Source organism: Xanthomonas sp. WHRI 1810A, from assembly GCF_040202885.1.
Classification (GTDB): domain Bacteria; phylum Pseudomonadota; class Gammaproteobacteria; order Pseudomonadales; family Pseudomonadaceae; genus Aquipseudomonas.
In genome coordinates this window covers 57672-113263 of sequence record NZ_JBEGED010000018.1, presented here as the reverse complement: position 1 = coordinate 113263, position 55592 = coordinate 57672, and the positions used below count along the sequence as shown (strand labels likewise).

Here is a 55592-nt window from a genome sequence, read left to right as displayed (position 1 = left end):
GGCGATCATTTCGCCATCGACGAAGGCGTCGGCCGGGGCGTTGAGCAATTCCAGGCGCACGCCGCGGTCTTGCTGATGGATACGGACTTCGAAGTCCTTATAGGCCTCAAGGATGGTCTTGGCGTTATCGACGTGTGCGCCGGTGTTGAGGATCGCCAGGGCGCATTGGCGAAAGAGGTTGTAGATGCTGCCCGAACCGGCTTCGCTCAGTTGGTGCACTTCGCGCTGAGACAGTGTTTCGAGGCTGCCTTTGGGGCTGACCGTTGCGTTGATTACGTGTCTTGGAGCCATTCTGAATTCCCTGAAAGCTAAACCACCAGGCCGGCAGTGGCGGGTGGCGGTGAAACGGTGGATGCGCTGGGCGCCCACGCTTGGGCGCCATTTTCTACGGCGTTCGAGGGGGAAAGCAAACGCCGTGACGTGAAACATCAGTCCGGGCCCGGCGCGGGCCCGTGCCGTGGCCCTCAGCCTGCGCCTTTCCCGGCTGTTTAACGCGCCCGCGTGCCACGGGCGTTCCCTGTCTCCCTAATTGGACCTGCCTATGGCGACTATAAATCCACCGGACTAACCGCACCGGCGTCGACAGGTCATGCTTTTTGTTCAACTCAAGAAGAAAGGGAATCAACGATGTCCAGTAAATTTGCCGCGCTCCCGCTGTGTGCGCTGATCGCAAGTTTGAGTTCGGGCGCGTTTGCCGCTGACACGTTCACCCGGGATTCCGGCGCCCCGGTGGGCGACAACCAGAACTCGCAAACGGCCGGGCCGGACGGTCCAGTGTTGCTGCAAGACGCGCATCTGATCGAGAAGCTGCAGCGCTTTGACCGTGAGCGCATTCCGGAGCGCGTGGTTCATGCCCGTGGCACCGGGGCGTTTGGCGAGTTTCAGTCGTCAGGTGATATCAAAGACCTGACCCGCGCCGAGGTCTTCAACCCTGGCACCAAGACACCGGTGTTCGTGCGCTTCAGCACCGTCATGGGCTATCGCGGTTCGCCGGAACAGGCCCGCGACCCCCGTGGTTTCGCGGTCAAGTTCTACACCACGCAGGGTAACTGGGACATGGTCGGCATCAACCTGCCGGTGTTCTTCATCCGCGACGCCATCAAGTTCCCGGATTTCGTCCACGCCAACAAGCCAAGCGCGGTGACCGGCGTGCAGGACCCGAACCTGGCGTTCGATTTCTTCGCCCACAGCCCCGAAGCCACCAACATGCTGACCCGGCTGTATTCGGTGCAGGGCATGCCGGATTCGTACCGGCACATGGACGGTTCGGCGGTGCACGCGTTCAAGTTCGTCAACGCCAAGGGTGAGGTGCATTACGTCAAGTTCGCCTGGAAGAGCCAGCAGGGTCTGCACGGTTTTGAGCCCAAGCAGATTGCCGACTCCATCGGCAAGGACTGGAACCTCATGAGCAACGACCTCTACGGCGCGATCAAAAAGGGCGACTATCCGAAGTGGGATTTGTACATCCAGACCCTGACGCCGGGCGAACTGGGCAAATTCGATTTCAACGCTCTGGATGACACCAAGGTCTGGACCGGCGTGCCGGAGCAGAAGGTCGGCACCCTGACCCTGAACAAGGTCCCGGACAACTATTTCGAGTCCACCGAAGAGTCGGCCTTCGCGCCGTCGCGTCTGGTGCCGGGCATCGAAGGCTCCGAAGACCGCATGCTGCAAGGGCGTCTGTTCTCCTACGCCGACACCCAGATGTACCGCCTGGGCGCCAATTACCAGCAGATTCCGGTCAACCGCCCGTTGACCAAGGTGAGCAACAATTCCCAGGACGGCGCCATGAGCAACAGCGGCCGCAGCGGCGAGGTCAACTACGAGCCGTCGGGGGTCAAGGAAATCGCCCAGGACTCGCAATACAAATACGCCAGCACCCCGGTCAGCGGCGTGACGCAGCAGATGGCGATCAAGAAAACCGCCAACTTCCTGCAGGCCGGCGAGTACTACCGTGGACTGTCGTCCAGCGGCAAGGAATCGCTGATCGAAGCGTTGAGCGGCGACCTAGGCCATGTCACCAACGACGCCAACAAATACGCCATGCTCTCGTACTTCTACAAGGCAGACGCGGACTACGGCACACGTCTGGCGAAAGCGACGCATGCTGACGTCAGCCGTGTCGAAACCGCCGCCAAGGCGCTGCAGGACTGATCGCAGCGGCTTTGATCGACCCACCTCGTGCAACGGGGTGGGTCGTTTACGTGGAGGTTTTCGATGGGTGTTTTTCGATACAAACGGACGTGGGCTTTGCTGTTCGCGTTATTGGTGGTGTTCGCCGGGTACCGGGCCGCGCACTTGTTGTTCCCCAATGTCTGGTTACCGGCCAGCACTGATGCTTTCCAACAGGAGGCAGTGCAACGGGTCGATCCGCACCGTTACGACAGCCAGTGGTTCGACGCCGCGCGGGCCGGGCGGGGCGACATTACCGACGCGCTGCTCAAGGCCGGTTATCCGGCGAACAGCCGCACCGGCGCGGGCTACACGGCGCTGGTGCTGGCGACGTATCACGGCGATCTGGAGGAGGTCGCGCTGCTGCTCAAGGCCGGTGCCGATCCGTGCATTCCCGATCACAGCGGCAACACCGCGTTGATGGGGGCGTTGTTCAAGGGCGAACTTCAGGTGGCGCAGCGGTTGCTTGACCTGTGCCCCATCGAGCTGAGCAACAACGCCGGGCAAACGGCGTTGTCCTTCGCTGCGTTGTTCGGCCGGCTGGATATCCTGCCGGAGCTGGTGCGCCGGGGCGCCGACCCCGAACACCGGGACGCCAACGGCAACACCGCGATCATGATCGTCCGGCAGCAGGGCAACGACACGGCGGTCGCAGCGCTGGAAGCGTTGGGCGCAAGGCGTTAAGGTGGCGCGGTCAAGCGAGTCGTCCACGCCGTTATGAGTGACCGTTATCCGATGATTTTCAACTTCGCCATTTTCCTCTGCACCCTGGTGGCCATGGAGGGTGTGGGCTTTCTGGCGCACAAGTACGTGATGCACGGCTGCGGCTGGTGGCTGCACCGCTCTCATCACGAAGAACAACTGGGCGCCCTGGAAACCAACGACGTTTACCTGATGGTGCTGGCCGCGTTCGCCATCACCCTGATCATGCTGGGCCTTAATGGCCATGATCCTCTGCAATGGGTGGGCGCGGGCGTGGCGGCTTTCGGCCTGATCTACGTGGTGGTCCACGACGGCGTCGTGCATCGGCACTGGCCCGTTCGGCCCCAACCGCGCAACCGGTATCTGCGGCGCCTGTACCACGGGCACTTGATGCACCATGCGGTCAAGGGACAGCACAACAGTGTCTCGTTCGGCTTTCTCTACGCGCCGCCCACAGCGACGCTAAAACAGCAACTGCGCGCCATGCGCCCGCGTCTGGCGGAATCGGCGGACGAGGGCACTACCGGCCTGCAACTGGACAACGACCGCAGCAGCCGGGCTTGACGGCACGCGGCCTCACTTTCGCCTCACAGGAGTTTGATCATGGAATTGGGCATCTCGGGACGTTGGGCCGTGGTTTGCGCGGCCAGTAAAGGGCTGGGCTTTGGTTGTGCGAAGGCGCTGGCCAAAGAGGGCGTGAACCTGGTGATCAACGCCCGGGGCGACGAAGTCCTGCAACAGGCCGCTGCGCAATTGCGCACCCTGTCGCCGGGTATCGAGGTGCGGACGGTGGCCGGGGACATCAGTGAGGCCCGGGTGCGTGAGCAGGTGCTGGCCGCGTGTCCGCAGGTGGACATCCTGGTCAACAACGCGGGCGGGCCGCCGCCGGGGGACTTTCGCGACTGGCAGCGCGAGGACTGGATCAAGGCGCTGGACGCGAACATGCTGACGCCCATCGAGCTGATCAAAGCCTGCGTCGACGGCATGGCGGAACGCGGCTTCGGGCGCATCGTCAACATCACCTCAGGCGCAGTCAAGGCACCCATCGATGTGCTGGGCCTGTCCAACGGCGCCCGCAGCGGCCTGACCGGCTTTATCGCAGGCCTGGCGCGTCAGCCGAAACTGGCGGGCAACAACGTCACCGTCAACAACCTGCTGCCGGGCCCGTTTGACACCGAGCGGCTGCAGAAGAACATCGGCCTGGCCGCCGAAAAAAGCGGCAGCTCGGCAGAGAGTGTCTGTGCTCAGCGCCGCAAAGCGGTGCCGGCGCAACGCTTTGGCAACGCCGATGAGTTCGGCGCGTTCTGCGCGTTTTTGTGCAGCGCCCACGCCGGGTTCTTTGTCGGCCAGAATGTGTTGCTGGACGGCGGCGGCTACCCCGGCACGTTCTAAATCCTCACGCTACAAACGCAGATGGCGCCTAAATGGCGCCATCGTCGTTCTTGCAGCTTGCAGCTTGCGGGCTAAATCAAATCACCCCGCAGGCCATCCGGTCACCGCCACCGCCCAGCGGCTTGGGCATGTCCGAGTGGTTATCGCCACCCACATGCACCATCAGCGCATGGCCTTTGACTTCGCTCAGGGTCTTCAGGCGTGGGGCCAGCACCGGGTCAGTCGCCATGCCGTCCGCAGTCACGTAGATCGCCGGCAGGTCGCCCAGGTGGCCGTCCGCGTAGGGGCCCAGGTGTTTGCCGGTCTTCTTCGGATCGAAGTGACCGCCAGCCGCCAGCGCCGCGACTTTCACGCCGTCCTTGGTGCCTGCATCACAGCTGCCGTTTTCATGCACGTGAAAACCGTGCACGCCGGCTGGCAGGGATTTCAGGTTCGGGGTGAACAGCAAACCGTAGGCGGTTTCGCTGACGGTGACGTTGCCAATGGCCTTGGGCGCACCATCGGCGCTGACCAGATTGATCGGCACTTCAAGCGAGGCCGCCTGCGCGCCGAAGGAAAGGGTGCCGAGAAGGCCGAGCCAGAGATAGGATTTCATGTTCGTCCCTTAAGTGGTGTCTTGAGTCTTCAACTGACCGGCAAAGCGCCGGTTATGTTCACTTTCTTTTGGCCGGACGACGTCCTGCTTCTGCCCGGAGGGCGTGGGAGTTGGCTTGCCGACGATGGGGTGCGCAGCGGCCCTGAAACCGGAACGCCAGGTACCTCAGGGAGACCGCATTCCCGTCGTTTGCTACCGCTTCGCGGCAGATCGCAGACACGTCAGCTCCCACGGCCTCCGGCCAGAATCAACAGCGACATTAGCGTCGGACGGCGCTCAAAACTTCGCCCAGAAATCCTCCGCAAAATCACTCAGCTCGGCATTGGGCCGGAACAGGCGGATTTCCACTGGAATGTCCCAGCGCTCATCCAGGGCGCGGACCAGTCGGCCGTCGGCGATTTCCGGGGCCGCCAGGGTGCGCGGCAGCCAGGCAAAGCCTTTGCCCTGCTGCGCCATGGACAACAGCACCGCCGCCAGGTGGGAACTGAACACGGTGTGCAAGGCCGGCGCTTGGGTTTCGTGGTGCAGGCGGGCCGAGACGATACGGCCCAGTCCCGACTCCGCCGTGTACGCCAGGTGCGGCAGTGCGTCGCCTTCGCTCGGGAATTGTGAGCCAGCGGCGCGCAACGGCACCAACACGTCGCTGCCCACCACCCGGGACTGGAACTGATCGGCAGCGAAACGCGGCGGCACGTCAGGGTGCTGGTGGCACAGTAAAAACTGCACCTCGCCGCTGAGCAGCATCTGTTCGCAGACCTTCATGTTGTCCGACAGCAGCCGGATCGCTTCGATGGGCCCGGCGCGTTCCGCTGCGCGCACCCAACCGGGAAAAAACGTGAAGGACAGCGAATGGGTCGCGGCAAAATGCAGGGTCCGCGCCTGTCTGCCCGCCACTTCCCGGGCTTCCTGGCGCATCCGGTACAGCCGCCGCGTCATGTCCTGCGCCTGTTCGAGCATGTGCCGCCCGGCATCGGTCAGGCTGGCGCCTTGCGCGGTGCGCTCGAACAAATCCACGCCGACCCACGTTTCCAGCGCGCGGATCCTGCGGCTGAACGCCGGTTGGGTGACGTGACGCAACTCGGCAGCGCGGGAAAAGTTACCGCTTTCTGCCAGCGCGTTGAAATCTTCCAGCCAGAGCAATTCCATCGTGATGCCGTCCGTGCATGGGGTGCCGCGTTTTTAGCATTGGCTGGCGCGCAAGGTCCAGCCTTAGAGTGGTGCTACACGACGCGGCGCTCATCGGGCACCGCGCGCCAGAAGAACAATCAGCGCCACAGGAGTCACCTATGCGTATCGTCGACATCCGCGAGAAAACCGTTTCCATTGCCTCGCCGATTGCCAATGCCTACATCGACTTTTCCAAGATGACCTGCTCGGTCGTCGCCGTGGTCACCGACGTGATCCGCGACGGCAAGCCGGTGATCGGCTACGGCTTCAACTCCAACGGCCGCTACGGCCAGGGCGCATTGATGCGCGACCGCTTTCTGGCCCGCGTGCTGGAAGCCGATCCGGAGACGTTGATCGACCAGGAAAACAACAACCTCGACCCGTTCGCCATCTGGAAAGCCCTGATGACCAACGAGAAGCCTGGCGGTCACGGCGAGCGCTCGGTGGCAGTCGGCACCATCGACATGGCGGTGTGGGACGCGGTCGCCAAGATCGAAGGCAAACCGCTGTATCGCCTGCTGGCCGATCGTTACCGTGACGGTGTGGCTGATGACAAGGTGTGGGTCTACGCGGCCGGCGGTTATTACTATCCCGGCAAGGACCAGACCAAGCTCAAGGCCGAAATGCAGAGCTACCTGGACCGCGGCTACGACGTGGTGAAAATGAAGATTGGCGCGGTGCCGCTGGACGAAGACCTGCGCCGTATCGAAGCGGTGCTGGAAGTGGTGGGGGATGGTCAGCGCCTGGCGGTGGACGCCAACGGCCGTTTCGACCTGAAGACCGCGATTGCCTACGCCGAAGCCATCAGGCCGTACAACCTGTTCTGGTACGAAGAGGCGGGCGACCCGTTGGACTACGCGCTGCAAGCCGAACTGGCCAACCACTACGACCTGCCCATGGCCACCGGTGAAAACCTGTTCTCCCACCAGGACGCCCGCAACCTGTTGCGCCACGGCGGCATGCGCCCGGATCGCGATTTCCTGCAGTTCGACTGCGCGTTGTCCTACGGCCTGGTGGAATACCTGCGCACCCTCGACGTCATGAAAGAACTGGGCTGGTCCTCGCGCCGCGTCGTGCCCCATGGCGGTCACCAGATGTCGCTGAACATCGCTGCCGGGTTGCACTTGGGCGGCAACGAATCCTACCCGGACGTGTTCCAGCCATTTGGCGGGTTCGCCGACGGGATCAAGGTCGAGCACGGCTACGTCGGCCTGCCGGACATCCCGGGCGTGGGCTTTGAAGCCAAGTCCGCGCTGTATGCCGTGATGCGTGAGTTGGGTGAGCGGGCTTAACAGCCGGGCCTCAACCCCTCTGTAGGAGCGCGCTTGCCCGCGATTGCGGTATGCCTGTGTCGAAATTGATCGCCTGACACACCGCAATCGCGGGCAAGCGCGCGCCTACAGGTTTGCGGGTGGTTCACAACCCCTGTGGCTTCGCCCGCTGCTGCAGAAACCCCAGCAGCGTCCGGGCGGAGGCGGGGACGTTGTGGTCGTCGAAGGTCACAGAGATGCCGTTGCGTTCGTCTTCGATGGTGATCTCGTACTGCCTGGCATCGCGGGCCTGTGCCGATACCCGTCGATCAGACTTCACCAGCCCGCTTTCCAGCACCAGCCGCCTGAGCTGTTCGGCGTCCGGGCCTTCGAGGTCGGCGGTGTTGACTTCGCAGCCGCGGACCGCGCCGGCGAACCCGCCTGATTGCACGAAACAGACTTTCATCATTGCGCTCCTCTCGTGGTTCACACCGTGATGCCGACCTTCTTCCACGCCGCCTTGACCGCGCGTTTGGCGGCGGCGCCGAATCGGGCGTTGCCTGCCACTTGTACGCTGATCCGGGCGCAGTCGGCAAACTGACTGTCGCTGTGCAGTTGCAGCAGGGTTTCGTACCAGATCCGGCCGGCGACGTCCCAGGCATTGCCACCCAGCGCCTGCGCGGTCAGCACGAACGCGCGGTTGGGAATGCCCGAGTTGATGTGCACGCCGCCGTTGTCACTGGGGCCGGTGTACAGGTGCTTCATGGTTGCCGGTTGCGGATCGTTGCCCAGGTCCGGGTCGTCTTTGTACGCGGTGCCCGGATGCGCCATGTCGCGGATGCCCCGGCGAGTGGGCGCGGGCACCAGCAGTTCCTTGCCGATCACCCAGTCAGCCTGCTCGACGCTGATGCCTTCCTTCCATTGCCGCACCAGGATGCCGAACACGTCGGCGAAATGTTCATTCAGCGCGCCGGACTGGCCCTGGTAGGTCAGGTTGCTGGTGAACGACTCCACGCCATGGGTCAGTTCATGGCCGATCACTTCCAGGCTGCGGGTGAAGCGCTGAAACACCACGCCATCGCCGTCACCGTAGGCCATCTGCTGGCCGTTCCAGAAGGCGTTGTTGAGCGGGACGAACGCGCCGCTGAAATCCACCTCGGCCATGTGCACGGTGGAGACCAGGCTCATGCCTTTGTTGTCCAGCGAGTTGCGTTGAAACAATTGCTCATAGAAATCGTAGACGTCTCCGGCGCCGTCGTACGCCTCATCGGTGGCCGCATCGCCCGCACGTTTCTGGCCCTCGGCGCGCACCAGAGTGCCGGGCAGAGTGTTGGTGCCCTTGGCGTCGTAGACCAGGCGATGCTTCTTGCCATCGGGGGATTTGTTGGCCATCAGACTCGGCATGGCCTGGGCAGAGGCGCGCAGGGCGCGGAACGCAGAGCCGGTGGACAGGTTGGCGATGGCCAGGGCACGGACCTGTTGATGGGGCGATTGGGCCAGGTGTTCCATGATGTAAGGCGGGATGAAGCACTGCAGCGGGTGACGTGTGCACATGAACATTCTCCCTCAACGGCATTGGGTACTGACAGTCATCAGCTTGGGCAGCGCGACAGGCGTTGATGTTCCTCTCGGTGGTAGACTCGCGCCACTTCAGAGGAGGAGCTTAGACGTGCGCAAGATGGTCATGATGGTCGCGGTAGTGATGCTGGCAGGTTGCGACGGCGGTAAGCCGGCCGAGACGGCCAAGGTTTCGAACCAGCCGCCTGCCGCCGAGGCAGCCCCGAGTGCAACCCCGCAATGGACGATCCAGGTCCGCTTGAAAGAAGCCCTGAGTGACATGGCCTATTGGCTGGTCGAGCACCATTACCCGTCGTACGTGGTGAAGATCGACGGCAAGGAAACCATCATGATCGGCCCGTTCACCTCGCAGCAGGAGGCTGAAAAGGCCAAGACCGATATCGATGCGGCGATGGCCAAGGCCCACCGATGGTCGGAACTGGAAATTATCGCGCCCAAGGGCTGAAGGCGGGCGGGCTCGACGGCAGCGATGTCGCGCGACACCCGGGCGCGGTTGTGCCACCCTCGATTCACGTATCCGAATCATCGCGTACATGAATGAGGGAATCGCCGCTATGGACGAGATTCAACGCCTGGGCGAACTGCTGATCGCCAATCAACGCCACGAACAGGAAAAGCACGAGCGGTTTCACGCCGACATCGCGCGCTGGGGAGCCAGCATTCTGGCGTTGTACGGGCAAATCGAGCAGTGGCTCAAGCCGCTGGTCGAGGCCGGCCACATCCGTCTGGAGTTCGAACCGCACCTTGCGCAAAGCAAGGGCTACCCCGACGAGCATTCACCGTTCCACACCCAGCGCCTGACCCTGACGATCATCAATCGGCAGGTGATCTTCGTGCCGGAAGCCATGGGCAACAAGGGGGTTGTGTCGGTGGATGTGAGCGGGCTGAGCCTGCACGGTCAGGAGCAGTTCACCCTGAGTCAGGCGCCCGGTGCCAATGACTGGCTGCTGAAGAAGCGGACCGGGGTGAAGGAGCAGGAGCCGCAAGTGCTGACGGCGGACTACCTGGCGCGGCAGTTGCAGAGTCTGGTGCCGCAGGTCTAGCGGGAACTGATACGTGTAGGAGCGCGCTTGCCCGCGATCGCGGTGTGTCTGCGACGGATCCGTCAGCTGACACCACCCCATCGCGGGCAAGCGCGCTCCTACAGATTTGCGTTGTGTTACTTACGACCCAGCAGCAAACCGACCACCAGACCAAAACCCGCCGAGACCGCAACGGTCTGCCATGGGTGACCACCGATGTAGTTTTCGGTGGCTTCGACCGCAGGCTTGGTCTTTTCACGCACGCTGACCAGCGAATCCCGTGCCTGCTTGAGCTTGAGGCTCATCTGTGCGCGGACGGTTTCTGCGTCTTCGCCGACGAGCGCGGCACTGTCTTTCAGCAGTTTGTCGGACTCTTCAATGAGGGCCGCCAGGTCGCTGAACGCCTGATCCTTGATCTGTTCGGCGGCGGTTTGGGCAGCAGTTTTACGAGCCATGGTGTTTTCCTTTCGGTTGATAACGGCAGTGACCAGTGGAGTCGCGGGACTTCGGAAAAGTTGCAGTATGCGGTAAGACTTATCGAAAAAAGAACGACGAATGTCGCGGGAAGGCGGCGTCGTCGGGTGTAAGATGCTGTCGTTTTTCGGTCTTTGGACCGGTGTTTCAGCGCTGGGATGGCTTGCGGTCCAGCGCGCTCAGCTGCGATAAGAGGTAACCATCATGAGCTTCAATCTGGCCAACAAACCCCTGCATGAGCGCGCCGCGCTTGAAGATGAAAAATCCCGTCTGTACGACCTGTGGCAAGGCAACCTGGGCAAGGCCAAGGGCGAGGCCGCGCGCTTGATGGGTGAACGGGCCAAGCGCAAAGGCAAATGGTCGGAGTGGGTGCGGTCCGAGCTGGACACCCTGTCGCCGCCGGAATACGCCAACATGGTGCGCAGTGAAGTCAACCGCTTGGTGGCGGCCGCACGCTGAATCTGCACTGCTTAACCGACGAACCTGATCCGTTGGAGCGAGGCTTGCCCGCGAAGGTTGTTCAGGCGCCAGGAATGCATGGCCAGTGTTGGCCTCTTCGCGGGCAAGCCTCGCTCCACAAAAGCAGTAGTCGCCGTTACCACGTGCCGCCTGCTGACCGCGGCAGGTTCAACGTCCCGCTGTCACTGAAGCGCATCGTCCCGAACAACCCGCCCGCCAGTTTCCCGTGCAGCTCATACGGCAGGTTGTTCAGGCTCTGGGTTTCGCTCAGGCCTACCGCCTGACGCAGGGCAGCAAACGCCGACACCGTGACCGGCACGGTAATGATCCCCTCCGAAAAGCGCCCGATGGTCCCGCTCTGATTACTCACCCCGGACGCCAGCAGCTTGTCGTTGACGTCCAGGTTCAGCGCCACGCCGCTGTAGGTAATGTCGTTTTCGTTGGGGTTCTGCAGGCGCAGTTTCACCGCGAAGCGAATCTCCAGGCCCTGGCCCTGCAGCGGCTCGATGCCCACCACATTGATGTTCAACGGATCGCGATTGGGGAACAGCGCGCAGGCGCTCAATGCCAGGATCAGCAGGCCGGCGAGCAGGGTGCGGAACGGGCGAAATGACATGGCGACTCCAGTGGAAAAAAGACGGTGGCGGGGCGTAACGGACGGCTTTGGACGATCCGCGCTCACCCCACTGTGCGACCGCGGTGTGCCAGGTAGGTTCTGTTTTCGCGGCGTGCAGGCGGGCAAGGCGCTCTGCCCGCAGGGATTGTGAACAGGAGCTTGCCCGCGATTCGTTTTCAGGCGCCCAGCGAGGCGCCGCAATGATGCAGGCCCAAGCCGAGCAGGCTGAGTCCTGCAATGGAGCACTGGCTCGCTGATTGATGAGGACCCGGTTCAACTCAGCAGATTGCCCCGCGCCATCCCCGTCGCGGCGATCACGATGATCACCATCAATGCCGCTTCCAGGTGGCTGATGCGGGCAAAGCGTCGGGCCCGGGAGGTGTCGATGGCCAGTTGTTTCTTGAACGCCACGCGCCACTTGATCAGCGCGACCATGGGGATGACTTCCAGCGCGAGGATCACGATGAAGGCCGTGATTTTCAGGTGGAAGAGGGGCTGATGCAGGTAGTAGAACGAGCCTTTTTCGACGCCGCCGAACGCGCGGTAGACCCCGGTGATCAACAGCACGCCAGCGGAAACGCCCCAGATGTTGTCGACCACGAAGACATCGCGGAACGACCGCGCATCATCGCTGCGCAAACGCCTCAAGGCCCTGCCGCGCGCGAGCACGGCCGCCAATGCAAAACCAAACGCCAACACGTGCAACGCAGCCAGCACCCATTTGAATAGCATGGTCCCGATCCCCCGGCGATTTGATAAGCAAGCGACCCTCACGCGTTAGCGTAGCGGGTCGCTGGGGATATGCCGGACGGCGTGTCACGTCGGTGGTTCGGCGAGGGTGGCGCGGTCGCGTGATCAGGGTTTAGGTCCACGTCGCTTGTTGCGCTCGTACACATACTCAAAACAGAACAGCAGAATGCCGAGCAGTGTGATGCACGCAATAATGATCATGCCAATGACTGAGTTATTCACGTGAATGTCCAGACCGTTGCGCCCTTGGGCAGAAGTTGTATTGCGGCGCAAATGACGGCCTGTTGCAATAATGACGACGCACTCTTTACGGCCTTCAACTGACTGTTGACGTTATTTATACGAAGTTGCTGATGGCCGGTAAATCATGATGGCCGCCTTGAGTTTGTCCGCGCCGAAACAACTCATGGCGGCAAACTCTTGATGACTGACCGGCATGTACTGGCAATCAAGCGGTTGTCGCTGTTGGTTGTGGTCAACGTCCGGATCGTGCAAGTAAACAAAGTCTTCGTCGGCGTCGGTTAACAGCACCCAATGCGGTGCTTTCGAACGCGTCAGGCGGTAGCTGCTGATCAGCACCAGGGCAAGTGCGCGTTCGGCTTTCACGTCGGTCAGGTTCAAGGGGCCGTTGGCCAACTGCCTGATGGCGCTGGCGTCCAGCTCGCGGCTGAAGATGTCATGCACCAGACGCATGACTTCTCTTTTCTCTTCGCTGCGCACCCCGGCCAGGAACAGCGGCCCTGGCACCGACACCTGCAGCGCGACCTCAAAGCCCCGCCTCGAAGCGGCCAGCGCCAGGCCCTGCGGGCTGCAACCGCCATGACCGGCGGTCATGAACACGGTCGTTGCTTCGCGCCAGATCTGCAGTTCTTCATCGCGGCTCATGAGCCGCGCCGGCTGCAGCGCTTTCATCGCCATCAGCAGGCAGGCCGGGCCGCAGGTGAAGTCCAGGGTCTGGCGGTAATAGGGAATCCGCTGGTTGCTGCGCGGGGCGTGGTCCCGAATGCGTTTTTCATAGCGCAGCGCGGGGGCGTGGTCTTCGTAGTAGTCATCGACCTGCTCAAACAGGCGATAACCCTGGTGCTGGTACAGCGCAATGGCCGCCGCATTGTCGGGGCGCACCTCCAGGCGCAGCCAGGCACAATCACGCTCGATGGCTCGCTGTTCGGCTTGCGCCAGCAACTGTTTGCCCAGGCCTTTTCCTCGGGCAGCATCGGCGATGGCCAGCGAGTAAAGACGGCCCAGCGAGGTGCCACGGTGAAACAATACCAGCGCGTAACCCAGCAGACGGCCTTGCGCCTCGGCCACGATCAGGCTGGCGTTGGCGCGACTGACCATCCACTGAAAGTTACGGGTATTGAGCCGGTCGGTTTCAAAACATTGATTCTCCAGGCGCAGAAGTTCATCCACGTCATTGAGCAGAGCCGGGCGGTATATAAAGTTCATCTGGGCAACCGTAAAGAATGAGTAACGACACGGGACATTTCTACAAAGGCATGTTTTATAGAAAGGACTTGTTTCCCGAAGGACTCACGACTCATGAATGCGGTGCCGGTAAAGACGGATGAAGTATCAGCTCAACCTGGACGTTCGGCAAACTTAAATATTGAATCGCTGCGGCCACTCTCGTCGCAGCGAGTCTCCACACAAAGTCAGTTGGTCATTGTGGTGGAGCGGCTGGAAGATTGGGCTTCGTATCTGCCCAGCGAGTCCTTGATCAGCGCTCAGGATTATCTGGAAAAACCGCTGGAAGGTTCAGGCGGCAAACGCGTGCAGGTGATCAATCTGTGCCGCAGTTATCGCTATCTGGGTCACGGCTATTACTGTTCGCTGCTGGCCGAGGCGCGGGGGCATCACGTCATTCCTTCAGTGAAAACCATCAGTGAGCTGACGCGTAAATCCTTGTACGGCCTGGCCCTGGATGATCTGGACAAGTGCCTCGAACACGCGCTGCACGACCACCCCTATGACGAAACCGAAGGCTTTACTCTGACCCTTTATTTCGGGCAGACCGACTTGCCGCCCTTGCAGGATCTGGCGCGGCAGTTATTCGAAGCATTCCCGGCGCCGATCCTGCTGGTGGAGTTTCGCAAGCGCGACACGTGGCACATCGAAGGGGTCAAGACCGGGTCCCTGACGCGTCTGCGTGATCATCAACAGGATCAGTTCGCCGAATCCCTTGACCGTTTCAGTCGCAAGATCTGGCGTCAGCCACGCTCGCGCCGGACCTTCCGCTATGACATGGCGATCCTCCATGACCCCCACGAAGCGCTGCCGCCTTCCAACGCCAAGGCGCTGGACAACTTCATTCGGGTCGGCCGGCGGATGGGCGTGGACGTCGAATTGATCGAAAAGAAAGACTACTCGCGGCTGGCCGAGTACGACGCGTTGTTTATTCGCGAGACCACCAGTGTCGACAACCACACCTACCGTTTCGCGAAAAAGGCCGAGAGCGAAGGGCTGGTGGTCATGGACGATCCGGCGTCGATCCTGCGTTGCACCAACAAGGTCTACCTGACCGACCTGCTCAAAAGCCACGGCCTGGGCATGCCCGCCACCGAGATCCTCTACAAGGAGCGTCCCGACGATCTCGAGCAGGTGGCGGCGCGGCTGGGCTTTCCGCTGGTGCTGAAAATCCCTGACGGCTGTTTTTCCAAGGGGGTGATCAAGGTGCACAACGCGCAGGATCTGCAGGCTGCTGCCCGCAAGCTGTTTGAGCACTCGGTCTTGCTGCTGGCCCAGGAGTACCTCTACACCGAGTACGACTGGCGCATCGGCGTGCTCAACCGCAAGCCAGTGTTTGCCTGTCAGTACTTCATGTCCAAGGGGCACTGGCAAATCTACAACCACAAGGCCCAGGGCGCGGAGATCAACGGCGAATGCCGGACGCTGGCGGTGCATGATGCGCCGCGTGCGGTGGTGGAACTGGCGGTCAAGACGGCGAACCTGATCGGCGACGGGCTGTATGGCGTGGATCTGAAGCAGCCCGGGGATCGGGTGGTGGTGATCGAGGTCAATGACAACCCCAATCTCGATGCCGGGACCGAGGACGCCTGGTTGCAGGACGACCTGTACGCCTTGGTGCTGGAGGAGTTCATCCGCCGGCTGGACATCAAGCGTCGCGGTCAGGCGTGGTGAAGCCTTGATCCAGCACTATCGTCTGCACGAAGGGCGGCTGCTGGCATGCGCCGAGCAAGATGCCAGGGTGTTGTGGTTCAGTGAACCGGACGCTGCAGAAAAAGGCGTGCTGCTTGAGCGCTTTCATCTGGACGACCATGCCCTGGCCTCGGCGCTGGACCCGGACGAGGTGTCACGCATCGAGTTTCATCCCAATGCCCTGTTCCTGATCTGCAAACGCCCGGAAAACTACTCGGGCCATGACAGCTTTTCGTTCGACGTTTCATCGTTCGGCGTCTTGCTCGCCCACGACCAGATGGTGCTGTTGTGCCCCGATGACTCGCAGCTGGCGGACCTGGGCCTGCACCGGCCGATGACGCAACCGCTGGACGTGCTGCTGGAGTTGCTGTTCAACAATATTCATCACTACCTGGGGCACCTGAAGGTGATCAAGATGATCGCCCGCGAGCTGCAACAGCAGTTCAATGCCTCGATGGACAGCCGCCATCTGGTGCAGATGTTCAACCTGAGCGAGAGCCTGGTGTATTACATCAACGCCATCGACAGCAACGGTTCGGTGCTGACCCGGCTGCGCAATCACGCCCTGAAAAACCAGTACGGCGCCGACAGCCTGGCGTTGATCGACGACATGATCATCGAGAATGACCAGTGCCATAAACAGGCGCAGATCTACTCCACGGTGTTCGCCAGCCTGATGGATGCACGCGGTAATCTGGTGAATAACAACACCAATAACCTGCTGCGCAAACTGACGCTGATCAATGTGGTGTTTTTGCCATTGAACCTGCTGGCGAGCATCGGCGGGATGTCGGAATTCAGCATGATGACCACGCCGATCCCCTGGTGGATCAGTTACCCGACGCTGCTGATGGGCATGGCCGGGTTGGGGGTGTTGATGGTGCTGGGGCTCAAGCGGATGGCGCGGGCGAATCACTGAGTGATCGGCCTGCTGCGATAAACCTGTAGGAGATCCCCCGGTCGTCCAGACGCCGCGCTGTCGCGCAGCAAACTGGGAGGCCTACGGTGCTTTTGATTCTGGCCGCAGGCCGTGGGAGCTGGCTTGTCCTGCGATCTGCCGGGAACCGGCAGTGAAACCTGTGCACGCGGCGCGTCTGACAGGCCGAGGACTTAGGTTTGGGGCCGCTGCGCAGCCCATCGTCGGCAAGCCGGACTCCCACGCCCCCGGGGCAGAAGCAAGGTTGTTGAGCTTTCAAAATCAACAACACATCCCTTGTTTGATGAGAGTGAGCTTGCTTGCGATGGGGTGTGATGGGAGACGGCTGTGGGAGGGAGCTTGCTCGCGATAGCTGTTTCAGTCACCAGCGGGAGTGTCTGGACACACGCATCGCGAGCAAGCTCCCTCCCACCTGTCCCGGCTATCGGGCGTGAAACTCAGGCCTTGTGCTGGTCACTAAAAGCTTCGCGGGCAAGCCTCGCTCCAACAGGCCGCGGTGAGTCAATCCGACGCCTGCAAGCCTTTCTGGCGCATCACCAGATTCTTGTCCTTCTTGTACTGCAGCGCGACTTCAGGGGCCGGGCCGCTTTTGCCGGTCTCCATCCACAAACGCATGCGACTGGCGTCGGCGAAGTGGGTGAATTTGCCGAAGGCATCGAGGATCACCACTGACACCTGACGGTTGGCCATGCTGGTCAGCAGCACCAGGCAGTGACCGGCCTGATTGGTGAAGCCGGTTTTGGTGAGCTTGATGTCCCAGTTGGATTTGCGCACCAGGTGGTCGGTGTTGCTGAAGCCCAGCACATAGGTCGGCTTGCGGAACGTGACGGTCTTCTCCGGCGTGGTGCTCAGCTCACTCAGCATCGGGTAATTGCGCGCGGCGAGTGCCAGCTTGGTCAGGTCACGGGCGGTGGACACGTTGAACACCGACAAACCGGTGGGCTCCATGTAAACGGTGTGCGCCATGCCCAATGCCTTGGCCTTGGCGTTCATGGCCTTGATGAACGCGGGGTAACCGCCTGGGTAACTGTGGGCCAGGCTGGCGGCCGCGCGGTTTTCCGAGGACATCAGGGTGATCAGCAGCATGTCATGACGGTTGAGTTCGCTGCCCAGCTTGACCCGGGAAAACACGCCCTTCATTTCAGCGGTCTGGGAGATGTCGACCTTGACCATCTCGTCCATCGGCAATTTGGCGTCCAGGGTGACCATCGCGGTCATCAGCTTGGTGACCGATGCAATCGGCACAATCACATCCGGGTTGCTTGAATACAGCACCTGACCGGTACGCAAGTCGGTGATCATGGCGCTGCCGGAGGCCAGATGAAGTTGCGAGGGGTCACGGTTGAAGGCAGCAGGTTCGTTCGCAAGGGCAGGGGTGGAAAGTGCGGCGCCTGTAAATGCAAATAATAGGCTTAATAGTGATACGCGAATTTTCAAGAGCAAAGCTCACTTATAGGTAGAGTGCGCCGCCAGGCAGAATGCGCAGCAGGACGCGAGTTGTTCAGAACTTTTAATATTCGCGCATTTTAGGAGCATGCTTTGCGGGATGTCGATGGGGTTTGTAGGAGGTTTCGCTAATAAAGGTAAGAAGAAATGAATCGTCGACAGTCTTCAGACAGCATTCTTGTGATTGTCGGCTTGCTGCCGATATTCATGGAAGTCCATGCCCTCAGCTATTAGCATTCGACGCCATCGAATGCCTTACGCCAAATTGACCAGGAGTCGCGCAATGCCCAAGGGTTTTATCAGCAAGGAATACGCGGCATTGGTGTCTGCCGCGGTGGTTGTTGCCGTGCTCTTGCTCGCCGCCGGCTTTCTCGCACGGCCTTCGGACTGGGCCGGGTGGATTCAGGCCATCGGCCTGATCGTCGGCCTGATGATGGCGGTGGCAGTACCGGCGATCCAGAACGCTCGCCATCTGGCCGCGCAGCAAAAGCTGGTCCGCGACCGCGAAACCGGCTACGCGCGCCGTCTGCAATACCTGTGCGGCGAGCTGAACGAGATCCTGGCGCGGATCACGGTGAACCTGGTTCACCTGCGCGCCGCCGACCGGTACCGTCTGCAACGCACGCTGGTGGATTATCTGCACCGCCTGTTCGAATCCCACAAGCTGGACCAGAACGACGATCGCATCGTCATTGCCCATGAGCTGCGCCTGGTGGCGAACGAGCTGGCCGACGAACTGGAAAGTGGCCGCTCCGACCGTGTCGTCCTTCTGGGGCTGGACAAGCGGCTGCAGAAACTGGCGCACCGCTGCCAGGTGAATGCCGCGATGGCAGAGCGGGTCTGAAACGAGTCAGCACTCAATGGCAGGCAAAAAGAAGCCCGCGTCGGGGGAGGCGGGCTAAAGGGAAGTGCGGAGCAACGCACGATTTCAGAAGAAGCGTAAATGCCGTCAACTGTTCAGTTGGCGGGTCTCCAGGCGTTGTGACAACGCCTGTGCGTCGGGCAACGACGCCAGCGGGCCGCTGACCGGTTCGCCGTCGTGTATGAGGTACCAACAGGCCAACAGGCCGCGTTGTCGAAGCTGAGCGGGAACGGCGCTGCCGATGACCGACATGATTTGAACCTTGGACATAACTGCCTCCATCAATCTATGGCGCCACTCTACGGCGCTGCTGCCGAGAGCAGAAATCACTGCGCTCGATAGTCGTCATTGATGATTCAGAGGGCAGCCACGCTTGCCAGGCGGGAATGGAGCGGTGGGCGACGGTCAGTCAACCACCTGATCAAGCATCGTGATGACTTCATGCTCGGACAGCAGACCCTTGTCTACCAGGTTCTGCGCCAGTAACGAGACGAGTTTGGCGGCACGGTGGCCTTCCAGGCTCTTGAGTTCGGTCAGCACGTTGTAAACCTTGCTGGACGTGCACAAACCTGCAGCGCGATGCGGATTCTGTGTGGGCATGGCGGGCGTTCCCGTTCTTATTGGTGGCATGTAAGGCCGTGCGCAAGGCGCACGGCGAAGTTCAATGCGGCGTTTGTGTGCTTCAGCGACTGTGGGCTGATGCCTGTCGTTCAACGAAAGTTTTTATCACTGGCGCGCCTGAAACGACAACCCCGCCTGGCGGGCGGGGTTGGGAGAGCGTGTTCAGTTACCAGCGGCCGGGGCCACCGTGATAGTAGCCCTGCGGCGGGCCGTAATACCCACGGGGTGGACCGTAGTAACGAGGGGGGCCGTAGTAGACCGGCTGTTGAACCACATAGGCCGGCTGGTAATAGACCGGAGGCGGTGGCGGCGCGTAATAGACAGGTGGCGGTGCATACACGGGTTGTTGCTGAACATAAACGGTGTTTGGACCCGAGTTGGCAACCGCCGCGCCAACCACGCCACCGACCACTGCACCTATAACCGCCGCTCCACCCCAGCCAGGGCCGCCGCCGCCACCATGGGCTTGAGCTTGGCCTGCAAGGGCCAGGGCACCTAATAACAAGGCAACCTTGGGAATGTGACGAATCATGACTGTTCCTCGGTGTTCAGTCCCGTTGTCGCGAGCCTGCGTTACGCTCAGGCAGTGCCACGGGATAACTGATCAGACAGCGGCTTTTCGCAAAACTGCGCAGCCGTTGCGTAAATTTTGTGTAAGGTATCGGGCGCTTAATATTGACAATGAATCCGCTGTTTAGGCGGTCCGCGCATAGTACGCTTTTATCCCCGCGTATTTCTAATACCGTTCAGGAGATTTTAATGCCCGTCACTGCAAGCAAAGAGACGTTGTTGTGCATGTCCCTCGCCGGACGTCCCGGTAACTTCGGCGTGCGCTTTCATAATCATCTTTATGAGCAACTGGGTCTGAACTTCTACTACAAGACTTTCGCCCCCGCTGACCTGCCCGCCGCCATTGCCGGCATGCGCTCGCTGGGCATTCGCGGTTGTGGCGTGTCCATGCCCTTCAAGGAAGCCTGCATCGCTTTGGTCGATGAAATGGACCCGTCGGCCGCGGCTATCGAGTCAATCAATACCGTGGTCAACACCGACGGTCATCTCAAGGCCTACAACACCGATTACATTGCCGTGGCGCAACTGGTGGATACCCATGCGCTGCCTCGCACCCGGTTTGCGTTGCGCGGCAGCGGCGGCATGGCCAAGGCCGTGGCGTTTGCGCTGCGCGATGCCGGTTTTACCGATGGCGTGATCGTGGCGCGTAATGAAGCGGCGGGGCGGGCGCTGGCTGCTTGCGCGGGCTTGGAGTGGCGGGCGGAGCTGGGGGCGGAGCGTGTGCCGTTGCTGGTAAACGTCACCCCGTTGGGCATGGCTGGTGCCCAGGCCGACGAGCTGGCGTTTGACGAAGCAGCCATCGCCGCCGCCCACACGGCCTTCGACGTGGTCGCTACCCCGGCGCGCACCCCATTCATTGTGCGGGCCGAAGCGCTGGGCAAGCGGGTGATCACCGGCGATCAAGTGGCTGCGATTCAGGCGCTGGAGCAATTCATTCTGTACACCGGCGTGACCCCGACGCAGGCGCAGTATCAAGCGGCTGCTGCGTTCGCGCGCGGGGATTGACGACACGGTGTAGGAGCGCGCTTGCCCGCGATGGCATTATTTCAGGTGAAAGAGATGTGTCGGATGCATCGGCCTCATCGCGGGCAAGCGCGCTCCTACAGTGTTTTATGCGCCGCATATCCCGCCTATCAGCTCTCCCACTTCGTCAACCGTTCCTCCAGCGCCGCGACGCGCGCTTCCAGGGCGTCGATGCGCTCGGAGGCGGCACTGCTGGCGCTAGCCTGTTCCGCCGCCGGCGCCGGGCTTGCCGCCAGAATCCCTTCCATGTCAGCCGAATCACCCAGCGCATGCATGTAGCGGTCTTCGCGCTGGCCGGCCTGTTTGGGAATCAGTACCGCCAGCCCTCGGCCGATCAGACGTTCCAGTTGATGAACCACTTGTTCGGTGTCTTCGAAATCGTGCATGCGCTGGCTGCGGGTCAGCAGTTCGTTGACCGTCTGCGGCCCCCGCAGGAACAGCAATCCACTGAGGATCACCTGCGCCGGCACCAGCTCCAGGGTCTTGTCGACACGGTGTTCCCAGCGGTCGGCACGGCTGCCCATCACCAGGCGAGTCAGTTGCAGCCCCTCAAGCGCACGCAGGCTCTGCCCGACCTGACCCGGGGTCAGGCTCATGACCGGGTCGCGGCTGGTCTTCTGATTGCACGCCAGCACCAGTGCGTTCAGGGTCAGGGGATAGGTTTCGGGGTGGGTCGCCTGCTTCTCGATCAGGCAGCCCAGGATTCTCACCTCGGCGCTGTTGAGTTGCAGCGTGCCCTGGTCGTCTGCGGCGTTTTCGGTGGTCGGCTCGTTGGACATGGCGCATTCCCTGGGCAGTGAAAAGGCTATGAGGGTAGGGGCTCGATGAGGTAAAAGACAAGCCGCGTTAGCCTGTTCGACGTGCTCATTACTGCGACCCACCCCCTCAGGAACCGTTATGACCATCTCTCTATACGCCGCTTCCATTCCTGTTTTCAAGCAAATGCTCACCGCGCTGGCCGCCGTCCTGGCCAAGGCTGAAGCCCACGCCACCGAGAAAAAAATCCAGCCGGACGCGCTGCTGCAATCGCGTCTGTACCCGGACATGCTGCCGCTGATCCGTCAGGTGCAGATCGCCGTCGACTTCTCCAAAGGCGCCACTGCCCGTCTGGCCAACATCGAAATTCCGAAATACGAAGACACCGAAGCCTCCTTCGCCGACCTGCAAGCATTGCTGGCCAAAGCCCTGGCGTTCATCGGCAGCGTCACGCCGGAGCAGGTCGACGGCAACGAAGACCTGGACATCGTCCTGCGCCCCGGCACGCCGAACGAGAAGCACCTCAAGGCCCAGCCGTATCTGCTGCATTACTCGCTGCCGCAGTTCTTCTTCCACGTGACCACGGCGTATGACCTGCTGCGTCACGGCGGCGTGGAAATCGGCAAGCGCGATTACATGGGTTCGTTCTGATTGGGTTCGTTCTGAGTGGCCTTGATCTGAGCCAGCCCGGACAACCGACTGCCCCCGATCCGCTCAGTCGGTAAACAGCTCTCGTCGAGCGCCCTCGGTAATCGCCACGATGCCGGGGTGCTTGACCTTGCGCTCCACCGAGATCGCGTAAAACGACTCGGTCACCGCGTCGGTCTGACCGATCATCTCGACGTCATACTGCGCCATCACCTCGTCAGCGATCACGCTGGGCGCCATGAAAATTCCGCTGCCTGACTTGCCGAAAGCCTTCATCAACGCGCTGTCGTCGAACTCGCCGACAATCTTGGGCTGGATTTTCTGCTCGGCAAACCAGCGCATCAAACGGCTACGGACTACAGTCAATTGACCCGGGATCAGCAGCGGTGCGCCTTGCATGCCCTGGGGAAAGTCTTTTCCGTATTGGGTCGCCAGGGCCTTGGTGGCGAAAAAGCTGACGCCGCATTCCCCGAGTTTCTGGCTGTAGCCCTTGATGTCCAAATGCGACGGCATGGGGCTGTCGGAAATCACCAGGTCCAGGCGCTGGATCGCCAGGTCCGCCAACAGACGCTCCAGCTGGTCTTCGCGGCAACTGATGCGCATGGGTTCGCTCAGCTCCATGGTCGGCGCGATCAGGCGGTAAACAATGGACTTGGGCACCACGTCGGCCACGCCCACTCGGAACAGGATCTGCTGCTCGTCGGGCTGGGTGCGCAGCACCGCTTCCAGTTCATCGCCAAGCTGGAACATCTGCTCGGCGTAGGGCAGGGCGAGGCGGCCGGCTTCGGTCAGTTCCAATTGACGACCGACGCGCTTGAACAGATCCACGCCGAAGGTCTGTTCCAGCAGGCTGATCTGGCCGCTGATGGTCTGGGGCGTGAGGTTCAACTGTTCGCAGGCGCGCACGATGCTGCCGGTCTTGGCGACGACCCAGAAGTAATGCAGCTGTCGGTAATTGAGCATGGCGTTTATCACTTCGTTAAAACCGAAGTATAGCCGTTAAAAATACGAATTTTCCTGAAGTGTTGCGCTCACTAGAATGCGCGCTACCTCATTGGACCGATCAAGGCTTACGCGTATGGAATATCTTCTGGAATTGGCCGTCAGCCCCGCTGCCTGGATAGCCCTGGCAACCCTGGTGGTCATGGAAATCGTACTGGGTATCGACAACCTGATTTTTATCTCGATCCTGACCAACAAGCTGCCGGTGCATCAACGCACCAAGGCCCGCCGCATTGGTATCAGCATGGCGTTGATCCTGCGGCTGGGCTTGCTCAGCACGGTGGCCTGGATCGTTCAGCTGACCGCGCCGGTGGTTGAAGTCTTCGGCCAGACGTTCTCCTGGAAAGACATGATCCTGATCGCCGGTGGCCTGTTCCTGTTGTGGAAAGCCACCACCGAGATCCACCACAGCGTCGACATCAAGACCGAAGAGGAGAAGACCCTGGCCTCCACCGTCACCCTGGGCATGGCCGCTGCCATTGGTCAGATCCTGATGCTGGACCTGGTGTTCTCCATCGACAGTATCGTTACGGCGGTGGGCATGACCGAGCACTTGCCGATCATGGTGATCGCGGTAGTGGCTGCGGTGGTGGTGATGCTGGTGGCCTCGGAGCCGTTGGCTAAATTCATCAACGAGAACCCGACGGTGGTGATGCTGGCACTGGGCTTCTTGATCATGATCGGCATGACGCTGATCGCCGAAGGCTTCGGCGCCCATGTGCCTAAAGGCTACGTGTACGCAGCGATGGCGTTCTCGGCCCTGATTGAAGTGCTGAACATGCTGGCCCGCCGCAGCAAGCAAAAGAGCCTGGCCGAGGACAAGGCCGCTCACAAGGTCTGAACAGGCCCAAGCCTCTGAAGCAAGGATGCTTCAGGTGACAGCAACACAGACAAAATACGGTTGGGATGGGACACCATCACCGACCGTTTTTTATGTTCGGTCGCACGCAGCGCCGTCGCGATCAGTGCAACGGAGCAGGGCGGTTTTTCGGGTTGTTCACACGCGGCAGCGGCACCGCTTTACTCGGGTGATGAGGATGATGACGGCGAGAAATTCTCAGCACGCCCCACAACATGGCACCCGCCACAGCAAGCCAGCCAATGATCAACATCACGATAGTCATTCCGAGGCTCATACGTCCCTCCGGCTACTTTGCCTTTTCAGCGTCTAACTAATCGACAGTCTAGTCCGGGCTATGTTTCGGTAAGTTGACCAGTGGCTGATTGGCATGACCGATTTGTTCTATCGCCTGCGTTTCACTGCGCGTTGGCGCTATACCCAAACCGCCGACGGCTCTATGATCGGCCGCAAGATCGGGTCACGGGTTACTCGACGTCGCTGCAAGTGAGTGAATGACGTGTCGGTATTATCTCGATTTCAGGCTACAGGCCTGCGCCGCAGCGGTTGGCTGCTCGCTGTCGTTGTGGCACTGAGTGGTTGCGCGGGCGGCCATAGCGGCTCGGGCGACTACACCGGTGTGGAACCGGAATACAAGCGCCTGCCGGATCGGGTGGAACTGAACTCGGTGCCCTTTTTCCGTGGCGACGAGTACCAGAGCGCCCCCGGCGCGTTGGCGGGTATGCTGTCGGCGCGTCGCGTGCAGATCACGCCGGGGCTGGTGGAGAAGCCGTTGAAGTTGCCAGGCGGCGAAGCCCGGCTTGAGCAAAGCATGCCAAACCTGGCGCGTCAGTACGGGTTCGTGGTGTACCCGGTGGACGGCTCGCTGCCGGCGCTGCTGGCCCAGGTAGCCGCCGGATTTCCGGTCATGGTGCGCTTTTCCGAAGGGTCAATGTGGTGGAAAGAGCCGCGCTACGGCGTGCTGATCGGCTTTAACCAGCGCCGGCGCACGGTGGTCCTGCAGGCCGGGCAGAACCGGCGGATGCTGATGAGTTTCGAGGCGTTCACTGCCGCATGGGGCAATGCTGGCAACTGGGCCATCTTGATTCAGGGCCCACGGCAATTGCCCGCGCAGATTGATCGTGACCGCTGGCTGAACGCCGCTAACGCCCTGGCACAGGCCGGGCAGGAGCAGGCGGCGGGCGAGGCGATCAAGGCACTCAATAACGCCCGTTGATCGAGGCTTCAAACCAGAAACGGCGCCTTCAGGGCGCCGTTTGTGTGTCTGATTGACCTTAAAAACCCAGTCTGTCCCGCAGGCTGTAATACCAGGCGCCCATGGCCGTCAGCGGTGTGCGCAACAATTGACCGCCGGGGAAGGGGTAGTGCGGCAGACCGGCGAACGCATCGAAGCGTTCGGCCTGACCGCGCAACGCTTGGGCCAGGACCTGACCGGCGAGATGGGTGAAGGTCACGCCATGGCCGCTGCAGCCCTGGGAGTAATAGATGTTGTCGCCCAGGCGGCCCACTTGCGGCAAACGCGACAGTGTCAGCAGGAAGTTGCCGGTCCAGGCGTAGTCGATTTTGACATCCTTGAGCTGCGGGAAGGCCTTGAGCATCTTCGGCCGGATGATGGCCTCGATGTTGGCCGGGTCCCGCGCGCCATACACCACGCCACCGCCGAAGATCAGGCGCTTGTCGGCAGTGAGACGGTAATAATCGAGCAGGTAATTGCAGTCTTCGACACAGTAATTCTGCGGCAGCAGGCTCTGCGCAAGGGCATCGCTCAGGGGGGCGGTGGTGATCACTTGCGTGCCGCAGGGCATCGATTTGGCTGCCAGTTCCGGTACCAGATTGCCCAGGTACGCATTGCCCGCAACGATCACAAACTTGGCATTCACCCGGCCCTGAGCCGTGTGCACCACGGGACTGGCGCCGCGATCGATGCGGATCGCCGCCGATTGCTCACGGATCACGCCGCCCAGTGATTCCACTGCCGCCGCTTCGCCCAACGCCAGGTTCAACGGATGGATGTGACCGCCGCTCATGTCCAGCAAACCACCGATGTACTGATCGCAGGCCACCACTTCGCGGATACGGGATTGGTCCATCAATTCAAGCTGGGTATGACCGTAGCGCTCCCACAGGGTTTTCTGCGCCTCCAGATGGCCCATCTGCTTGGGCGTCAACGCGGCAAACACGCCGCCGTCGACCAGGTCGCACTGGATCTGATACTTCGCCACCCGCTCGCGAATGATACCGGCGCCCTCGAACGCCATTTGCCCCAATAACTGCGCCTCTTTGGGGCCGACGGTGCGCTCGATCACATCCAGATCGCGACTGTAGCTGTTGACGATCTGCCCACCATTGCGGCCTGAGGCGCCGAACCCGACCCTGGCCGCTTCCAGCACCGTTACACTGAAACCGGCTTCCAGCAGAAACAGCGCGCTGGAAAGACCGGTGTAGCCGGCGCCGATGATGCACACATCGGTGTGCGTCTCACCGTCCAGTGCCGGGCGCAGCGGTGCGGCGTTGGCCGAGGCCGCATAATAAGACGCTGGATATGCCGTGTTCGCCATCCTGAACCCCCGTTTTATATTTTTTACGAATGGGACGGATGCTACCTGAGACGGGAGGGTGTCACCAGTCGGGAAGCGAGTCGAGACGTTGATTTGGCGGGGTGTATTGCAGGCATAAAAAAGCCCGACACACAGCCGGGCTTTTTGGTCTCGATGCGAGGCAATCAGCCGCCCGCACCCCCCGCACCAGGCAGTCGAGGCAAGGGCGATCCGCTCGACCCATTGCCTTTCGATTCACTGCCGGCAGCGCCGGTGTCTGTGCCTACGTCACCGCTGCCGGTTCCATTTTTCATGAATTCTGCGCGTATGCCGGTGTCGGCCCCGGCACCATCGCCGCCGATCTGGATGCCCTGTCGGGCAGAATCATTACCTTGCATGCGTGGGTCCACGCCAGTTTGGGAGGGCGGCGCGCCCATGGCCGGGGTGGCGGGGGAATTGACGCCCGCGAAGGCCGAGACCGATGCCGCAAGGCACACGGCTGTGAGCGCACATGCAGCCAATAATGTGTTCATGAGGTCACTCTCCAGTTGGGGATCCTTACCTGAGGTTGGGCCATCTGCCACTGCAGTTGGTGCCATCATGGCGACAAACGGTAGGTCTCCCCGAATTCGCGTCAGCGCCCTATTTATCACGCGGCAAGGCGCCGGAAAAAAATTTGCGTATTCATAGGGTTAGTGTGAAAAAAGACGTTGACACACTTTTGAATATCCGTAGAATGCCGACCCACAGCAGGCGCGTAGCTCAGTTGGTTAGAGCACCACCTTGACATGGTGGGGGTCGCTGGTTCGAGTCCAGTCGCGCCTACCAAACAAAATCCGCTACTGCTGGCGGTCTAGAAAGGCTCACCGAAAGGTGGGCCTTTTTTGCGTCTGGGGTTGGCCAAATCCGCTCACCTCCCGGTGAACGGCTTTCAGCCTGCCGCGCTGCTTACTCCGCCTTACCCCGAACGATCCGCCCCGATTTCACTTCGTCGGCGTAGGCCTTGAGCTTGTCCGCATCTTTGTACAGCTGATTCATCAAGTGCAGCACGGCCACGACGTCCACGTCTTTGACGCGCTCGGCCAGGCGGCTGATTTCGCCGGAAGTGCGCTCAAGGTTGGTGGCGACGGCGTACAGCTCGCGCTTCAATTCGATGGATGATTTTTTCAGCCCCACTTCATTCTCCTGAAAACAACTGACGATTGGCCTGGCAGCCGGGCGCAGGTCACAGCGCCCGTTGTTAGACGCCGCGCACTATAGCGCACGTCGTCCGGGTCTGCTTTCGGGGCCAGGTGTTGCTCAGGCAATCGTTGCCACCCGATCGCTGGAAATGCGGAATTTTTGAAATGCACGCTGGACCTTTTGCCGTGATGCGCGATCATCAGTGCATGGAAATCCAACGGAGGTGTGTATGTTTACTCGGTCACTGACCCTTGCCATCCTGTTTGCCGTCAGCGCTCCACTGCTGGCTGCTGACAGTGATACGCCACTGGCTATGGAGCGCGGCAAGACGCGTCCGCTGATCATCATTGCATCGAGCACGGTGGACCCCACGCTGGTCAGCCTGAAAAAAAGCCTCGATGATCCTGCCAACCGTGAGGCCTTCGCCAAGCGTGACATGGTGCTTTACACCATCATCAACACCATCGGCCAGCGCAACGGCAAAGACATGGACGCGCAAAGCACCATGGCCCTGATCCGCGAGCTCAAGCTGGGGGTCAAGCCGCAGACTCAGGCGCAGGTGATCCTGGTGGGCAAGGACGGCGAGAAGAAAATCGACCATTCCGGCGCCATCGATCCGAAGGAAATCTTCGGCACCATCGACCAGATGCCGATGGCTGAGAAGGAAGCCGCCGCCGCAGCACCTGCGCCCGCTCCGGTTGAACCCAAGGCCGCCACCCCCGCCGGCAAACCGGGGAAGGCCGGCAAAGGCGCTGCACCGGCACCGGCGCTGGACGATTGAGCGGCCAGCGAGCCACAACCCTTCGGCAGCCAGCTGCTAATATCGCTCCTTTTTTGACAGCAAGGATTCACATGAAACAGTGGGCGGGAGTGGCAGCGTTGATGCTGCTGACAGGCTGCATGAGTTTGGACCAGACCCGCTCGGCCGGGCCGGTCCAGGAATTTTCCAGCCGCAAACCGGCAGCTGCTGTGGCCGAGTGCCTCAAGGTGACCTGGGCGGACGTGCGGATGTTTGGCGACGTGGCCGATGTTTTCCTGAAGACCAACGCGCCGGGTGACTTCACGGTGTACACCACCGAAGCCCAGTACTTCGCTGACGTGGTGGGCAAGGGCGGCACGACCCATGTCGGGTTTTACGCAAAACCCAATGCACCGGTGAAGGACCAGCGCGGGGCGGCGGTGGCGACCTGTCTGTAACGGCGGACCCAAATGACTTCACAAAAAAACCGGCGCATTGCCGGTTTTTTTGCGGCCCGGATCGACGTTACATCGGCGGCGTCACGCCGTTCTCGCCGGCTGAAATGGACAGCGCACTGAGCGCACCGTCAGCGGCCTTTTGCGCCTGCATCACGATTTTCACGCCGGGCTTGAGCAGGGTGCGATCCCCCGGCACCAGGTTGACGATGGGCACGTCGTCCGGAATGACGATCTGCTTCTGGCCGCCCTTGTAGTTGACTGTGATCGTGCGCCCGTTGCTGGTGACCAGATCGCCCACCGAGCCGTTGGTCATGGTGCTGTCCTTGCCCAGGTCGAAAGCCCGATGGCCATCGCCGGTGCCCGCCAGTGCAGGCGGGAAGACGTGAATCTCCAGCGCTTTCAGGGTGCCGTCCGGCAAGGGCACGGCGGCGGAGCCGATGTAGCTGCCGGGCTTGATGTCCGACACTTGAGCCAGGGTGACGCCGCGCACCAGGGTGTCCTTGGTCAGGCTGACCTGCAGGTCATCACCGGCCTTGGTGTGAACCTTCATCTGGTCGCCGTCGAGGGCGGTGATGGCGCCGCGCACCCGTGTTGGCGGAGCGTCTTGCGCCTGGGACGGGCTGGCGATCAACAGCGCGCTGGCCAGCAGGGTCGAGAGCAGCAGGGTGTCACGCACGCGTTTGCTGGGGTTGATGTTCATGGCAGGGGCAGTCCTTAAGTGAAAGGCGTTGGCAGAGATTACGTCTCGATGTGGGGGGGAGGGCTTATGGCAGATGCACGATGAACGGTTCAGCTGCAAACCCACGGCAAACACGACCCGCTGTAGGCGCGCGCTTGCCCGCGATGGCGGAAGGTCGGTGACGACATCCTGGCTGATCCACCGCCATTCGCGGGCAAACGCGCTCCTACGGGGAATCGCGGTGCTTAAACCCTCATCGTCGGCGGCAAATCCATCAATTTGTCCAGGGTGATAGGCAGCTCGCGGACGCGTTTGCCGGTGGCGTGGGCCACGGCGTTGGCGACGGCGGCGGCCAGGCCGGTGATGCCGATTTCACCGATGCCCCGGGCGCCGAACTCGTTGAGCGCCAGGTCCGGGTAATCCAGCAGGATCACGTCGATTTCCGGTTGATCCGCGTGCACCGGGACCACGTACTCGGCGTAGTTGTCGTTGACCGGCATGCCGTTGCGCTCGTCGTAATCGGTGGCTTCGAACAACGCCATGCCGACGCCCATGACAATCGCGCCCTCCACCTGATTGCGCGAGGTCTTGTCGTTGATCACCTTGCCCACGTCAATGGCGCTCACCACCCGCGACACCCGCAGGCGCGAGATGCCCGGGTCCCAGCGCACCTCGACAAAATGCACGCCGAACGAGCGGAACGAATGCTTGCTGGTGTCGGCCATGCCGGTCTTCGCTTCGCCGAAGGCGCTGGACTGTTTCTGCGCCTTGAGCACGTCGACGATGGCGAAGGACTTGCCGCCGCCTTTGAGCTGACCCTGCTCGAAGGTGATCTCTTCGGGCTTGGTCCCGGCCAGCACGCCTTTCGGCGCCGCCGAATAGGCTTTCAGCTGCTCGATGGCCTGGCGGGTGGCTTCGGCAATCGCCGGCAGCACGCTGGCCGTGGCCCACGAACCACCGGACACCGGGGCCGGCGGGAACGACGAGTTGCCCAGTTCTACTTCGATCTTGTCCAGCGCAATGCCGGTGATGCTGCTGACCACCTGCGCGATGATGGTGTAGGTGCCCGTGCCGATGTCCTGCACGCCGCAAATGGCGTACGCCGTGCCGTCCGCGCGCAGCGAAACCTGCGCCTCGGCGGGGGTGCGGAAGGCATCCCAGTTGCACGCGGCCATGCCGTAACCGATGACTTCCGTGCCGTCCTTCATGGAACCGGGTTTTGGATCGCGCTTGCTCCAGCCGAAGCGTTCGGCGGCCTGGTCGATGCATTCCTGCAAGTGATTGCTTGACCACGGCAGGTCCTGGCTCTCATCGCGATCGGCAACGTTGAGCTTGCGAAAGGCCAAGGGGTCCATGCCGAGCTTGTCGGCCATTTCGTCCATGGCCGATTCCAGCGCGAACAGCCCCGGCGCGGCGCCTGGCGCGCGCATGGAGGTCGGTGTGCCGCGGTTGACCTCGATGATCTTGTGGCTGACCAGCACGTTGGGGCAGCTGTAGAGGCTCTTGGTCGAAGTCCCGCAGTTTTCCTTGTACGGGTCGGTGAACGAGGTGGTGTTGATGGATTCATGGCTCACGGACACCAGCTTGCCCTTGTCACCGGTGGCCAGGCGCAAACGCTGTTGGGTCTCGGGACGATGGCCGGTGGTGGAGAACATCTGCTGGCGCGGCACCACCAGTTGCACCGGTCGGCCCAGCACTTTGGCGGCGCCGCAGGCAGCCACTGAATGCGGCCAGATCCACAACTTGCTGCCGAAGCCCGAGCCAATGAACGGCGCCCGCACTTCGACTTTCTCAGGCACCAGCCCGAAGATTTTCGCCAGCGAGTTGCGGTGCGCAACCACGCCTTGAGACGCCTCGTAGACGATCAGACGGCCGTCTTCCCAGCTGGCGACGGTGGCGTGCATTTCCATCGGGTTATGGGTTTCGACCGGGGTGCTGTAGGTGGCGTCAATGCTGTGGGCGGCGGCGCTAAACGCAGCACCGGCGTCGCCGCGTTTGTGCCCCGGGCTGCCGTCCTTCGTGGCGCCGGCTTTCATGCCCTGCTCAAGGTTGGCCACCGCATTGCTTTTGCTGTAGCTGACCTTGATCTTGTAGGCCGCGGCGCGCGCGTGCTCGAAGGTATCGGCCACCACCAGCGCGACGAACTGGCCGGCGTAATACACCGTCTCGTCTTCGAACGGCAGGCGGCTTTCGTCGGACTTGGCAGCCGTGAGGATCTTGGGCAGCGACATGGGCAGCGCGGAGTTGTGGTACAGCGACGGGAAGTTGCCGTGGTGAAAAACTTCCAGCACGCCTGGGGATTTACGCGCCGCGTCCAGGTCCAGCCCGGTCACTTTGCCGCTGGCGATGGTGCTGAACACGCCGTAGCCGTACGCCATGTCCTTCAAGTGATGGTCGGACGCGTACATCGCTTCGCCGGAGACCTTGCGGCGTCCGTCGATGCGGCGGGGCCCTGAGCCAATCATTGCTTCAGTCATGAGGGTGCTCCTGTCAGGCGGTCAGGGTGGTGAGGTTGCGCACGATCGCCTGTTGGGCCAAAGGGATCTTGTACGCGTTGTGGCTATAGGGTTTGGCACCCTGCAGGGCGATGGCCGCGGCTTTTTCCATATTCTGCGGGGTCAGCTTCACGCCTTTGAGGGCGCGTTCGGCGTCCAGCGCCCGCCACGGTTTGGTGCCTACGCCGCCCAGGGCAATGCGCGCGTCACGCACGGTGTCGCCGTCCATCACCAGGATCACGGCGCTGGAGGCCAGGGCAAACTGATACGACGCCCGGTCCCGCAGTTTCAGGTAGCCCGATGTGCTGTTGGCCAGCGGCGGCTTGAGCACCACGTGGGTGATCAACTCATCGTCCTGCAGGGCGTGTTCTTTCCAGGGCGTGGCGCCGGGCAGCAAATGGAAGTCGAGAAAATCGACGCTGCGCTTGCCCTTCGGTCCCTGGACTTCAACGCTGGCGCCAATGGCCGCCATGGCCACGCACATGTCAGACGGGTGCGTCGCGATGCACTGATCGCTGGTGCCGAGCACGGCATGGACGCTGCGGTTATGGCCGTCGATGGCGGCGCAGCCCGAGCCCGGTTCACGCTTGTTGCACGGCGAGATGCCGTCACGGAAATAGTTGCACCGCACTCGCTGCATCACGTTGCCGGCGGTGGTTGCCTTGTTGCGCAGCTGGGTGGTCGCCCCCGACAACAGCGCCTGGGACAGCACCGGGTAGTGGCTGACGATGTGCGGGTCGTGGGCCAGCGCGGTGTTAGTCACCAGCGCGCCGATGCGCACGCTGCCGTCGTTCTGCACCTCGATCTGCTTGAGGGACAGGTGATTGACGTCGATGACCTGATCGGCAGGCATCACGTCCAGCTTGACCAGGTCCAGCAGGGTGGTGCCGCCGGCAAGAAAGAACGCCGTCTGGCTTTTCGAGTGGCTGGTCACGGCCTGCTCGACGCTGCTGGCGCGGACATAATCAAAGGCTCTCATCAGGTCACCTCCTGCAGCTTGATCCGCGCCGACTGCACCGCCGACAGAATGTTTTTGTACGCGCCACAGCGGCAGATATTGCCGCTCATGGCTTCACGCACGCTGTGGTCGTCAGTGCCGATGGTTTTATCCTGCAGCACGGCGACCGCGCTCATGATCTGCCCCGAGGTGCAGTAACCGCACTGATAGGCGTCGTGTTCCCAGAAGGCTTCCTGCACCGGGTGCAGCTTGCCGTTCCGGGCCAGGCCCTCGATGGTGGTGATCTCGTCACCTTCGTGCATCGCCGCCAGCGACAGGCACGAATTGATCGCGACGCCGTTGACGTGCAGGGTGCAGGCGCCGCACTGGCCGTGATCGCAGCCCTTCTTGGTGCCAGTGAGCTGCAAGCGGTCACGCAATACGTCCAGCAGCGCGGCGTTGGCCGGCAGGTTGAGGGTGTGGGTCAGGCCGTTGACCTTGAGGGTCATGCGCCGCTCGTCTTTGGCCGGGGCATCAGTGTCGTCCGCCACTGCCGCCTGGGCTTCGATGGCCTGTATCCAGACCGGCGCGGTGGCGGCGGCGAGGCTGGACACACCAATGGATTTAAGGAAGTTTCGGCGTGATGGCACGATAAAATCGGTGAGGTCGGCTGTAGCGGGTTCGGATTTTTTATCAGGCTGATCGGTCATGTGAGACTCCTCGTCAGCAGTGAATCAACCCCTGGGGCCCGACGGTAGGCGAGCGGCAGGGACGCGGGGCAGGGTGACGCCACGGGTATTCTTCAACGCATGACAATAGCCAATTGATTGCGTACCCATTGATGTCATTAAACGAATGAACTGTTCGGGTTTTCTCATGAATCCCGGGCCACGTAACGGTAATGGCCCGGGCGCAAGGGTCAGGCCGCGGACGCTTCCTGCTTCAGCGTAGCCATATCAATCACGAAGCGGTATTTCACGTCGCCTTTTTGCATGCGCTCGTAAGCTTCGTTGATGTCTTTCATGGCGATCATTTCAATGTCCGAGACGATCCCGTGTTCGGCGCAGAAATCCAGCATTTCCTGGGTTTCCTGAATGCCGCCGATCAACGAACCCGCCAGGCTGCGGCGCTTGAAGATCAGGTTGAACACGGTGGGCGACGGGTGCGGAGAATCCGGCGCTCCGACCAGGGTCATGGTGCCATCGCGCTTGAGCAGGTTGAGAAGGGCGTCCAGGTCGTGCGGCGCGGCGACGGTGTTGAGAATGAAATCGAGGCTGTTGGCCTGGGTGGCCATTTCATCCGGGTTCTTCGAAACGATCACCTCGTCGGCGCCCAGGCGCAGACCGTCTTCGCGCTTGTTGGGCGAGGTGGTGAACAGCACCACGTGCGCGCCCATGGCGTGAGCGATCTTGACGCCCATGTGCCCCAGCCCGCCGAGCCCGACGATGCCAACCTTCATTCCGGGGCCGACCTTCCAGTGGTGCAGCGGCGAGTAGGTGGTGATGCCGGCGCACAGCAGCGGCGCGACGGCGGCCAGGTTGGCGTTTTCGCCGTGGCTGATGCGCAGCACGAACTTTTCCTTGACCACGATGCTGTCGGAATAGCCGCCGTAGGTGTTCTCACCGCCGAATACCGGCCCGTTATAGGTCCCGGTAAAGCCGTTCTCGCAGTATTGCTCTTCGCCCTCGGCGCACGAGGCGCAATGCTGGCAGCTGTCGACCATGCAGCCGACACCGGCCAGATCGCCCACCTTGAACTGCTTCACGCTCGCGCCGACAGCCGTCACGCGACCGACGATTTCGTGCCCCGGCACGGAGGGGTACAGTGTGTTCTGCCATTCATTGCGGGCGGTGTGCAGGTCGGAGTGGCAGACCCCGCAGTAAAGGATGTCGATCTGAACGTCATCGGCGCCTGGCGCGCGGCGTTCGATCTGAAAGGGCTTGAGGCTATCGTTGGGACTTTGCGCGGCGTAGCTGTACGTCTTGCTCATTGCAATGATCTCCAGACAAGCAGAAAGAATATGCGTCAGCATTGAGTGACAGGGCCCAGCGGCAAAAGGTCAATGTTTAACGACTGCAGGCGGCGGTACTCAACCACTTCATCTGCGCGGCGATTGGCCTATATTCAGGTGGCTGCACACGAGAATGGAAAATAACGCGTTCAAAACCGACTTGTACGTCGTTTATAGACCGCTAATGGCGTAATGGCACTTGCAACAAATGGTCACACCCCATAAAGATACCCATGTCGCATGTTGGCAATGGAGCGCCCATGAATTCCTGTGTCTCGAACCCTGATCTACGTCCCTTGAACACCCCCAACGGTACGTCGGAAACGGTCATCCCCGAGGCCGGTTATTCGATCCCGTCGGGTTCGCGCGAAGAGACCATCGAAGACCTGCTGCGTGCCGCGCCAAACGCGGTGCCCTCACTCAACTGGGCCGCCTATCGCGCGGGCGAACAGATGCACCTGTTGGGCCAGGGCGATGCAGGCACCAAATGGCCAACGCAGATTGGACGCGACGCGTTCGAGGCGTTCTGTGACGAACTGGGCCTGCACCGTTGGGCCACCGGCCGGGGCGAAAGCGTACTGGGCTGGCTCATCGCCTCGGAACAACATGCAGGTGACCCGCAACTGACCAGCCTGGCGGCCCGTCTTGGTCTGCATCTGCAGACCGATGCACTGGCCCGGGCCCAGGCGACGCAGAGGGTGCTGTACGAGATCACCTACCTGGCCAGCTCCACCCGGGAGCGTTCGGCCTTTCTGCAAGGCGTTCACCAGCAACTCTCGACCCTGATCGACGCCGAGAACTTTTACCTGGCGCTGTACGAGAATCAAAGCGGCAAGATCACCTACCCGTACTACATCGACATCACCGACGCCGATGCGCTGGAAGCCGAGACCTACGAGTACCTCGACCCCGAACACATGTCGATGACCGGCTATGTGCTGACCACCGCGCAGCCGCTGTTTGTCGACAGGGCCGAAATCGAACAGGCCCAGGCGCACAAGCGCTTCTACTGCGTCGGTCACCGGCCGGAATTCTGGATGGGTGCGCCGCTCAAGAACGCGTCGGACGATGTGTTCGGCATGCTGGCCATGCAGGTCTATGACGTGTCACGGGTCTACAGCGTCGAGGATCGCGAGCTGTTCCTGGTGGTGGCCCGCCACGTGGCCATGGCCCTTGACCGGATTCTGCACCGCGCGCACCTGGAGGAAACCGTGGCCCGGCGTACCGCTGAACTGTCGCGCCTGAACGACGCCCTGCGCAGCGAAGTGGCCGACCGTGAACGCGCCGAACACCTGCAAAGCGCTTTATTCCAGATCACCGAACTGTCCAGCCAGCCGGGGGACATGGCCGAGCTGTTCCGCAGCCTGCACGGGATCGTCGGCGACCTGCTGTTTGCGCTCAACTTCTACATCGCCCTGTTCGACGACACCACGGGGGAGGTGACGTTTCCCTACTACGTCGATGAGCGCCTGGCCGAGCGGCCCAATCCGAGGCGGGGCGAGCGCGGGTTCACTGAATACGTCATTCGCCAGCGCCGCCCGTGCCTGATCGACAATCAGGAAGCGCGGCGTCTGGAAAGCCTCGGCGAAATCACCCTGCAGAATGAGATCAACCGCTCCAATTCCTGGCTGGGGATTCCGCTGTTCGAGGGCGACACCGTGCGCGGTGTATTGGCGGTGCAGAGCTATTCGAATCACGTCTCCTATTCACTGCGCGACCAGGACCTGCTGACGTTTGTCTCGCGGCATATCGACACCGCGCTGTCACGGCGCACGGCGGCGGAGGCCATTCACACGGCCAACCTGCGGCTGGAAGCGCGGGTGCAGGACCGAACCCGCGCGCTGGACGTCGCCAACGCCAAACTGCAGCACGAAAACTCCCACGACTCGTTGACCGGCCTGCCGAACCGCAGCCACCTGCAGCAGCAATTGCGCTCGGCCTGGGCGACGTTCTGCGATGACGGCCAGGAGCTGGTGGTGATGTTCATCGACCTGGACCGTTTCAAGATGGTCAACGACAGCCTGGGCCATCAATGCGGCGACAAGTTGCTGGTGCAGGCCGCCGACCGCCTGCGCAGCTGCATGCGCGACAGTGATCTGCTGGCGCGGCTGGGCGGTGATGAGTTCGCGGTGCTGGCCTTTGGCGCGCCGCCCGACGTCATGGTGGCGATTGCCGAGCGCATTCTGGAGGCCTTCGACCTGCCGTTCTATATCGACGGGCACGCGGTGTTTTCCTCCTGCAGCATTGGCGTGGTGGCGGCGGACCGGCAGTTCCATCACGAGCCGGCCGACCTGTTGCGCGACGCCGACACCGCGATGTACCGGGTCAAGAATGCCGGACGCGACAGCTACGCGGTGTTCAACCAGGAAGTGCGCCGCGAAGTGTCGGACCAGATGGAGCAGGAAAGCGCGCTGCGCAATGCGCTCAAACGGACCGACGAATTGCTGCCGTATTTCCAGCCGATCATCGACGTTGAAAGCGGCAGAATCCTTGCGCTGGAGGCGCTGATCCGCTGGCGTCAGCCGGACGGCCGGGTGATCGCGCCGGGGCAGTTCCTGCCGGCGCTGGAAGGCCTGCGGCTGATCGGGCGGCTGGATTTCTACATGCTGCAGAGCGTGGTGGCGATCCTTGCGCAACCGGCCCATGCCCACTGGCCGACGGTGCATATCAACTGCTCAAGCTACAGCATCACCCGACCGGAGTTTTCCAGCGAAGTGCTGGGCCTGCTGGAGCTGCATGGCGTGCAGCCTTCGCGCATCTGTCTGGAACTGACCGAAGGCGCCCTGGTGGCCGAACCGGAGCTGGCGCGTCAGGCGATGAAGCACCTGGCCGATAACGGCGTGTCGGTGGTGCTGGATGACTTCGGCGCCGGGTTCTCGTCGCTCAGTTACGTGCACCAGTACCACTTCACCGGTCTGAAAATCGATAAATCGTTCACCCTGGAACTGACTTCCAGCTCGCGCAGCCGGGCGATCGTGCGCGCCATCGTGCGCATGGCCGAATCCCTGGGACTGAGCGTGGTGGCCGAAGGCGTGGAAGACGCCGCCACCCTGGCATTGCTGCGGGAAATGGGCGCCGGGCAGGCCCAGGGTTACTACTTTGCGGTGCCGCTGCCCCAGGACAGACTGGATTTGAGTTCGTTGCTGTGAGGGCCGATTGCAAGCGCCAGGCGGTGTGTCTGAAAAAAATGATGTCGCCCGTTTCAGGGCCGCTGCGCGCCCCATCGCGACCGTCGTAACCTCCGATGGCTCCTACGCGCTCCGCGCAGAAGCGTCAGGCGGTGCGACATCAATTGCCGTTGATTCTGGCCGAAGGCCGTGGGAGGGCCGCTGCGCGCTACGCGTAGACGCGTAGACGCGTAAGGCGGTGCGACATCAATTGCCGTTGATTCTGGCCGAAGGCCGTGGGAGCTGACTTGTCTGCGATCTGGCGCGCAGCGGCAGCAGATCCTGCGAGCGCGGTGTGTCGCTCCATACTCAAACACGTTATTGAAAATTTTCTCCACGCCTTAGCCGAATCGGGCCGCTCAACTTCTCGTCAATCGTCACCTCGCTGTCGCCCTGGGTAACCCGAATGATCCCGTTCGCCGCCATCCGCTTCGCCACCTCACGCACTTGCGGCATCAACCCGCGCCACACGCCTTCATCGTCCGCCAATGCCCGCGCCACGTCAGACGGACAGATCGAAGACGATGGGCTGCGCTGCGCTAGCAGGTCAACGATGCAGCGTTCAAGGGTGGGGTCGGTGAAGGGCATGGGGATCCTGGTGGGTATGTGATCGATGTGTTGTAGGAGCGCGCTTGCCCGCGATGGGGGTGTGCCTGAGACGAACAGGTTGCCTGACGCGCCTCAATCGCGGGCAAGCGCGCTCCTACAAAATGTGCTGCGCGTTATACCACCTGATCGCGGTACGGCAAGTCCGGGCCGACCCGGGTGCAGGTGACGGCGGCAGCTGCGACGGCGAAGTTGAGCATCTCGGTAAGAGTCTCGCGGTCCAGCGTTGGCAGGCTGGCCGGGGTGTCCAGACCGCGTTCGGTAAGGAAGGTGATCAGCGCGGCCTGGAAGGTGTCGCCGGCGCCCACGGTGTCGGCGGTGATCACTTCTCGCGCCGGCACTGACCAGTTGCCCTTGTCCCGGGTGAACAGGCTCGCGCCCTGACGCCCGCGGGTCATGATCACCAGCTGGCAGTTGTCCTTGAGCCAGCCCTTGGCCACGGTTTCCGCGTCGGTGTCGGGGTAGAGCAGGCTCAGGTCCTCGTCGCTGACCTTGATGATGTGCGCGTGTTCGGCGAACCGGCTCACCTGCCTGCGCCACAGGTCGATGCTCGGCGCCGGATTCAGGCGCACATTGGGGTCGAAGGTGATCAGGCACTTCCCGCTTTCCCGTTGCACCAGTGCCAGCAACGCGTCGGCCACCGGCTGCACCACCAGTGAAAACGACCCGACGTGAATCCCCCGCACGCTGTCCTCCAGGGCGGGCAAGTGCTCGAGGGTCAGCAGCCGGTCTGCGCAACCTTCGCCCCGAAAGCTGTAGTGCGGCGAACCGTCAGCACCGACGGCCACCATCGCCAGGGTGGTGGGGGCGTCGATGTGCACCAGGAAGTCATCGCGCACGCCTTCTTCTTCCAGCACCGTTGCCAGATGCCGGCCCAGGTAATCGGTGGAGATCCCGGCAAAAAAACCGGCCTCCACCCCCAGCCGGCGCAAACCCACGGCGACGTTGAACGGTGAGCCGCCGGCGATCGCCTGAAAGCCCAGTTTATTGCTCTGACCGCTGCTGTCCGGTTGACTGAAAAAGTCGAACAGTGCTTCGCCACAGACGAGGTACATAGGTGCTCCAAAAGGGCGGTCAGACGCCCTGCAATTGATTGCGGTACTGCTGATAAACGGTGTGATAGGCCGCGACGTTTTCGGCGATGGGCCGGGTTTCGCTGCTCGGCTCAAGGCTCACGCAGCGTTCGCACAAGGCCTGCAACGATTGACCTTCGCCGCTCGCCTGCGACTGGCACCACGCCGCCTGGATCGCCGCGCCGAGGGCTGCTGCTTCGCTGCCGGTGGTGCAGATCACCGGGGTGTCCATGATGTCGGCGACGATCTGCCGCCACACCGCGCTCTTGGCACCGCCGCCGATCAGGCGGATGTTCGCGCTCTTGATCCCGCTGTCCCGCAGCAGGTCAAGCCCGTAACGCAAGCCGAAGGTAGTGCCTTCCACCACCGCGCGGCACAGGTTGGCCTGGCTCAGGTTGGTGCTGTCCAGCCCGAGGATGCTGCCGGTGGCGTGGGGCAGGGCGGGCACGCGTTCCCCATTGAGGAACGGCAGCATGAGCACCCCTTGCGCACCAATGGGCGCAGCGGAAACAGCCTGATTGAATGCGCCAATGTCCAGCGCCAACAGCTCGCGGATTGCGCCGGTGGCGTTGGTCAGGTTCATGGTGCAGATCAGCGGCAACCAGCCACCCGATGACGAACAGAAGGCCGCCACCGACGGTTGATCACTGACGCTGGCTTCATCGGCATACGCATACACCGTCCCCGAAGAGCCCAGGCTCATGGTGATCAGCCCGGGCGCGATGTTGCCGGTGCCCAGCGCGCCCATCATGTTGTCGCCGCCGCCACTGGAGACAATCGCGGCGGGGTTGAGCCCCAGGCGCTCGGCAATCGCCGGCAGGATCGTGCCCACCGGTTGATCGGCTTCCAGCAGTGTCGGCAGCGCGTTGACCAGGCGACCCGTCGGGTCGATGTGGTTGAGGATGTCCAGGTCCCATTCCCGGCTGCGCACGTTGAAGTAACCGGTGCCCGAGGCGTCACCGTATTCACTGCAGCAGCGGCCGGTGAGCCAGTAATTGAGGAAGTCGTGGGGCAACAGGATCTTGTCGATGCGCGCGAACAGCTCAGGGAACTGCTCTTTGGTCCACAGCAGTTTCGACACGGTGTAACCCGGCGCGATGGCGATGCCCAAACGTTCCAGCGAACCCGCTTCGCCGCCCAGATACGCCAGCAAGCGCTCGTTCTCCGGCGCCGATTCGGTGTCGCACCACAACTTGGCCGGGCGCAGCACGTGGCCCAGGTCGTCGATCATCACCAGCCCGTGCTGCTGGCCGGATACGCCGATGCCCAGGATCTGCTCGCCGGACACACCGGCCGCCTTCAAGGCCGCAGCGGTGGCTGACTCAAACGCGTTCAGCCATTCCTGAACATCTTGTTCACGACGCCCATGGGCGCCGCTGATCATGTGGTGCGCCCCTGATCCTTCACCGAGCACCTTGCCGTTGACGGCATCGAGGACGATGGCTTTCGTGCCTTGTGTACCGCAATCGATTCCGAGAAACATGCTCACCTCAGGCGTGTTTGCCCAACAGTTTTTCCAGGGTTTTGCTGACGCCCAACTGCTTGAGGCTGTTCAGGTTCTTTTCAAACGAGGCCACGAATTCAGGCGATTGCGGAATCGCCGTGCCGAAGATTTCTTCCACTTCCAGCAAGCGCTGAGTGATCAGCACATCATCAGCAACCAGGGCTTTGCAGAACTCGGCGCGGGGGTCGACGATGTTGTACGCCACGCCGTTCTCGCCTTCAGTGCCCTGCAGGTACAACGCCCAGGCGGCAACCACCAGCGACGCGCGGTCCAGATTGCCTTTGTCCAGGATCAAGCGGTTGATGGTAGGCACGGTGAATTTCGGGAATTTCGACGAACCGTCCGAGCACACGCGCTCCAGTTGGTCGGCGATGGACTGGTTGGAGAAGCGCTCGATCAGCGTGTCCTTGTAGCTTTCCAGGTCGATGCCCGGCACCGACGGCAATTGCGGGGTGACGTCGCGGTCCATGTAGGTGCGGATGTACTCGACGAACAGCGGGTCGTTCATGGTTTCGTGGACGAAGCTATAGCCCTTGAGCGCACCCAGATAGGTCAGCGCCAGGTGGCTGCCGTTGAGCAGCTTGATCTTCATTTCTTCATACGGCGTGACGTCGTCGGTGAACTGCACGCCGACCTTTTCCCAGGCCGGGCGGCCGTTGACGAACTTGTCTTCCAGCACCCACTGCACGAATGGTTCGCAGACCACGGGCCAGGCGTCGTCGATGCCTTTTTCGTCATGCAATTGCAGGCGGTGCGCAGTGCTGGTCATCGGCGTGATGCGGTCGACCATGGCGTTGGGGAAACTGACGTGTTCGGCGATCCAGTCATGCAGCTCGACGTCACGCAGTCTGGCAAAGGCCAGCAGTGCCTTGCGGGTCACGCCACCGTTGTGCGGCAGGTTATCGCAGGACATCAACGTGAACGCCGGCGTGCCTTCCGCCCGGCGTCGGCTCAGGGCGGCGCACAGGTAACCGAACACGGTTTTCGGCGTGGCGGGGTGGGCCAGGTCGTGCTGGATCTGCGGCAGCTGGCTCATGAATTCGCCGGTGCTGTCGTCGATGCAGTAACCGCCCTCGGTGATGGTCAGGGAGACGATGCGGATGTCCGGGCTTGCCAGCTTGTCGATCAGCGCCAGGTCGCTGTCGGTGGACATCAGCATTTGATCCATAGCGCCGATGATGCGGGTTTCGGTGTCCGGGGTGTCCCCCAGCTCAAACAGGGTGAACAGGAAATCCTGGCCCTTGAGCGCTTCAAAATTGGCCCGGTCTTCTTCGCGCAGGCTCACGCCGCAAATGGCCCAGTCCAGGCCTTCACCGGTGTTGTCTTTGGCGCCGAGATTCATCAGGGCGTCGGTGTAAAACGCCTGATGCGCGCGATGGAAACCACCGACGCCGATGTGGGCAATGCCCTGGCGGCGCTGATCCAATGTGTAGGACGGCAGTGCGACGCTGGGGTCGAGCCGGGACAGGTTCTGCTTATTCAGTTTCATGACTTCACTCTCGAAAGGTTACAGCGCGAACGCTTGGGCGCTATCAGTCAGGCGGCAACCTGCAGGGCCTTGTTGATGACCTGGCCCTGAACGTCGAACAGGTGGCAGTGCGCGCTGTCCAGGTGCAGCTTCAGGGTCTCGCCGTACTGGCTGGCCAGGTCCCCGCGAATCCGCATGGTCAGGGATTCCCCGGCCTGGGTGCGGACGTGGCAGTAGGTGTCGCTGCCCAGGCGTTCGCTGACGTCGGCAATCACCGTCAGCAGGCAGTCGCCGTCCTGAGCCAGGTTCAGATGCTCAGGCCGAATGCCCAGCGTCACCGCATCGCCGACCCGCTGTTGCGCGTTGGTAAAGGGCAGGCTGATGGTGGTGCCGGCGTCCAGCGTCACCTCACAACCGCCCGCGTGTACGGCGCTGACGCTGCCTTTGAGGAAGCCCATTTTCGGCGTGCCGAGAAAGCCCGCGACGAACAGGTTGGCGGGATGGTGATACAGCTCGAGCGGTGATCCGACCTGCTCGACCCGACCGCCATTGAGCACCACCACTTTGTCGGCCAGGGTCATGGCTTCGACCTGATCGTGGGTCACGTAGATCATCGTCGCTTGCAGCTCTTTGTGCAGGCGCGACAGCTCAAGGCGGGTCTGCACCCGCAGCGCGGCGTCGAGGTTGGACAAGGGTTCGTCGAACAAGAAGATTTTCGGATTGCGCACGATGGCGCGGCCGATGGCGACCCGCTGGCGCTGACCGCCGGACAGTTGCTTGGGTTTGCGTTCCAGCAGCGGGCCGAGCTCGAGGATGCGCGCGGCTTCGTCGACCTTGCGCTTGATTTCGGCTTTGTCGCCGCCCGCCAGGTCCAGGGCGAACGACAGGTTTTTGCCGACGGTCATGTGCGGGTACAGGGCGTAGGTCTGGAACACCATGGCCAGGTCGCGCTTGGCCGGGGTCACCTGGGTGATGTCGCGGCCATCGAGTTCGATGGTGCCGGAGGTGACGTCTTCCAGCCCCGCGATCAAGCGCAGCAGGGTGGACTTGCCGCAGCCCGACGGGCCGACGAAGACCACGAATTCGCGATCCTTCACGTCCAGGTCGATGCCTTTGATGATCTGGTGGCCGTCGAAGCCTTTTTGCAGATTTCTGATTGTCAGGTTAGCCATGTGGGGCTCCGGTTTTATTCTTCAATTATGTACAGAGGCGCAATTGTGTTTCTGCCCGGAGGGCGTGGGAGTCCGGCTTGCCGACGATCTGCTGGGAACCAGCAGCAAAACCGGCCGACTCATGCAGGGCAGTAAGAGCGCATTCTCTGGTCCTGCTGCCGGTTCCCGGCAGATCGCTGGCAAGCCAAGCTCCCACGGCCTCCGGCCAGAATCAGAGGCGGATGGCCGCATTCTCATTTCACCGCACCAAACGACAGCCCGCGCACCAGCTGCTTCTGGCTGATCCAGCCGAAGATCAGGATGGGCGCGCAGGCCAGGGTCGAGACGGCGGACAGCTTGGCCCAGAACAACCCTTCCGGGCTTGAATACGAGGCGATCAGCGCGGTCAGTGGCGCGGCATTCGAGGAGGTCAGGTTCAGCGACCAGAACGCCTCGTTCCAGCACAGGATCAGCGACAGCAGGGCGGTGGACGCCAGGCCGCCTTTGCAGATCGGGATCAGCACCTTGAAGATCTCCTGCCGGGTGCTGGCACCGTCCAGGCGTGAGGCCTCGAGGATTTCGCCGGGGATGTCCTTGAAGTAGGTGTAAATCATCCAGACCACAATCGGCAGGTTGATCAGCGTGTAGATCGCGATTAGCGCAATGCGCGAATCCAGCAGGCCGAAGGTCTTGGCCAGCAGGTAGATCGGCATCAGCACGCCCACCGGCGGCAGCATCTTGGTCGAGAGCATCCACAGCAGCGTGCTTTTGGTGCGCTTGGTTTCGAAGAACGCCATCGAATACGCAGCCGGGACCGCGATCAACAGGCACAGGATGGTCGCGCTGAAGGAAATCAGGATCGAGTTCCAGGCGAAGTGGAAGTAGTCGCTGCGCTCCTGAATGTGCAGGTAGTTTTCCAGGGTGGGCGTGAAGATGAATTGCGGCGGCGTGGCGAAGGCGTCGATCTCGGTCTTGAAGCTGGTCAGGACCATCCAGAAGATGGGGAAGAAGATCAGCGCCGCGATCAGCCAGGACAGGGTGCCGAGCATCAGGCTTTGCAGGCGGCGGGATTGTTTGAGCGTCATCATGACCAGGCCCTCAAGACTTGTCGGTGAGGTTTTTGCCGATCATCCGAATCAGGATGATGGCGGCAATGTTGGCGATGACCACGGCGATCAGACCGCCGGCGGACGCCATGCCCACGTCGAATTGCAGCAGCGCCTGGTTGTAGATCAGGTACGCCAGGTTGGTCGACGCAAAGCCCGGACCGCCGTTGGTGGTGGTGAAGATTTCAGCGAACACCGAGAGCAGGAAGATGGTTTCGATCATCACCACCACGGCAATCGGACGCGCCAGGTGCGGCAGGGTCAGGTGCCAGAAAATCGCGATGGGGCCGGCGCCGTCGAGGCGGGCCGCTTCCTTTTGTTCCTGATCGAGGGACTGCATGGCCGTCATCAGAATCAGGATCGCGAACGGCAGCCATTGCCAGGACACGATGATGATGATCGACAGCAGCGGGTAATTGGCCAGCCAGTCGATGGGCTGGGCGCCAAACAGCTTCCACACGGCAGCGAGAATCCCCGACACCGGATGGAAAATCAGGTTCTTCCAGATCAGCGCGCTGACCGTGGGCATGATGAAAAACGGCGAGATCAACAGCACGCGCACGATGCCACGACCGAAGAACTCACTGGCCTCCAGCAGCGCGGAAATCAGCACACCCAGCACCACACTGATCAGCAACACACTGCCCACCAGCAGCAACGTATTGGTTGCACCGGGAATGAAGCCGCTGTCGGTGACGAAGTAATGGAAGTTTTCCAGCCCGACGAATTCTTCCTCGCCGGGGTTGAGCAGGTTGTAGCGGATCAGCGAGAAATAGATGGTCATGCCCAGCGGCACGATCATCCACACCAGCAACAGCAGCACCGAGGGCCCGACCAGGAACCAGCCAGGTTTGGTGACGCTGCCTTTGGCGCTCGGCTTGTCGCTGGACGATTCCACGCGAGGGGGGAGGGTTGAGGTATTCATGATGACTCCGAACCGGGCATAAGCTTGAGCGGCGTATCAGGGGGCTGTGCACCCCCGGATACCGGGACCTGCGCTGACGGAGGTATCAGCCTTTTTTCGGGTAGCCCGCTCGCTTCATGTCGCGTTCAGTGGCGGTCTGCGCATTTTTCAGCGCGGTATCGACGTCAGCGGTACCCACCAGGGCGGCGGAGAACTGCTGACCCACCGAGGTGCCGATGGCCTGGAACTCAGGAATGGTCACCAGCTGGATGCCTACGTACGGCACCTCTTTGAGCGTTGGTGATTTCGGCGTCACTGATTTCAGCGATTCCAGGGTGATGTTGGCAAACGGCGCAGCTTTTTTATACGCGTCGGTGTAGGTCGAGGCGCGAGTGCCAGGCGGCACGTTGGAGACGCCATCCTTCTCGGCTACCAGCGCGGCGTATTCCTTGGACGTCGCCCATTGGGTGAACGCCTGAGCGTCTTTCTGGTTTTTCGCGCTGGTGGGGATCGCCAGGGCCCAGGAGTACAACCAAGCCGAACCTTTGTCGGTGACTTCGTGCGGGGCGTAGGTGAAGCCGACGTTGTCAGCCACTTTGGATTGCGTCTTGTCGGTCACGAATGATCCGGCCACGCTGGCGTCGACCCAGATGGCGCACTTGCCGCTGTTGAACAGCGCCAGGTTTTCGTTGAAACCGTTGCTGGAGGCGCCGGGCGGGCCGTCTTTCTTCATCACGTTGACGTAGTAGTTCAGCGCGTTCTTCCATTCAGGCTGGTCGAACTGCGGTTTCCACGATTCGTCGAACCAGCGCGCGCCAAAGGAGTTGGCCACGGTGCTGATCAGCGCCATGTTCTCGCCCCAGCCGGCCTTGCCGCGCAGACAGATCCCGTACTGTTCCTTGGACTTGTCGGTGAGCTTGTCGGCGAATTCGGCAATCTGCGTCCAGGTCGGACGCTCCGGCATGGTCAGGCCAGCGGCTTTGAACAGGTCGGTGCGGTAATAGGTGATCGAGCTTTCCGCGTAGAACGGCAGGGCAAACAGCTTGCCGTCAACGGACAGGCCGTCGCGCACGGAAGGAAACACGTCATCCAGCGCGTAGGACGCCGGCAGATCCTTTTGCTCTTGCAGCCAGCCCTTGGCGCCCCAGAGTGACGCTTCATACATGCCGATGGTCAGCACGTCGAATTGCCCGCCCTTGGTGGCGATGTCGGTGGTCAGGCGCTGACGCAGGACGTTCTCTTCCAGGACGACCCACTTGAGCTTGATATCGGGATGCTGTTCTTCGAAGGTCTTGGACAGCCGCTGCATGCGGATCATGTCGCTGTTGTTGACCGTGGCGATGGTGACGTCGCCGGCGTAGGCCACGTTGCAGAGAGTCAGGGAGAGCGTCAGAGAGGTGCCGGCAAGCAACACTTTTGCAGAGGTCTTCATTTATCACTCCTCTTCTGCGTTCGTTGAACGGCAGAAGCTCGGTTATTGTTTTTTTTGTTCTTCCGTGAGGCCCGAAAGAATGTCAGCTGATTACAACGGTCTGCACGGACGATGACAAATCCTGCGACGCACTTGAACTGATACTTTTTTGCACTGCCGGTTCCCCGCATTACGCACCCAAACTACGACCCGGCAGGGTGTGGCGCAGTTGCAGCGTAGTAGAGGGCGACGAAAACGGGGTAGATCAGTACAGGTTTTGCTCGGTCATTCGCTGAACGGCAAGGCGCCGGTAGTGCGACGGGGTCATGCCCTTGAGCTGCTGGAAGCGCCGGTTGAAGTTGGAAATGTTGTTGAAACCGGACTCAAAGCACACGTCCGTGACCGGTTTGTCGCCATCGGCCAGCAGCTCGCAGGACTTGCTGATGCGCAGCCGGTTGACGAACTCGACGAAGCAACGCCCGGTAGCTTGTTTGAAGACGCGGGAGAAATAGGTGGGTTTCATGCCCAGGTACTCGGCCACTTCTTCCAGCGGCAGCTCCCGGGCGTAGTGGGCAAAGATGTAGTCCACGGCCTTGTTGGTGCGGTCGACGCTGTGCTCGTCGGCCGTTTGCGGCGCGGTGGTGCCTGACAGCAACTGGAAATCATCGCTGGCGGCCAGCAGCTCCAGAAGAATGAAAAAGTGCCCCAGCCGGGTCATGCCGGTGGAGCCGGCGATCTTCTGCATCAGCTTGCTGGCCTGGCGGATGGTGCGCTTGCAGCGAAACTCGATGCCGTACTGCGCCCGCTCCAGCAGCGGGGTCAGGGTGCGCAACTCGGCGAACACCTGATTGCCGCTTTCCAGCAGGTCATCAGTGAAATTCACCAGCATGTCGCGCTTGGGCACCACCTCGTCTTCCCCGATCTGGCTGATCCAGTTGTGCGGCAGGTTGGGGCCGGTGAGAAACAACGTGTCGGGGTAGAAATTGCCGATGTAATCGCCGACGAACACCTTGCCGGAACTGGCCGTGATCAGGTGCAGCTCGTATTCCTTGTGGAAATGCCAGCGCACCAGCGGGCACGGAAAGCCGTGTTCGCGGTAGATGATCGACAGGCCGTTGTGGTCGTCCATCAGCTCGTAGGAAGGGTCGGTGACTCTTGTTGTTCTGGACATGCGCGTGCCGTCTGAGGGTAGCGATGGGGGTAATGTGCACTATTTGTGGGGGTTGTTACATCTGGTTTGATTACACCCCGCAGGCTGCCTCTTTGAACACTGCGTAGGTGTGTACTGTACACATCGGTCACGAAGGGAATAGGCTGATGCGAAGCAGGGAGATGATCAAGCGGATTGAAAAGGACAAACATGAAACTACCTGTCGTTCTGCACAAGGATCCTGATTCGGTATACGGCGTGACGGTTCCCGACATCCCCGGTTGTTTCTCGGCGGGTGCCTCCGTCGCCCAGGCGCTCGACAACGTCCGACAAGCCCTGGCGTTGCATTTTGAAGGGCTGGTGGCCGATGGAGACCCTCTCCCGACGGTGCAGTCCATCGATGCGCATATTCAAAATCCTGACTTTGAGGGCGGCGTCTGGGCGGTGGTTGAATTCGACGTAACGCCGTACTTCGGAAAAGCAGTCCGGTTCAATGCAACGCTGCCGGAGCGCTTGCTGGAACGTATCGACGCAAAGGTCAAATCCGATCAGCGCTACAGTTCCCGCTCCGGTTTCCTGGCGACTGCCGCGCTCAGAGAACTGCATGAATAAAAACATCCTCCTCATCGGCATCGGTGCCGGTCATCCCGAGCACATCACGGTGCAGGCAATCAAGGCGCTGAACCGCACTCAGGTGTTTTTCATCCTCGACAAGGGCTACGCCGACGATGAGTTACTGCGCCTGAGAAAGGACATCTGCGCGCGTTACATCGAGGGCGATGACTACCGTGTGGTCCAGGTGCAGGACCCCCAGCGCCAGGATGATCCAGACTCCTACCGGGCAGGGATTGAAACCTGGCATGAGCAGCGCGCGGTGTTGTTCGAGCGACTGATCGCCGACGAGGTCGGGGAGGGTGAACACGGGGCGTTTCTGGTATGGGGCGACCCTGCGTTGTACGACAGCACCCTGCGCATTCTCGACCGTGTCCTTGAGCGCGGCGTGCAGGTGTTCGCGTACGAGGTCATTCCCGGGATCACCAGCGTGCAAGCGCTGGTGGCGCAGCATCGCATCCCGCTCAATCGCATCGGCGAACCGATCCACATCACCACCGGCCGGCAACTGGCTACGCAGGCCGTGGCCGCTGTCGACAACGTGGTAGTGATGCTGGATGCGCACTGCACCTTCGAGCGCTTTGTCGATCAGGAGCTGCATATTTATTGGGGTGCATACCTGGGCACGCCGGACGAGATCCTGATTTCGGGGAAATTGAGCGAAGTGTGCGAGCAGATCAGGCAGACCCGCGAAGCAGCACGGGCGCGTAAGGGCTGGATCATGGATACGTATCTGTTGCGACGTGGGCTGGATTGAATAAACGGCATTATCGGAGCCCCGTTCTTTCTGATGCCCATGCACTTGCGCTTATAACTTCGCTTTACAACTTTATTCATTATCGTGCTGCCTTGAGTCTGTTCATGGTGTTGGCCGTTTTTTGTGTTTCTTTTATCGCTCAGGGATGGCGGTCTCTTCGACAACATGCTCCTGGACATCAAACCTGGCTGCCTTGCCTGGGACGACGGTAATGAAACCGGCTGTTTCCGCAAATAGTCACCCCTCAATCCCGCCGATTCTTCGCCTCGATCCACTGCGCCATGTATTGCGTGCTCTTGTGCTGATGGTGCCGAAGCATCGCGCCGGTGAAGTTGGCGGTCCGGTGTTCGGTGAGGTGTTCGCGCAGCGTATTGATGCGTTCGATGAGCGTGGCGCAATGCTGCTCGTGGCTGAACCGCGCGCTTAGCACGTCAAAGCCTGCGTGCTGAGCATCGGCCCACGCGACGGGATCCTGATATAGACGCACGGCGTGCGCGGCCAGTTCGGCGGCGGTCCTCGCGACGGCGCCGGCAAACGGTAAAGCGCTGTGCATGGCCTCGGCCCCGACGGGGGTGGTGACCGTCGGGGTACCGCAGGCCATGGCGTCGATGATTTTGCCTTTGATCCCCGCACCGAAACGCAGGGGCGCAAGCGACACCCGGGCACTGCTCATGACCGAATGGGCATCTTCGGCCCAGTTCATGACATGAAAGCCCTGCGCCGCGTTGTGCAGCGCCGTGGCCTTGGGTGGGGTGTAGGCGCCGTAGATGTGCAGTTGCGCGGTGGGCAGTTGTTGGCGGATCAGCGGCCAGATCGTGCTCTTGAGCCAGAGCACAGCATCCCAGTTCGGCGCGTGGCGGAAGTTGCCGATGCTCAGGAAATGCGCCCTTGCGTCGAACGGCGCGCCCGAGGACGGGATATCGCGCAGCATCAGTGGACACAGGTGCAGCAAGTCGGCGGGCACCTGGAACAGCCGCGTCAGCAGTTCGATTTCGACGTCGGACACCACCAGGCTCAGGTCGCATCGATAAAACGCTGCGATCTCCCGCTGGGCGACATCCGAGTGGGCCATGTGCGCGTACAAGACGTCATCGGCGATGTTGAAGACATCCAATGTGGCGTCGTCGCCCTGCTGCTCATTGAGTTGAGTTTTGACCAGCTGATGGCGGCTGTGACGCAGGCTCTGCAGGTCACAGGTTTCCAAAACGCGAAGGGCAGTGGGGCAATGCTTTTCAACGCGCCAGCCGAACTGCTCTTCCATCAGGAATTGGTCGAACAGCACGATGTCCGGCTGCAGGGTGCTGACGAACTCATCAAAGCTGCTGTTGTTCAGCTCGATGCGGGCTTCAGTGATACCCAATGCCGTCAGGTCGGCCCGGGTTTCACCCTCGGTGGCGGCACTGGCGAACGTGATGTGCCAGCCTTGCGCCAGAAAGCACTCGATCAGCTGCATCACATGACCGCTGGCCGCCGACGAGCGCGGCTCCGGCCACACGTAGCCAATGATCAGAACCCGGGTGTCGGTCTCCAAGCGCCGCACAATGTCAGTGGCCAAGAATGCTTTTTACCTTGTCGCGCAGTTGATCGATGGAAAACGGTTTGCCGATGACATGCATGCCGGGCGGCGCGTCGATGTTCTCGGCGTAGCCGCTGGCGAACAGAATAGGCAGCGTCGGACGAAGCCCTCGCGCCTTGTGAGCCAGCTTGATGCCGTCCATGTCGGGCAACCCTTTATCGGTCATCATCAGGTCTATCGTCGTATCGCTGTTCTCCAGAGACGAAAGCGCCTGGGCGCCATCAGCAGCCTCCAGCACCTGGTATCCGAGTTCCTCAAGCACATCGACGATCAGCATGCGCACGATGCTGTCGTCTTCCACCACAAGAATAGTGTTGGCTGGATGGGACATGGTGTTTCCTTAAAAATGACAAATTCAATGCCCTGTGCGGGCTGCTTATGAGTCGATCCACTGGCGGAACAATTCGCTACATCGACCGCTAAAACTCCATTTGAGTGATCTTATTAATGAAGACCATCCAAATGACCATAAAAAAAGCCGGGGTTTTACGGTTATTGTCTGAAAATTCCGTTTTTTATGTCGGAAGTCAGAGTCTTTTTGGAGAGTTTACGGCAAACTCGGACGTTTAGACCAATTGGCCCGGACCCTTATAGATGATCCATCCATCTGCCGTCGATGAGCAACGTTTCCGCAAACTGTTAGGCCGCAACGTCGCCTTGCCCTTGGGGGTCGGGGTGTTGAGCGCCGCATTTTTCGTTCTTTTGATTACGTATTTACTGTCAGTCATTCAATGGGTCGAGCACACCGACCGCGTGATCAATAACGCTAACCGTGCGCTCAAGCTGTCGGTCGACATGGAAACCGGGATGCGCGGTTTTCTGCTGACCGGTGATGAGCGCTTCCTGGACCCCTACGAAGTGGCCAAGCCCGGCATCACCGCCGAGCTCAAGAATCTCGAAGAGCTGGTCGCTGACAATCCGCCTCAGGTCGATCGCTTCCGGCGCATCGCGGCGATGCAGGACGAGTGGAACAAGTTTGCCCTGGAGATGATCACCCTGCGCCGTCAGGGCGGCGACGTTCAGGCCGCAGTGATGGCGCGCCGCGGCAAGCGGCTCACCGATTCCATTCGCGAGGAATACGATCAGGCCACCAACGTCGAACACCAGTTGCGGCAGTCGCGAAATGCGGACGTGACTCGCACAACCATCGTGTCGGTGTCGTTCTATCTGGTGTTCGTGGTCCTGGTCAGCGGAATCCTTGCGTGGGTTGGCCGCCGGGACATGGTTGCACTGTCGACCAAATATGCCGAAAACCTCAAAGCGCAAAGCGAAAACGCAGAGCGTCTGGAGCATGTGGCCTGGCTGCGTAATGGCCAGAGTGAGCTGGCCGAGCAGGTACTGGGTCAACTGACACTGAACATGCTCGGACGCAATGTGCTGCAATTTTTCGCGCAGTACCTCGGCGCGGCCGTGGCCGCCGTTTATGTGCGGCAGGAACACGGTGGCCTGCTGCGTGTGGCGTCCTATGGCTTCTCTCGCCAGCAGGAACTGCAGGAGCAGTCGCTCTACAGCGGCGAAGGCGTGGTGGGCAAGGCGGCTGAACAAGGTCGCGTCATCACCCTGGAAGACGTGCCTCAGGACTACTTCAAGGTGAGCTCCGGGCTGGGGGAGGGCGCAGCGCGCAGTGTGCTGGTGGTGCCGACCAGCAATGATGAAAACGTCAACGGCGTGATTGAGCTGGGTTTCCTGCGCGCGCTCACCCCGCGCGATATCGAGTTTCTGGAGCTGATCGCCGATAACGTCGGCACGTCCATCGAAGCGGCGCGTTACCGTCAGCGCCTGCAGGAAGTGCTGGCCGAAACCCAGCAGCTCAACGAAGAACTGCAAGTGCAGCAGGAAGAACTGCGCACCGCCAATGAAGAGCTCGAAGAGCAATCGCGGATCCTCAAGGAATCCCAGGTTCATCTGGAAACCCAGCAAGCGGAGCTTGAGCAGACCAACGAACAGTTGGCCGAGCAAAGCCAGGCCCTGGCCGGACAACGAGACGCGCTTGACCGCAACAACGAACAGCTGAACATCGCTCAGGTTGAGCTGGAGGCCCGCGCCGAAGAGTTGCAGCGCTCCAGCAAATACAAATCCGAGTTCCTGGCCAACATGTCCCACGAGCTGCGCACGCCGCTCAACAGTTCGCTGATCCTGGCCAAGCTGCTGGCCGAAAACCCGCAGGACAACCTCACCGCCGAACAGGTCAAGTTTGCCGAGTCGATCTACTCGGCGGGCAACGACCTGCTGAACCTGATCAACGATATTCTGGACATCTCCAAGGTCGAAGCCGGCAAGCTGGACATGCGTCCGGAAAACAGCAGTGTGCCGCGCCTGGTCGACGGCTTGCGCAGCCTGTTCGAGCCGCTCGCTGCCGAGAAAAAGCTGCAGTTCACCGTCGAGCTGCAGACTGGCGCGCCGACCATGCTGTACACCGACCGCCAGCGGCTGGAACAGATTCTCAAGAACCTGCTGTCCAACGCGGTCAAGTTCACCGAGGCCGGTGCGGTCAGTCTGACCGTCTCGCGGCAGCCGGGGGCCGGCATTGTGTTCACCGTGCGCGACTCCGGGATCGGCATCGCCGAAGACCAGCAGGAAAGCATTTTCGAAGCGTTCCGTCAGGCTGACGGCACCACCAACCGGCGCTATGGCGGCACCGGGCTGGGGCTGTCGATTTCCCGGGACCTGGCGCGTTTGCTGGGCGGTTCGATTGCCGTCACCAGCGCGCCCGGCCAGGGCAGCATTTTTACGCTGGTGCTCCCGGAACAATACGAAGAACAACCCCAGGGCAACATGTACCACGTGCCTGCGCCGGTGGCCATGCCCGCACCGGCGCCCGTGGTGATGCCGGTGGCCAGGCCGGTCCCGGTAGTGTCCGCCCCCGTGCCGCGTTTTGCCGATGACCGCGAAAAAGCCCCGTTCACCAAGCGCTGCATTCTGGTGATCGAGGACGAAGTGCGGTTTGCGCAGATCCTTTATGACCTGGCCCATGAGCTGGGTTACCACTGCCTGGTGGCCCACGCCGCCGACGACGGTTTCGAGCTGGCCGAGCAGTTCATCCCCGATGCCATTCTGCTGGACATGCGCCTGCCCGATCATTCCGGGCTGACTGTCCTGCAAAGGCTGAAAGAAAAGGCCTCGACCCGGCACATCCCGGTGCACGTGATTTCCGTCGAAGATCGCCAGGAAGCCGCCATGCAAATGGGCGCGGTCGGCTACGCGGTCAAGCCCACCACCCGCGAAGAGCTCAAGGACGTGTTCGCGCGCCTGGAAGCCAAGCTGACGCAGAAGGTCAAACGCATCCTGCTGGTGGAAGACGACGCGTTGCAACGCGACAGCATCTCGCGCCTGATCGGCGATGACGACGTGGAAATCACTGCGGTGGGGTTCGCCCAGGACGCCCTCGAGCTGCTGCGCGACAACGCCTACGACTGCATGATCATTGACCTCAAGTTGCCGGACATGCTGGGCAACGATTTGCTCAAGCGCATGACCACCGACGAGATCGCCGCTTTCCCGCCCGTCATCGTCTACACCGGACGCAACCTGACCCGCGACGAAGAAACCGAACTGCTCAAGTATTCGCGCACCATCATCATCAAAGGCGCCCGTTCCCCGGAGCGGCTGCTGGATGAAGTCACGCTGTTCCTGCACAAGGTCGAGTCGCAGCTGTCCACCGAACGCCAGACCATGCTCAAGACCGCGCGCAGCCGTGACCGAGTGTTCGAAGGGCGCAAGATCCTGGTGGTGGACGATGACGTGCGCAACATCTTCGCCCTGACCAGCGCCCTGGAACACAAGGGCGCCATCGTCGAAGTGGGGCGCAACGGCCTTGAAGCCATCGCCAAACTCAACGAAGTCGATGACATCGATCTGGTGCTGATGGACGTGATGATGCCGGAGATGGACGGCTACGAAGCCACCGCCGAGATTCGCAAGGACCCGCGCTGGCGCAAGCTGCCGATCATCGCCGTGACCGCCAAGGCCATGAAGGACGATCAGGACCGCTGCCTGCAGGCCGGTTCCAATG

55 protein-coding genes and 1 tRNA gene (2 of these 56 cut by a window edge) are annotated in these 55592 nt (G+C 61.5%); 22 read left to right on the top strand and 34 right to left on the bottom strand.

Annotated elements, in window-relative coordinates:
• Nucleotides 1-291, bottom strand: the beginning of a protein-coding gene (gene ppnN / locus ABQX22_RS22680) for a nucleotide 5'-monophosphate nucleosidase PpnN (RefSeq protein ID WP_349802111.1). Its footprint begins 1083 nt before the window's first position; the window shows 291 of its 1374 coding nt (coding positions 1-291); the start codon lies at nt 289-291; its stop codon lies beyond the left edge, outside the window.
• A 336-nt stretch (nt 292-627) separates the two neighbouring features.
• Here ppnN and ABQX22_RS22675 point away from each other — a divergent pair, with 336 nt between their 5' ends.
• The 4 genes from ABQX22_RS22675 (at nt 628) to ABQX22_RS22660 (ending at nt 4266) form a co-directional block, all read left to right on the top strand.
• Nucleotides 628-2154: a catalase gene (locus ABQX22_RS22675; RefSeq protein WP_349802110.1), complete on the top strand. Its 1527-nt coding sequence runs from the start codon at nt 628-630 to the stop codon at nt 2152-2154.
• Between the two features lie 63 nt (nt 2155-2217).
• Nucleotides 2218-2856, top strand: a complete 639-nt coding sequence (locus ABQX22_RS22670) for an ankyrin repeat domain-containing protein (protein ID WP_349802109.1) — start codon at nt 2218-2220, stop codon at nt 2854-2856.
• Between the two features lie 33 nt (nt 2857-2889).
• Complete coding sequence (locus ABQX22_RS22665) at nt 2890-3438, top strand: sterol desaturase family protein (RefSeq protein ID WP_349802108.1); 549 nt, start codon at nt 2890-2892, stop codon at nt 3436-3438.
• 39 nt (nt 3439-3477) lie between these two features.
• The gene (locus ABQX22_RS22660) at nt 3478-4266 is read left to right on the top strand and encodes an SDR family oxidoreductase (protein WP_349802107.1); all 789 of its coding nucleotides are present in this window, start codon (nt 3478-3480) and stop codon (nt 4264-4266) included.
• A gap of 76 nt (nt 4267-4342) precedes the next feature.
• Here ABQX22_RS22660 and sodC read toward each other — a convergent pair whose 3' ends face one another.
• Entirely contained in the window at nt 4343-4861 is a 519-nt protein-coding gene (sodC, locus tag ABQX22_RS22655; protein ID WP_349802106.1) for a superoxide dismutase [Cu-Zn] SodC, read from the bottom strand.
• A gap of 276 nt (nt 4862-5137) precedes the next feature.
• Complete coding sequence (locus tag ABQX22_RS22650) at nt 5138-6007, bottom strand: LysR family transcriptional regulator (RefSeq protein ID WP_349802105.1); 870 nt, start codon at nt 6005-6007, stop codon at nt 5138-5140.
• 140 nt (nt 6008-6147) lie between these two features.
• Between ABQX22_RS22650 and ABQX22_RS22645 the strand changes: the two genes are divergently transcribed.
• Nucleotides 6148-7320 (top strand): mandelate racemase/muconate lactonizing enzyme family protein, encoded by a 1173-nt coding sequence (locus tag ABQX22_RS22645; RefSeq protein ID WP_349802104.1) that lies wholly within the window; start codon nt 6148-6150, stop codon nt 7318-7320.
• 124 nt (nt 7321-7444) lie between these two features.
• Here the strand turns inward: ABQX22_RS22645 and ABQX22_RS22640 are convergent, their stop codons facing one another.
• Nucleotides 7445-7744, bottom strand: a complete 300-nt coding sequence (locus ABQX22_RS22640) for a protealysin inhibitor emfourin (RefSeq protein ID WP_349802103.1) — start codon at nt 7742-7744, stop codon at nt 7445-7447.
• 20 nt (nt 7745-7764) lie between these two features.
• Complete coding sequence (locus ABQX22_RS22635; RefSeq protein WP_349802102.1) at nt 7765-8832, bottom strand: M4 family metallopeptidase; 1068 nt, start codon at nt 8830-8832, stop codon at nt 7765-7767.
• A 115-nt stretch (nt 8833-8947) separates the two neighbouring features.
• On the opposite strand from ABQX22_RS22635, the gene ABQX22_RS22630 reads away from it, so the two are divergent.
• Together ABQX22_RS22630 and ABQX22_RS22625 are read left to right on the top strand one after the other, a co-directional pair.
• Entirely contained in the window at nt 8948-9301 is a 354-nt protein-coding gene (locus ABQX22_RS22630) for an SPOR domain-containing protein (RefSeq protein ID WP_349802101.1), read from the top strand.
• A 109-nt stretch (nt 9302-9410) separates the two neighbouring features.
• Nucleotides 9411-9899 carry a hypothetical protein gene (locus ABQX22_RS22625; protein WP_349802100.1) on the top strand — a complete coding sequence of 163 codons (489 nt, stop codon included), beginning with the start codon at nt 9411-9413 and terminating at the stop codon, nt 9897-9899.
• A gap of 116 nt (nt 9900-10015) precedes the next feature.
• Here the strand turns inward: ABQX22_RS22625 and ABQX22_RS22620 are convergent, their stop codons facing one another.
• Complete coding sequence (locus ABQX22_RS22620) at nt 10016-10333, bottom strand: DUF883 family protein (RefSeq protein WP_349802099.1); 318 nt, start codon at nt 10331-10333, stop codon at nt 10016-10018.
• A gap of 223 nt (nt 10334-10556) precedes the next feature.
• Between ABQX22_RS22620 and ABQX22_RS22615 the strand changes: the two genes are divergently transcribed.
• Nucleotides 10557-10811 carry a hypothetical protein gene (locus ABQX22_RS22615; protein WP_349802098.1) on the top strand — a complete coding sequence of 85 codons (255 nt, stop codon included), beginning with the start codon at nt 10557-10559 and terminating at the stop codon, nt 10809-10811.
• A gap of 136 nt (nt 10812-10947) precedes the next feature.
• On the opposite strand, the gene ABQX22_RS22610 is transcribed toward ABQX22_RS22615, so the two are convergent.
• The 3 genes from ABQX22_RS22610 to ABQX22_RS22600 form a co-directional block, all read right to left on the bottom strand.
• Nucleotides 10948-11427, bottom strand: coding sequence for an LEA type 2 family protein (locus tag ABQX22_RS22610; RefSeq protein ID WP_349802097.1), 480 nt, complete (start codon nt 11425-11427; stop codon nt 10948-10950).
• 273 nt (nt 11428-11700) lie between these two features.
• Entirely contained in the window at nt 11701-12159 is a 459-nt protein-coding gene (locus ABQX22_RS22605; protein WP_349802096.1) for a DUF2214 family protein, read from the bottom strand.
• Between the two features lie 351 nt (nt 12160-12510).
• The gene (locus ABQX22_RS22600; protein WP_349802095.1) at nt 12511-13623 is read right to left on the bottom strand and encodes a GNAT family N-acetyltransferase/peptidase C39 family protein; all 1113 of its coding nucleotides are present in this window, start codon (nt 13621-13623) and stop codon (nt 12511-12513) included.
• A gap of 219 nt (nt 13624-13842) precedes the next feature.
• On the opposite strand from ABQX22_RS22600, the gene ABQX22_RS22595 reads away from it, so the two are divergent.
• Both ABQX22_RS22595 and ABQX22_RS22590 read left to right on the top strand, forming a co-directional pair.
• The gene (locus tag ABQX22_RS22595; RefSeq protein ID WP_349802116.1) at nt 13843-15315 is read left to right on the top strand and encodes a RimK family protein; all 1473 of its coding nucleotides are present in this window, start codon (nt 13843-13845) and stop codon (nt 15313-15315) included.
• A gap of 4 nt (nt 15316-15319) precedes the next feature.
• Nucleotides 15320-16252, top strand: coding sequence for a magnesium transporter CorA family protein (locus ABQX22_RS22590; RefSeq protein ID WP_349802094.1), 933 nt, complete (start codon nt 15320-15322; stop codon nt 16250-16252).
• 519 nt (nt 16253-16771) lie between these two features.
• On the opposite strand, the gene pbpG is transcribed toward ABQX22_RS22590, so the two are convergent.
• Nucleotides 16772-17707 (bottom strand): D-alanyl-D-alanine endopeptidase, encoded by a 936-nt coding sequence (pbpG, locus tag ABQX22_RS22585; RefSeq protein WP_349802093.1) that lies wholly within the window; start codon nt 17705-17707, stop codon nt 16772-16774.
• 292 nt (nt 17708-17999) lie between these two features.
• Here pbpG and ABQX22_RS22580 point away from each other — a divergent pair, with 292 nt between their 5' ends.
• A complete protein-coding gene (locus ABQX22_RS22580; RefSeq protein ID WP_349802092.1) occupies nt 18000-18560 on the top strand; it encodes a hypothetical protein in 561 nt (186 codons plus the stop codon).
• A gap of 105 nt (nt 18561-18665) precedes the next feature.
• On the opposite strand, the gene ABQX22_RS22575 is transcribed toward ABQX22_RS22580, so the two are convergent.
• Entirely contained in the window at nt 18666-18848 is a 183-nt protein-coding gene (locus ABQX22_RS22575; protein ID WP_349802091.1) for a hypothetical protein, read from the bottom strand.
• Between the two features lie 135 nt (nt 18849-18983).
• Entirely contained in the window at nt 18984-19178 is a 195-nt protein-coding gene (locus ABQX22_RS22570) for a hypothetical protein (protein ID WP_349802090.1), read from the bottom strand.
• 780 nt (nt 19179-19958) lie between these two features.
• On the opposite strand from ABQX22_RS22570, the gene ABQX22_RS22565 reads away from it, so the two are divergent.
• Nucleotides 19959-20774, top strand: a complete 816-nt coding sequence (locus ABQX22_RS22565; RefSeq protein WP_349802089.1) for a shikimate 5-dehydrogenase — start codon at nt 19959-19961, stop codon at nt 20772-20774.
• 128 nt (nt 20775-20902) lie between these two features.
• On the opposite strand, the gene ABQX22_RS22560 is transcribed toward ABQX22_RS22565, so the two are convergent.
• Nucleotides 20903-21571 (bottom strand): YceH family protein, encoded by a 669-nt coding sequence (locus ABQX22_RS22560; protein ID WP_349802088.1) that lies wholly within the window; start codon nt 21569-21571, stop codon nt 20903-20905.
• Nucleotides 21572-21689: 118 nt separating this feature from the next.
• Here ABQX22_RS22560 and ABQX22_RS22555 point away from each other — a divergent pair, with 118 nt between their 5' ends.
• Nucleotides 21690-22199 (top strand): DUF1993 domain-containing protein, encoded by a 510-nt coding sequence (locus ABQX22_RS22555; RefSeq protein WP_349802087.1) that lies wholly within the window; start codon nt 21690-21692, stop codon nt 22197-22199.
• Between the two features lie 63 nt (nt 22200-22262).
• Here the strand turns inward: ABQX22_RS22555 and nhaR are convergent, their stop codons facing one another.
• Nucleotides 22263-23159, bottom strand: a complete 897-nt coding sequence (gene nhaR / locus ABQX22_RS22550; RefSeq protein WP_349802086.1) for a transcriptional activator NhaR — start codon at nt 23157-23159, stop codon at nt 22263-22265.
• Between the two features lie 115 nt (nt 23160-23274).
• Between nhaR and ABQX22_RS22545 the strand changes: the two genes are divergently transcribed.
• Complete coding sequence (locus tag ABQX22_RS22545) at nt 23275-24039, top strand: TerC family protein (RefSeq protein WP_349802085.1); 765 nt, start codon at nt 23275-23277, stop codon at nt 24037-24039.
• Between the two features lie 121 nt (nt 24040-24160).
• Here ABQX22_RS22545 and ABQX22_RS22540 read toward each other — a convergent pair whose 3' ends face one another.
• Nucleotides 24161-24334, bottom strand: coding sequence for a hypothetical protein (locus ABQX22_RS22540; protein WP_349802084.1), 174 nt, complete (start codon nt 24332-24334; stop codon nt 24161-24163).
• 222 nt (nt 24335-24556) lie between these two features.
• Here ABQX22_RS22540 and ABQX22_RS22535 point away from each other — a divergent pair, with 222 nt between their 5' ends.
• On the top strand, nt 24557-25273 hold the full coding sequence (locus ABQX22_RS22535; RefSeq protein ID WP_349802083.1) for a hypothetical protein: 717 nt from the start codon (nt 24557-24559) through the stop codon (nt 25271-25273).
• Nucleotides 25274-25331: 58 nt separating this feature from the next.
• Here ABQX22_RS22535 and ABQX22_RS22530 read toward each other — a convergent pair whose 3' ends face one another.
• Both ABQX22_RS22530 and ABQX22_RS22525 read right to left on the bottom strand, forming a co-directional pair.
• A complete protein-coding gene (locus ABQX22_RS22530; protein ID WP_349802082.1) occupies nt 25332-26615 on the bottom strand; it encodes an NAD(P)/FAD-dependent oxidoreductase in 1284 nt (427 codons plus the stop codon).
• A gap of 164 nt (nt 26616-26779) precedes the next feature.
• Nucleotides 26780-27127 carry a hypothetical protein gene (locus tag ABQX22_RS22525; RefSeq protein WP_349802081.1) on the bottom strand — a complete coding sequence of 116 codons (348 nt, stop codon included), beginning with the start codon at nt 27125-27127 and terminating at the stop codon, nt 26780-26782.
• 218 nt (nt 27128-27345) lie between these two features.
• Here ABQX22_RS22525 and ABQX22_RS22520 point away from each other — a divergent pair.
• Nucleotides 27346-27422 (top strand) — tRNA-Val (locus tag ABQX22_RS22520).
• Between the two features lie 120 nt (nt 27423-27542).
• Here ABQX22_RS22520 and ABQX22_RS22515 read toward each other — a convergent pair.
• Nucleotides 27543-27770 (bottom strand): hypothetical protein, encoded by a 228-nt coding sequence (locus tag ABQX22_RS22515; RefSeq protein WP_349802080.1) that lies wholly within the window; start codon nt 27768-27770, stop codon nt 27543-27545.
• A gap of 235 nt (nt 27771-28005) precedes the next feature.
• On the opposite strand from ABQX22_RS22515, the gene ABQX22_RS22510 reads away from it, so the two are divergent.
• Nucleotides 28006-28557 carry a DUF4174 domain-containing protein gene (locus tag ABQX22_RS22510; RefSeq protein ID WP_349802079.1) on the top strand — a complete coding sequence of 184 codons (552 nt, stop codon included), beginning with the start codon at nt 28006-28008 and terminating at the stop codon, nt 28555-28557.
• A 71-nt stretch (nt 28558-28628) separates the two neighbouring features.
• Complete coding sequence (locus ABQX22_RS22505) at nt 28629-28973, top strand: hypothetical protein (RefSeq protein WP_349802078.1); 345 nt, start codon at nt 28629-28631, stop codon at nt 28971-28973.
• 67 nt (nt 28974-29040) lie between these two features.
• Here ABQX22_RS22505 and ABQX22_RS22500 read toward each other — a convergent pair whose 3' ends face one another.
• The 5 genes from ABQX22_RS22500 to ABQX22_RS22480 all read right to left on the bottom strand — a co-directional run bounded on the left by ABQX22_RS22500 (nt 29041) and on the right by ABQX22_RS22480 (nt 35074).
• Complete coding sequence (locus ABQX22_RS22500) at nt 29041-29673, bottom strand: DUF5666 domain-containing protein (protein ID WP_349802077.1); 633 nt, start codon at nt 29671-29673, stop codon at nt 29041-29043.
• A gap of 224 nt (nt 29674-29897) precedes the next feature.
• Nucleotides 29898-32129: a xanthine dehydrogenase family protein molybdopterin-binding subunit gene (locus ABQX22_RS22495; protein WP_349802076.1), complete on the bottom strand. Its 2232-nt coding sequence runs from the start codon at nt 32127-32129 to the stop codon at nt 29898-29900.
• A gap of 13 nt (nt 32130-32142) precedes the next feature.
• On the bottom strand, nt 32143-33126 hold the full coding sequence (locus ABQX22_RS22490; protein WP_349802075.1) for an FAD binding domain-containing protein: 984 nt from the start codon (nt 33124-33126) through the stop codon (nt 32143-32145).
• Nucleotides 33126-33794 carry a (2Fe-2S)-binding protein gene (locus ABQX22_RS22485; protein WP_349802074.1) on the bottom strand — a complete coding sequence of 223 codons (669 nt, stop codon included), beginning with the start codon at nt 33792-33794 and terminating at the stop codon, nt 33126-33128. The genes ABQX22_RS22490 and ABQX22_RS22485 overlap by 1 nt, the downstream gene beginning before the upstream one ends.
• A gap of 209 nt (nt 33795-34003) precedes the next feature.
• Nucleotides 34004-35074, bottom strand: a complete 1071-nt coding sequence (locus tag ABQX22_RS22480; RefSeq protein ID WP_349802073.1) for an NAD(P)-dependent alcohol dehydrogenase — start codon at nt 35072-35074, stop codon at nt 34004-34006.
• A 281-nt stretch (nt 35075-35355) separates the two neighbouring features.
• On the opposite strand from ABQX22_RS22480, the gene ABQX22_RS22475 reads away from it, so the two are divergent.
• Nucleotides 35356-38244: a sensor domain-containing phosphodiesterase gene (locus ABQX22_RS22475; RefSeq protein ID WP_349802072.1), complete on the top strand. Its 2889-nt coding sequence runs from the start codon at nt 35356-35358 to the stop codon at nt 38242-38244.
• Nucleotides 38245-38580: 336 nt separating this feature from the next.
• Here the strand turns inward: ABQX22_RS22475 and ABQX22_RS22470 are convergent, their stop codons facing one another.
• From ABQX22_RS22470 to ABQX22_RS22430, 9 genes are all read right to left on the bottom strand, one after another.
• Nucleotides 38581-38850, bottom strand: coding sequence for a DUF3253 domain-containing protein (locus ABQX22_RS22470; protein ID WP_349802071.1), 270 nt, complete (start codon nt 38848-38850; stop codon nt 38581-38583).
• A gap of 134 nt (nt 38851-38984) precedes the next feature.
• Nucleotides 38985-39923 carry a carbohydrate kinase family protein gene (locus ABQX22_RS22465; RefSeq protein WP_349802070.1) on the bottom strand — a complete coding sequence of 313 codons (939 nt, stop codon included), beginning with the start codon at nt 39921-39923 and terminating at the stop codon, nt 38985-38987.
• A gap of 19 nt (nt 39924-39942) precedes the next feature.
• The gene (gene xylB / locus ABQX22_RS22460) at nt 39943-41424 is read right to left on the bottom strand and encodes a xylulokinase (RefSeq protein WP_349802069.1); all 1482 of its coding nucleotides are present in this window, start codon (nt 41422-41424) and stop codon (nt 39943-39945) included.
• Between the two features lie 7 nt (nt 41425-41431).
• A complete protein-coding gene (locus ABQX22_RS22455) occupies nt 41432-42934 on the bottom strand; it encodes a mannitol dehydrogenase family protein (protein ID WP_349802068.1) in 1503 nt (500 codons plus the stop codon).
• Between the two features lie 47 nt (nt 42935-42981).
• Nucleotides 42982-44085, bottom strand: a complete 1104-nt coding sequence (locus tag ABQX22_RS22450) for an ABC transporter ATP-binding protein (RefSeq protein ID WP_349802067.1) — start codon at nt 44083-44085, stop codon at nt 42982-42984.
• A 233-nt stretch (nt 44086-44318) separates the two neighbouring features.
• A complete protein-coding gene (locus tag ABQX22_RS22445) occupies nt 44319-45152 on the bottom strand; it encodes a carbohydrate ABC transporter permease (protein ID WP_441005318.1) in 834 nt (277 codons plus the stop codon).
• 10 nt (nt 45153-45162) lie between these two features.
• Nucleotides 45163-46095 carry a carbohydrate ABC transporter permease gene (locus ABQX22_RS22440; protein ID WP_349802066.1) on the bottom strand — a complete coding sequence of 311 codons (933 nt, stop codon included), beginning with the start codon at nt 46093-46095 and terminating at the stop codon, nt 45163-45165.
• Between the two features lie 85 nt (nt 46096-46180).
• Nucleotides 46181-47506, bottom strand: coding sequence for an ABC transporter substrate-binding protein (locus ABQX22_RS22435; RefSeq protein ID WP_349802065.1), 1326 nt, complete (start codon nt 47504-47506; stop codon nt 46181-46183).
• 244 nt (nt 47507-47750) lie between these two features.
• Nucleotides 47751-48656, bottom strand: a complete 906-nt coding sequence (locus ABQX22_RS22430) for an AraC family transcriptional regulator (RefSeq protein ID WP_349802064.1) — start codon at nt 48654-48656, stop codon at nt 47751-47753.
• Between the two features lie 189 nt (nt 48657-48845).
• Between ABQX22_RS22430 and ABQX22_RS22425 the strand changes: the two genes are divergently transcribed.
• Together ABQX22_RS22425 and cobF are read left to right on the top strand one after the other, a co-directional pair.
• A complete protein-coding gene (locus tag ABQX22_RS22425) occupies nt 48846-49247 on the top strand; it encodes a type II toxin-antitoxin system HicB family antitoxin (protein WP_349802063.1) in 402 nt (133 codons plus the stop codon).
• Nucleotides 49240-50004, top strand: coding sequence for a precorrin-6A synthase (deacetylating) (gene cobF, locus ABQX22_RS22420; RefSeq protein ID WP_349802062.1), 765 nt, complete (start codon nt 49240-49242; stop codon nt 50002-50004). Before ABQX22_RS22425 ends, cobF begins: the two co-directional genes overlap by 8 nt.
• 244 nt (nt 50005-50248) lie before the next feature.
• Here the strand turns inward: cobF and ABQX22_RS22415 are convergent, their stop codons facing one another.
• On the bottom strand, nt 50249-51559 hold the full coding sequence (locus tag ABQX22_RS22415) for a glycosyltransferase (protein ID WP_349802061.1): 1311 nt from the start codon (nt 51557-51559) through the stop codon (nt 50249-50251).
• Complete coding sequence (locus ABQX22_RS22410; RefSeq protein ID WP_349802060.1) at nt 51549-51911, bottom strand: response regulator; 363 nt, start codon at nt 51909-51911, stop codon at nt 51549-51551. The genes ABQX22_RS22415 and ABQX22_RS22410 overlap by 11 nt, the downstream gene beginning before the upstream one ends.
• A gap of 263 nt (nt 51912-52174) precedes the next feature.
• Here ABQX22_RS22410 and ABQX22_RS22405 point away from each other — a divergent pair, with 263 nt between their 5' ends.
• Nucleotides 52175-55592, top strand: the 5' portion of a protein-coding gene (locus ABQX22_RS22405; protein ID WP_349802059.1) for a response regulator. 80 nt of this gene lie beyond the right edge of the window; 3418 of the gene's 3498 nt are visible here — the first part of the coding sequence; it begins with the start codon at nt 52175-52177; the stop codon falls past the right edge of the window.

Bases quoted from the DNA above. Each gene is read 5' to 3' on its own strand.
- ABQX22_RS22660 (WP_349802107.1), top strand. From the start codon at position 3,478: ATGGAATTGGGCATCTCGGGACGTTGGGCCGTGGTTTGCGCGGCCAGT.
- ABQX22_RS22565 (WP_349802089.1), top strand. From the start codon at position 19,959: ATGCCCGTCACTGCAAGCAAAGAGACGTTGTTGTGCATGTCCCTCGCC.
- sodC (WP_349802106.1), bottom strand. From the start codon at position 4,861: ATGAAATCCTATCTCTGGCTCGGCCTTCTCGGCACCCTTTCCTTCGGC.
- ABQX22_RS22675 (WP_349802110.1), top strand. From the start codon at position 628: ATGTCCAGTAAATTTGCCGCGCTCCCGCTGTGTGCGCTGATCGCAAGT.
- cobF (WP_349802062.1), top strand. From the start codon at position 49,240: ATGAATAAAAACATCCTCCTCATCGGCATCGGTGCCGGTCATCCCGAG.
- ABQX22_RS22425 (WP_349802063.1), top strand. From the start codon at position 48,846: ATGAAACTACCTGTCGTTCTGCACAAGGATCCTGATTCGGTATACGGC.
- ABQX22_RS22670 (WP_349802109.1), top strand. From the start codon at position 2,218: ATGGGTGTTTTTCGATACAAACGGACGTGGGCTTTGCTGTTCGCGTTA.
- ABQX22_RS22485 (WP_349802074.1), bottom strand. From the start codon at position 33,794: ATGACCGATCAGCCTGATAAAAAATCCGAACCCGCTACAGCCGACCTC.
- ABQX22_RS22475 (WP_349802072.1), top strand. From the start codon at position 35,356: ATGAATTCCTGTGTCTCGAACCCTGATCTACGTCCCTTGAACACCCCC.
- ABQX22_RS22450 (WP_349802067.1), bottom strand. From the start codon at position 44,085: ATGGCTAACCTGACAATCAGAAATCTGCAAAAAGGCTTCGACGGCCAC.
- ABQX22_RS22435 (WP_349802065.1), bottom strand. From the start codon at position 47,506: ATGAAGACCTCTGCAAAAGTGTTGCTTGCCGGCACCTCTCTGACGCTC.
- ABQX22_RS22505 (WP_349802078.1), top strand. From the start codon at position 28,629: ATGAAACAGTGGGCGGGAGTGGCAGCGTTGATGCTGCTGACAGGCTGC.
- ABQX22_RS22605 (WP_349802096.1), bottom strand. From the start codon at position 12,159: ATGCTATTCAAATGGGTGCTGGCTGCGTTGCACGTGTTGGCGTTTGGT.
- nhaR (WP_349802086.1), bottom strand. From the start codon at position 23,159: ATGCTCAATTACCGACAGCTGCATTACTTCTGGGTCGTCGCCAAGACC.
- ABQX22_RS22555 (WP_349802087.1), top strand. From the start codon at position 21,690: ATGACCATCTCTCTATACGCCGCTTCCATTCCTGTTTTCAAGCAAATG.
- ABQX22_RS22430 (WP_349802064.1), bottom strand. From the start codon at position 48,656: ATGTCCAGAACAACAAGAGTCACCGACCCTTCCTACGAGCTGATGGAC.
- ABQX22_RS22465 (WP_349802070.1), bottom strand. From the start codon at position 39,923: ATGTACCTCGTCTGTGGCGAAGCACTGTTCGACTTTTTCAGTCAACCG.
- ABQX22_RS22570 (WP_349802090.1), bottom strand. From the start codon at position 19,178: ATGCCCACACAGAATCCGCATCGCGCTGCAGGTTTGTGCACGTCCAGC.
- ABQX22_RS22440 (WP_349802066.1), bottom strand. From the start codon at position 46,095: ATGAATACCTCAACCCTCCCCCCTCGCGTGGAATCGTCCAGCGACAAG.
- ABQX22_RS22640 (WP_349802103.1), bottom strand. From the start codon at position 7,744: ATGAAAGTCTGTTTCGTGCAATCAGGCGGGTTCGCCGGCGCGGTCCGC.
- ABQX22_RS22575 (WP_349802091.1), bottom strand. From the start codon at position 18,848: ATGTCCAAGGTTCAAATCATGTCGGTCATCGGCAGCGCCGTTCCCGCT.
- ABQX22_RS22470 (WP_349802071.1), bottom strand. From the start codon at position 38,850: ATGCCCTTCACCGACCCCACCCTTGAACGCTGCATCGTTGACCTGCTA.
- ABQX22_RS22410 (WP_349802060.1), bottom strand. From the start codon at position 51,911: ATGTCCCATCCAGCCAACACTATTCTTGTGGTGGAAGACGACAGCATC.
- ABQX22_RS22495 (WP_349802076.1), bottom strand. From the start codon at position 32,129: ATGACTGAAGCAATGATTGGCTCAGGGCCCCGCCGCATCGACGGACGC.
- ABQX22_RS22445 (WP_441005318.1), bottom strand. From the start codon at position 45,152: ATGATGACGCTCAAACAATCCCGCCGCCTGCAAAGCCTGATGCTCGGC.
- ABQX22_RS22490 (WP_349802075.1), bottom strand. From the start codon at position 33,126: ATGAGAGCCTTTGATTATGTCCGCGCCAGCAGCGTCGAGCAGGCCGTG.
- ABQX22_RS22500 (WP_349802077.1), bottom strand. From the start codon at position 29,673: ATGAACATCAACCCCAGCAAACGCGTGCGTGACACCCTGCTGCTCTCG.
- ABQX22_RS22645 (WP_349802104.1), top strand. From the start codon at position 6,148: ATGCGTATCGTCGACATCCGCGAGAAAACCGTTTCCATTGCCTCGCCG.
- ABQX22_RS22560 (WP_349802088.1), bottom strand. From the start codon at position 21,571: ATGTCCAACGAGCCGACCACCGAAAACGCCGCAGACGACCAGGGCACG.
- ABQX22_RS22635 (WP_349802102.1), bottom strand. From the start codon at position 8,832: ATGTGCACACGTCACCCGCTGCAGTGCTTCATCCCGCCTTACATCATG.
- ABQX22_RS22600 (WP_349802095.1), bottom strand. From the start codon at position 13,623: ATGAACTTTATATACCGCCCGGCTCTGCTCAATGACGTGGATGAACTT.
- ABQX22_RS22580 (WP_349802092.1), top strand. From the start codon at position 18,000: ATGCCCAAGGGTTTTATCAGCAAGGAATACGCGGCATTGGTGTCTGCC.
- ABQX22_RS22510 (WP_349802079.1), top strand. From the start codon at position 28,006: ATGTTTACTCGGTCACTGACCCTTGCCATCCTGTTTGCCGTCAGCGCT.
- xylB (WP_349802069.1), bottom strand. From the start codon at position 41,424: ATGTTTCTCGGAATCGATTGCGGTACACAAGGCACGAAAGCCATCGTC.
- ABQX22_RS22650 (WP_349802105.1), bottom strand. From the start codon at position 6,007: ATGGAATTGCTCTGGCTGGAAGATTTCAACGCGCTGGCAGAAAGCGGT.
- ABQX22_RS22525 (WP_349802081.1), bottom strand. From the start codon at position 27,127: ATGAACACATTATTGGCTGCATGTGCGCTCACAGCCGTGTGCCTTGCG.
- ABQX22_RS22625 (WP_349802100.1), top strand. From the start codon at position 9,411: ATGGACGAGATTCAACGCCTGGGCGAACTGCTGATCGCCAATCAACGC.
- ABQX22_RS22455 (WP_349802068.1), bottom strand. From the start codon at position 42,934: ATGAAACTGAATAAGCAGAACCTGTCCCGGCTCGACCCCAGCGTCGCA.
- ABQX22_RS22610 (WP_349802097.1), bottom strand. From the start codon at position 11,427: ATGTCATTTCGCCCGTTCCGCACCCTGCTCGCCGGCCTGCTGATCCTG.
- ABQX22_RS22530 (WP_349802082.1), bottom strand. From the start codon at position 26,615: ATGGCGAACACGGCATATCCAGCGTCTTATTATGCGGCCTCGGCCAAC.
- ABQX22_RS22665 (WP_349802108.1), top strand. From the start codon at position 2,890: ATGAGTGACCGTTATCCGATGATTTTCAACTTCGCCATTTTCCTCTGC.
- ABQX22_RS22545 (WP_349802085.1), top strand. From the start codon at position 23,275: ATGGAATATCTTCTGGAATTGGCCGTCAGCCCCGCTGCCTGGATAGCC.
- ABQX22_RS22620 (WP_349802099.1), bottom strand. From the start codon at position 10,333: ATGGCTCGTAAAACTGCTGCCCAAACCGCCGCCGAACAGATCAAGGAT.
- ABQX22_RS22540 (WP_349802084.1), bottom strand. From the start codon at position 24,334: ATGAGCCTCGGAATGACTATCGTGATGTTGATCATTGGCTGGCTTGCT.
- ABQX22_RS22480 (WP_349802073.1), bottom strand. From the start codon at position 35,074: ATGAGCAAGACGTACAGCTACGCCGCGCAAAGTCCCAACGATAGCCTC.
- ABQX22_RS22615 (WP_349802098.1), top strand. From the start codon at position 10,557: ATGAGCTTCAATCTGGCCAACAAACCCCTGCATGAGCGCGCCGCGCTT.